Annotated in this window: 57 protein-coding genes (1 of these 57 running past the window's edge); 5 read left to right on the top strand and 52 right to left on the bottom strand. The window is 37.3% G+C overall.

All coding sequences use genetic code 11. From position 1 onward, the window contains the following. The 9 genes from ACFSR0_RS00285 to rpsN all read right to left on the bottom strand — a co-directional run. Positions 1 to 697: the 5' portion of a Gfo/Idh/MocA family protein gene (locus tag ACFSR0_RS00285; RefSeq protein ID WP_379978741.1), read on the bottom strand. It extends 272 nt beyond the left edge of the window; only the first 697 of its 969 coding nucleotides appear in the window; the start codon lies at positions 695 to 697; the stop codon falls past the left edge of the window. Positions 698 to 701: 4 nt separating this feature from the next. Then, complete coding sequence (gene rpiA / locus ACFSR0_RS00280; RefSeq protein ID WP_379978739.1) at positions 702 to 1,364, bottom strand: ribose 5-phosphate isomerase A; 663 nt, start codon at positions 1,362 to 1,364, stop codon at positions 702 to 704. Between the two features lie 460 nt (positions 1,365 to 1,824). Further along, the gene (locus tag ACFSR0_RS00275) at positions 1,825 to 2,649 is read right to left on the bottom strand and encodes a MurR/RpiR family transcriptional regulator (RefSeq protein ID WP_379978737.1); all 825 of its coding nucleotides are present in this window, start codon (positions 2,647 to 2,649) and stop codon (positions 1,825 to 1,827) included. Positions 2,650 to 2,756: 107 nt separating this feature from the next. Next, on the bottom strand, positions 2,757 to 4,292 hold the full coding sequence (locus ACFSR0_RS00270; protein ID WP_379978735.1) for a metal ABC transporter solute-binding protein, Zn/Mn family: 1,536 nt from the start codon (positions 4,290 to 4,292) through the stop codon (positions 2,757 to 2,759). Between the two features lie 14 nt (positions 4,293 to 4,306). Next, positions 4,307 to 4,426 carry a putative metal homeostasis protein gene (locus ACFSR0_RS00265; protein WP_379978733.1) on the bottom strand — a complete coding sequence of 40 codons (120 nt, stop codon included), beginning with the start codon at positions 4,424 to 4,426 and terminating at the stop codon, positions 4,307 to 4,309. A 10-nt stretch (positions 4,427 to 4,436) separates the two neighbouring features. After that, entirely contained in the window at positions 4,437 to 4,586 is a 150-nt protein-coding gene (gene rpmG, locus ACFSR0_RS00260; RefSeq protein ID WP_379978731.1) for a 50S ribosomal protein L33, read from the bottom strand. Positions 4,587 to 4,601: 15 nt separating this feature from the next. Next, on the bottom strand, positions 4,602 to 4,985 hold the full coding sequence (locus ACFSR0_RS00255) for a hypothetical protein (protein ID WP_379978729.1): 384 nt from the start codon (positions 4,983 to 4,985) through the stop codon (positions 4,602 to 4,604). Positions 4,986 to 4,990: 5 nt separating this feature from the next. After that, positions 4,991 to 5,158: a 50S ribosomal protein L32 gene (rpmF, locus tag ACFSR0_RS00250; protein WP_379978727.1), complete on the bottom strand. Its 168-nt coding sequence runs from the start codon at positions 5,156 to 5,158 to the stop codon at positions 4,991 to 4,993. Between the two features lie 18 nt (positions 5,159 to 5,176). Then, complete coding sequence (gene rpsN / locus ACFSR0_RS00245; protein WP_379978725.1) at positions 5,177 to 5,446, bottom strand: 30S ribosomal protein S14; 270 nt, start codon at positions 5,444 to 5,446, stop codon at positions 5,177 to 5,179. Between the two features lie 191 nt (positions 5,447 to 5,637). Between rpsN and ACFSR0_RS00240 the strand changes: the two genes are divergently transcribed. Further along, positions 5,638 to 5,955 (top strand): sulfur reduction protein DsrE, encoded by a 318-nt coding sequence (locus ACFSR0_RS00240; protein ID WP_379978723.1) that lies wholly within the window; start codon positions 5,638 to 5,640, stop codon positions 5,953 to 5,955. 39 nt (positions 5,956 to 5,994) lie between these two features. Here the strand turns inward: ACFSR0_RS00240 and ACFSR0_RS00235 are convergent, their stop codons facing one another. The 15 genes from ACFSR0_RS00235 to ACFSR0_RS00165 form a co-directional block, all read right to left on the bottom strand. Next, the gene (locus ACFSR0_RS00235) at positions 5,995 to 6,756 is read right to left on the bottom strand and encodes a DUF6681 family protein (RefSeq protein ID WP_379978721.1); all 762 of its coding nucleotides are present in this window, start codon (positions 6,754 to 6,756) and stop codon (positions 5,995 to 5,997) included. Further along, a complete protein-coding gene (locus ACFSR0_RS00230; protein WP_379978719.1) occupies positions 6,753 to 7,175 on the bottom strand; it encodes a hypothetical protein in 423 nt (140 codons plus the stop codon). Before ACFSR0_RS00230 ends, ACFSR0_RS00235 begins: the two co-directional genes overlap by 4 nt. 204 nt (positions 7,176 to 7,379) lie before the next feature. After that, positions 7,380 to 8,339 carry an L-lactate dehydrogenase gene (locus ACFSR0_RS00225; protein ID WP_379978717.1) on the bottom strand — a complete coding sequence of 320 codons (960 nt, stop codon included), beginning with the start codon at positions 8,337 to 8,339 and terminating at the stop codon, positions 7,380 to 7,382. 136 nt (positions 8,340 to 8,475) lie between these two features. Next, positions 8,476 to 9,213, bottom strand: a complete 738-nt coding sequence (locus ACFSR0_RS00220; RefSeq protein WP_379978715.1) for an NADPH-dependent oxidoreductase — start codon at positions 9,211 to 9,213, stop codon at positions 8,476 to 8,478. Between the two features lie 187 nt (positions 9,214 to 9,400). Next, a complete protein-coding gene (locus ACFSR0_RS00215) occupies positions 9,401 to 10,231 on the bottom strand; it encodes a mannose/fructose/sorbose PTS transporter subunit IID (RefSeq protein ID WP_379978713.1) in 831 nt (276 codons plus the stop codon). Between the two features lie 14 nt (positions 10,232 to 10,245). Continuing rightward, positions 10,246 to 11,073, bottom strand: coding sequence for a PTS mannose/fructose/sorbose transporter subunit IIC (locus ACFSR0_RS00210; RefSeq protein WP_379978711.1), 828 nt, complete (start codon positions 11,071 to 11,073; stop codon positions 10,246 to 10,248). Between the two features lie 18 nt (positions 11,074 to 11,091). After that, the gene (locus ACFSR0_RS00205; protein WP_379978709.1) at positions 11,092 to 11,580 is read right to left on the bottom strand and encodes a PTS system mannose/fructose/N-acetylgalactosamine-transporter subunit IIB; all 489 of its coding nucleotides are present in this window, start codon (positions 11,578 to 11,580) and stop codon (positions 11,092 to 11,094) included. Further along, entirely contained in the window at positions 11,577 to 12,011 is a 435-nt protein-coding gene (locus tag ACFSR0_RS00200; RefSeq protein WP_379978707.1) for a mannose/fructose/sorbose PTS transporter subunit IIA, read from the bottom strand. Before ACFSR0_RS00200 ends, ACFSR0_RS00205 begins: the two co-directional genes overlap by 4 nt. A gap of 178 nt (positions 12,012 to 12,189) precedes the next feature. Next, positions 12,190 to 14,964: a sigma 54-interacting transcriptional regulator gene (locus tag ACFSR0_RS00195; RefSeq protein ID WP_379978705.1), complete on the bottom strand. Its 2,775-nt coding sequence runs from the start codon at positions 14,962 to 14,964 to the stop codon at positions 12,190 to 12,192. Between the two features lie 15 nt (positions 14,965 to 14,979). Further along, complete coding sequence (locus tag ACFSR0_RS00190; RefSeq protein WP_379978703.1) at positions 14,980 to 15,816, bottom strand: Cof-type HAD-IIB family hydrolase; 837 nt, start codon at positions 15,814 to 15,816, stop codon at positions 14,980 to 14,982. 12 nt (positions 15,817 to 15,828) lie between these two features. Next, positions 15,829 to 16,575 (bottom strand): DeoR/GlpR family DNA-binding transcription regulator, encoded by a 747-nt coding sequence (locus ACFSR0_RS00185; RefSeq protein ID WP_379978701.1) that lies wholly within the window; start codon positions 16,573 to 16,575, stop codon positions 15,829 to 15,831. A 97-nt stretch (positions 16,576 to 16,672) separates the two neighbouring features. Next, positions 16,673 to 17,065: a hypothetical protein gene (locus ACFSR0_RS00180; protein WP_379978699.1), complete on the bottom strand. Its 393-nt coding sequence runs from the start codon at positions 17,063 to 17,065 to the stop codon at positions 16,673 to 16,675. Positions 17,066 to 17,217: 152 nt separating this feature from the next. Continuing rightward, positions 17,218 to 18,231, bottom strand: coding sequence for a Gfo/Idh/MocA family oxidoreductase (locus ACFSR0_RS00175; RefSeq protein ID WP_379978697.1), 1,014 nt, complete (start codon positions 18,229 to 18,231; stop codon positions 17,218 to 17,220). Positions 18,232 to 18,250: 19 nt separating this feature from the next. Next, on the bottom strand, positions 18,251 to 19,117 hold the full coding sequence (locus tag ACFSR0_RS00170; RefSeq protein WP_379978695.1) for a GRP family sugar transporter: 867 nt from the start codon (positions 19,115 to 19,117) through the stop codon (positions 18,251 to 18,253). 190 nt (positions 19,118 to 19,307) lie between these two features. Then, complete coding sequence (locus ACFSR0_RS00165) at positions 19,308 to 20,213, bottom strand: AraC family transcriptional regulator (RefSeq protein ID WP_379978693.1); 906 nt, start codon at positions 20,211 to 20,213, stop codon at positions 19,308 to 19,310. Between the two features lie 235 nt (positions 20,214 to 20,448). On the opposite strand from ACFSR0_RS00165, the gene ACFSR0_RS00160 reads away from it, so the two are divergent. After that, positions 20,449 to 21,795, top strand: a complete 1,347-nt coding sequence (locus ACFSR0_RS00160) for an amino acid permease (RefSeq protein WP_379978820.1) — start codon at positions 20,449 to 20,451, stop codon at positions 21,793 to 21,795. A 188-nt stretch (positions 21,796 to 21,983) separates the two neighbouring features. Here the strand turns inward: ACFSR0_RS00160 and ACFSR0_RS00155 are convergent, their stop codons facing one another. From ACFSR0_RS00155 to ACFSR0_RS00100, 12 genes are all read right to left on the bottom strand, one after another. Further along, positions 21,984 to 22,121 (bottom strand): helix-turn-helix transcriptional regulator, encoded by a 138-nt coding sequence (locus ACFSR0_RS00155; protein ID WP_379978691.1) that lies wholly within the window; start codon positions 22,119 to 22,121, stop codon positions 21,984 to 21,986. 157 nt (positions 22,122 to 22,278) lie between these two features. After that, entirely contained in the window at positions 22,279 to 23,013 is a 735-nt protein-coding gene (locus ACFSR0_RS00150) for an amino acid ABC transporter ATP-binding protein (RefSeq protein WP_379978689.1), read from the bottom strand. Positions 23,014 to 23,033: 20 nt separating this feature from the next. Then, complete coding sequence (locus ACFSR0_RS00145) at positions 23,034 to 24,674, bottom strand: ABC transporter substrate-binding protein/permease (RefSeq protein ID WP_379978687.1); 1,641 nt, start codon at positions 24,672 to 24,674, stop codon at positions 23,034 to 23,036. Positions 24,675 to 24,982: 308 nt separating this feature from the next. Further along, positions 24,983 to 26,647 (bottom strand): glycoside hydrolase family 13 protein, encoded by a 1,665-nt coding sequence (locus ACFSR0_RS00140; protein ID WP_379978685.1) that lies wholly within the window; start codon positions 26,645 to 26,647, stop codon positions 24,983 to 24,985. Between the two features lie 20 nt (positions 26,648 to 26,667). Next, the gene (locus ACFSR0_RS00135) at positions 26,668 to 27,495 is read right to left on the bottom strand and encodes a PTS system mannose/fructose/sorbose family transporter subunit IID (RefSeq protein WP_379978683.1); all 828 of its coding nucleotides are present in this window, start codon (positions 27,493 to 27,495) and stop codon (positions 26,668 to 26,670) included. Positions 27,496 to 27,509: 14 nt separating this feature from the next. After that, entirely contained in the window at positions 27,510 to 28,334 is an 825-nt protein-coding gene (locus tag ACFSR0_RS00130) for a PTS mannose/fructose/sorbose/N-acetylgalactosamine transporter subunit IIC (RefSeq protein WP_379978681.1), read from the bottom strand. Between the two features lie 15 nt (positions 28,335 to 28,349). Beyond that, entirely contained in the window at positions 28,350 to 29,336 is a 987-nt protein-coding gene (locus tag ACFSR0_RS00125) for a PTS mannose/fructose/sorbose transporter subunit IIAB (protein ID WP_379978679.1), read from the bottom strand. Between the two features lie 134 nt (positions 29,337 to 29,470). Further along, positions 29,471 to 30,460, bottom strand: coding sequence for a LacI family DNA-binding transcriptional regulator (locus tag ACFSR0_RS00120; protein ID WP_379978677.1), 990 nt, complete (start codon positions 30,458 to 30,460; stop codon positions 29,471 to 29,473). A 108-nt stretch (positions 30,461 to 30,568) separates the two neighbouring features. After that, on the bottom strand, positions 30,569 to 31,564 hold the full coding sequence (locus ACFSR0_RS00115) for a tRNA dihydrouridine synthase (protein ID WP_379978675.1): 996 nt from the start codon (positions 31,562 to 31,564) through the stop codon (positions 30,569 to 30,571). A 94-nt stretch (positions 31,565 to 31,658) separates the two neighbouring features. Next, the gene (locus tag ACFSR0_RS00110; protein WP_379978818.1) at positions 31,659 to 33,014 is read right to left on the bottom strand and encodes a GntP family permease; all 1,356 of its coding nucleotides are present in this window, start codon (positions 33,012 to 33,014) and stop codon (positions 31,659 to 31,661) included. A 151-nt stretch (positions 33,015 to 33,165) separates the two neighbouring features. Further along, a complete protein-coding gene (locus ACFSR0_RS00105; RefSeq protein ID WP_379978673.1) occupies positions 33,166 to 34,620 on the bottom strand; it encodes a CoA-acylating methylmalonate-semialdehyde dehydrogenase in 1,455 nt (484 codons plus the stop codon). A 12-nt stretch (positions 34,621 to 34,632) separates the two neighbouring features. Continuing rightward, complete coding sequence (locus ACFSR0_RS00100) at positions 34,633 to 35,793, bottom strand: iron-containing alcohol dehydrogenase (protein ID WP_379978671.1); 1,161 nt, start codon at positions 35,791 to 35,793, stop codon at positions 34,633 to 34,635. A gap of 175 nt (positions 35,794 to 35,968) precedes the next feature. On the opposite strand from ACFSR0_RS00100, the gene ACFSR0_RS00095 reads away from it, so the two are divergent. Then, positions 35,969 to 37,735: a sigma 54-interacting transcriptional regulator gene (locus tag ACFSR0_RS00095; RefSeq protein WP_379978669.1), complete on the top strand. Its 1,767-nt coding sequence runs from the start codon at positions 35,969 to 35,971 to the stop codon at positions 37,733 to 37,735. 85 nt (positions 37,736 to 37,820) lie between these two features. Further along, the gene (locus ACFSR0_RS00090) at positions 37,821 to 38,729 is read left to right on the top strand and encodes a magnesium transporter CorA family protein (protein WP_379978667.1); all 909 of its coding nucleotides are present in this window, start codon (positions 37,821 to 37,823) and stop codon (positions 38,727 to 38,729) included. A gap of 102 nt (positions 38,730 to 38,831) precedes the next feature. On the opposite strand, the gene ACFSR0_RS00085 is transcribed toward ACFSR0_RS00090, so the two are convergent. Then, positions 38,832 to 39,326: a YehS family protein gene (locus tag ACFSR0_RS00085; protein ID WP_379978665.1), complete on the bottom strand. Its 495-nt coding sequence runs from the start codon at positions 39,324 to 39,326 to the stop codon at positions 38,832 to 38,834. 268 nt (positions 39,327 to 39,594) lie between these two features. Between ACFSR0_RS00085 and ACFSR0_RS00080 the strand changes: the two genes are divergently transcribed. Continuing rightward, complete coding sequence (locus tag ACFSR0_RS00080) at positions 39,595 to 40,179, top strand: helix-turn-helix domain-containing protein (RefSeq protein WP_379978663.1); 585 nt, start codon at positions 39,595 to 39,597, stop codon at positions 40,177 to 40,179. Between the two features lie 72 nt (positions 40,180 to 40,251). On the opposite strand, the gene ACFSR0_RS00075 is transcribed toward ACFSR0_RS00080, so the two are convergent. From ACFSR0_RS00075 to ACFSR0_RS00005, 15 genes are all read right to left on the bottom strand, one after another. Beyond that, positions 40,252 to 41,175, bottom strand: a complete 924-nt coding sequence (locus tag ACFSR0_RS00075) for an ROK family protein (protein WP_379978661.1) — start codon at positions 41,173 to 41,175, stop codon at positions 40,252 to 40,254. A 5-nt stretch (positions 41,176 to 41,180) separates the two neighbouring features. Continuing rightward, positions 41,181 to 41,789 (bottom strand): DUF624 domain-containing protein, encoded by a 609-nt coding sequence (locus ACFSR0_RS00070; protein WP_379978659.1) that lies wholly within the window; start codon positions 41,787 to 41,789, stop codon positions 41,181 to 41,183. A gap of 27 nt (positions 41,790 to 41,816) precedes the next feature. Beyond that, positions 41,817 to 43,463 (bottom strand): sugar ABC transporter substrate-binding protein, encoded by a 1,647-nt coding sequence (locus ACFSR0_RS00065; RefSeq protein WP_379978657.1) that lies wholly within the window; start codon positions 43,461 to 43,463, stop codon positions 41,817 to 41,819. 14 nt (positions 43,464 to 43,477) lie between these two features. Continuing rightward, the gene (locus ACFSR0_RS00060; protein WP_379978655.1) at positions 43,478 to 44,377 is read right to left on the bottom strand and encodes a carbohydrate ABC transporter permease; all 900 of its coding nucleotides are present in this window, start codon (positions 44,375 to 44,377) and stop codon (positions 43,478 to 43,480) included. Between the two features lie 17 nt (positions 44,378 to 44,394). Further along, positions 44,395 to 45,336: an ABC transporter permease gene (locus ACFSR0_RS00055; protein WP_379978653.1), complete on the bottom strand. Its 942-nt coding sequence runs from the start codon at positions 45,334 to 45,336 to the stop codon at positions 44,395 to 44,397. Between the two features lie 41 nt (positions 45,337 to 45,377). Beyond that, positions 45,378 to 46,382, bottom strand: coding sequence for a LacI family DNA-binding transcriptional regulator (locus ACFSR0_RS00050; protein ID WP_379978651.1), 1,005 nt, complete (start codon positions 46,380 to 46,382; stop codon positions 45,378 to 45,380). 172 nt (positions 46,383 to 46,554) lie between these two features. Next, positions 46,555 to 48,681 (bottom strand): glycoside hydrolase family 3 N-terminal domain-containing protein, encoded by a 2,127-nt coding sequence (locus ACFSR0_RS00045; protein WP_379978649.1) that lies wholly within the window; start codon positions 48,679 to 48,681, stop codon positions 46,555 to 46,557. Continuing rightward, complete coding sequence (locus ACFSR0_RS00040) at positions 48,678 to 50,117, bottom strand: 6-phospho-beta-glucosidase (protein WP_379978647.1); 1,440 nt, start codon at positions 50,115 to 50,117, stop codon at positions 48,678 to 48,680. The genes ACFSR0_RS00045 and ACFSR0_RS00040 overlap by 4 nt, the downstream gene beginning before the upstream one ends. 142 nt (positions 50,118 to 50,259) lie before the next feature. Continuing rightward, positions 50,260 to 50,991, bottom strand: coding sequence for a MurR/RpiR family transcriptional regulator (locus ACFSR0_RS00035; RefSeq protein ID WP_379978645.1), 732 nt, complete (start codon positions 50,989 to 50,991; stop codon positions 50,260 to 50,262). 24 nt (positions 50,992 to 51,015) lie between these two features. Continuing rightward, the gene (locus ACFSR0_RS00030) at positions 51,016 to 51,936 is read right to left on the bottom strand and encodes an aldo/keto reductase (protein WP_379978643.1); all 921 of its coding nucleotides are present in this window, start codon (positions 51,934 to 51,936) and stop codon (positions 51,016 to 51,018) included. Between the two features lie 146 nt (positions 51,937 to 52,082). Then, positions 52,083 to 54,956 (bottom strand): DEAD/DEAH box helicase, encoded by a 2,874-nt coding sequence (locus ACFSR0_RS00025; RefSeq protein ID WP_379978641.1) that lies wholly within the window; start codon positions 54,954 to 54,956, stop codon positions 52,083 to 52,085. A gap of 1 nt (position 54,957) precedes the next feature. Further along, the gene (locus tag ACFSR0_RS00020; RefSeq protein WP_379978639.1) at positions 54,958 to 55,359 is read right to left on the bottom strand and encodes a (deoxy)nucleoside triphosphate pyrophosphohydrolase; all 402 of its coding nucleotides are present in this window, start codon (positions 55,357 to 55,359) and stop codon (positions 54,958 to 54,960) included. Beyond that, entirely contained in the window at positions 55,343 to 56,104 is a 762-nt protein-coding gene (locus ACFSR0_RS00015) for a hypothetical protein (RefSeq protein ID WP_379978637.1), read from the bottom strand. Before ACFSR0_RS00015 ends, ACFSR0_RS00020 begins: the two co-directional genes overlap by 17 nt. After that, positions 56,094 to 56,948: a hypothetical protein gene (locus tag ACFSR0_RS00010; protein ID WP_379978635.1), complete on the bottom strand. Its 855-nt coding sequence runs from the start codon at positions 56,946 to 56,948 to the stop codon at positions 56,094 to 56,096. Before ACFSR0_RS00010 ends, ACFSR0_RS00015 begins: the two co-directional genes overlap by 11 nt. Then, positions 56,945 to 57,565, bottom strand: coding sequence for a hypothetical protein (locus ACFSR0_RS00005; protein ID WP_379978633.1), 621 nt, complete (start codon positions 57,563 to 57,565; stop codon positions 56,945 to 56,947). The genes ACFSR0_RS00010 and ACFSR0_RS00005 overlap by 4 nt, the downstream gene beginning before the upstream one ends. Positions 57,566 to 57,671 lie beyond the last annotated feature (106 nt).

The following is a 57,671-nucleotide window of genomic DNA, read 5'->3' as shown; positions in this document are numbered from 1 at the left end:
GTTGTTTTGCTCGCATGGTTAGTGCGATAACAGCCATTTCACCTACGTCATTTTTCAGCAAAATACCTGAGGTTTCATCGACACCTGTTTCAAAATAATTCGCTGTCGTCAATACAACATTGGGCTTGCTTGTCATGAAAAACCGTGCAAAGGAAACAGCATATACCCCAATGTCTAATAATGCGCCCCCTGCCAATTCTTTTGAGAAAAAACGGTTGGTTACATCATATTCCTTGCAACTTCCGAAATTGACCTGAATCATTTTCACCGCACCTAATTTACCACTTGCTACGATATAAGCCAATTTCTTATACAATGGCATATGAAAAAGCGTCACGCCATCCGACAAAACTAAATTGCGTTCTTTCGCCAACGCGACACATTCTTCCAGCTGGTGCGCATTCACTGTAATAGCTTTTTCACAAAAAACATGTTTCCCTGCAAGCAATGCTTGGCGAATCATTTGGTAATGCAAATTGTGTGGAGTAGCGATATAAACAACATCCACCTTCGCATCCGCTAACAACCCCTCATAGGTCGTAAACACTTGCTGAACATGGTGACGTTCAGCAAAGGCTTGCGCATGTTCTATTTTTCCACTAGTAACACCATAAATTGTCCGTCCCGATTCCCGCAAAGCTGCTGCCATTTCGTTGGCAATTACACCAGTTCCAATTATTCCCCATTGATAGGTCATTTCTCTAACCCCTTTCGATGATTCGTTTCCCATCCGCCGTTGCAACAATTGCCTTGGTTACTATTTGAGAAAATAGAGAAGTCTCCACAACACCAACCATCGTTGAAAATTGTTGCAACACTTCTTGAGTGGTGATTGCGCTCCTCAATGTTACCTCCATAAGCAAATTGCCATTGGCGGTGTAAGTATAGCCATCACTTGTTTGACTCATTCGCTCAATAATTTCATGTCCTAACCGACGGACTTCCTTTTTAATTTTTGTTTGTGCTTCAGGAAGAACTTCTAGGACCAAAGGAACCTTAAACGTCAATTTTTGAGAAACCTTTGATTCATCCACTAATAAAATGTAATCATCGGCCATTGTCGCGATTATTTTTTCTTTTGTGTGAATCCCTCCACCACTTTTCAATGCGTTTAACTGCTCATCTACTTCATCACAGCCATCAAATGCAACATCCACATGAAAAACCTCGTTCATTGGTACCACATGTAGGCCTGCTTCACGGCAACGCTGTGCTGTTTGAACAGAAGGAGTGACAATCGTTATCTCCATTTGTTTTTCACGAAGTAACGCCACCAAATAGGCAATCGTGCTCCCACCACCTAAACCAATCATCATTTTGGGTTTAATATAGTCGAGTGCGTAGCCGGCACATCTTTTCTTCATGCTTATGCCTCCAATCAACAATTTTTAAATTAAATTTCATATTCATTATATATATGAAATTTAATTTCGTCAAAAAGAAACCATTTATTTTCTGAAGAGTCTCCAATATTAGATCAACAACCGAAGCTTCTGGGAAAATTCATAGCGATACATTTCCGATGAATCGAAAAAAATACCCTCGTTTCTTGCCTTCTAAAAAAAGCCCATTTTTTGTCATCCACAGTGTTGCTAGATAAAACGATGAACTATTTCGGTCGCCACGTTTGCGTTTTTTAGCTGTTTTATTCAAATCAAAAACTTGAAGGAAAGGATCACTTGATGAAAGTTACAAAGTAGCAAAAAAGAGAGCGCAGAAGCACTCTCTTTTTCAAAATTTATGCAAAAACGACACTATTTTTGATACGATTTCTTGCATTTTCAGCTGTTTGACACAAAATCTAAAAAGCTAGCTTTTTTGAAATTAAATTTTGCTATCTGAAATCATTTGTTCGTGGCGACGGATAGACTCTAAACGATTTGGGTCTTCAAATGCTAACAAAAGGAAAAACGTCTCCATCACTAGCATGGCTGAAATACGTGAAAAATAATAGTCTTTTTGGAACAAACGTTCACGCGTCGCTGTCGTAATATGAAGATTTGCTAAGGTAGCAATAGGTGATTGTCGATTATTGGTTAATGCAATAAGAAACAATTGCTGCTCTTGGCAATAACGGGCGGCTTGAATTAACGGACGGGTTTCTCCAGAGTTTGAAATAATGACAACCAGATCATCCGGAGTCATTGTTAGCAAATAAGCTGCAGCCGTATCCCAAATATCAAATGCACTTGCAGAGATACCAATTTGATTAAAGCGATAGGCTGCATCCATTGCCACTGGAATTGTGTTTCCATAGGCCAAAAACACAATTCGCGAAGCCGTACGAAATTTTTCTAAAACCAACGTCACCGTTTCTTCCGACAATTGTTGAAAGGTTTGTTCAACTTCAGCTAGTTTATTGGTTTGAATATGTGCCAATCGCTGCTGATATGCGCTCAAATTCCCTTTGTTGTCTGTTTTAGGCAACGTAACCTGTGCCATCTCGATTTTCAATGCGTGAAAGCCGACTAAATTCAACTTTCGGCAAAACCGACTAATTGAAGCTTCACTAACCTGACTTTCTTCCGCTAATTCAGCGATTGTCATATTCGGTATTTTTTGCGGATGCTGTACAATATAATCAGCAATTTTCGTCTCGACAGCCGAAAAATTTGCATAATCAACAAATAACTGATCAATGATTGACATCTGTCATCATCCCTCCTTTTCTTATAGCAAGTAGCCAGCGCAACTTCATTTTATTGTAGCACGGCTTTTGCAGAAAAGGATAATTTTCTACCTATAGGACAAGGATATTAGTGAGCCATCATTTCTTGAGCTACCTCTAGTTTTGAATCACTGCTTGGATAATAGGTTGGCCAGTTGTCCATTTCATCGAGTAGTTTTTCTTGGCTTTCTCCACCAAAGAAAATATGGAAGTGGCTCGTTTTCACAGGAGCGATATTATGGTCGCTAAATTGAACGTATTTATAGTTACCTGCATTCGCATCTGTCGCTTCGAATAAATAGCGAACCCCGCGATTGCCTTTTTTATAATTCAATATTTTGTATCCTTTGTATTCATAAGTATATTTATGATGCTCTCCATTCACAACAAAATCCATCGTGTTGTCTTTGATGATAATTTGATTCACATCTGTCTTATAGCCTGTTTCATAATAGGCTTTGTATTCTGCCGCTGTCATATCTTTATTTATTTTTGCTTTGTAATCAAACACTTGATCGAGGGTGCCATCTTGCAACAAGGGGTATACAGACTGCCAATCACCTTTATAATCGCTCAATGTCCGATCTTTGACTGCCTTATCTTCAAAATAGCCATTTGCTACGGTATGTTGTGAATCGGTTGTCGTTTCAGGTTGAACTGTTTTTCCTGCAACTGAAACGGTTTTTTCCAACGCAGCTAAGTTTTCTTTCATTACCGAAATATAATCTTCGCCGTTTTTCATTTGTTCTTTGGTTAAGCTTTCAAGAGGGTTCAAAACCAACAATTTAACGTTTGCTTCATTTGCCAACGTCCGCGCAACTTTATCATTGGCATTTTCTTCAAAATAAATATATTGAATATCATTGTCTTGAACGTACGTTTTTAGTTCTGCTAATCTGGTTGGACTTGGTTCTTGTTCTGGCGATAATCCAGCAATCGGCACTTGTGTTAGTCCATATTCTAGTGCTAGGTAGCCAAATGCTGCATGTTGTGTCACAAAACTTTTTTGTTTTGCGTTGCTTAAGGTTGTTTGATATTCTTCATCCAACGCCTTTAATTTTGTCAAGTATTTTTCTGCATTCGATGTAAAGACAGATTCCTTTTTCGGATAGAGTTTGACCAATTGTTCTTTAATTGATTCAACTTCTTTCATGGCTAAACTAGGCGCTAACCAGGTATGGGGATCCAATTCATGTGAATGGCCTTCTTCTCCTTCACTGTGAGAATGTCCTTCCTCTTCTTCTGTTCCTGGCAATAAGACCATATTTTTGGTGCCTTCAATGATGTGTGGCGCATTTTTTTGCCAACTCTTGGAAGCTTTGGCTACCCAACCTTCCATATTTGGATTGTGATAAACGAAAACATCAGCGGATTGAATGTTTGCGATATCTTTCGCTGAAGGTTCGTAATCATGTGGTTCTTGACCTGCAGGAACCATCAATGTCACATCAGCCTCGTCACCTACGATTTGTTTCGTAAATTCATACATCGGGTAAAATGTTGTCACAATCGATAATTTATCCGATGTTTTTTCGGTTTTCTGTGTGCTGTTGTCGGTACCACACGCTCCTAGTAATCCTAAAGATAGTATACTTAATCCCAAATATTTCCAACTTTTTTTCATGATTCCCTCACTTTCTAGCGAATGCCTGCTTTCGTTCGTTTGTATGTTTTAATTATTTTTAACGCTCGTTTCCTCGTTTTGATATTTGGACTTTTCAAACGACGATACGCACTTGATAAATCTGTTTTTTCCATGTGACGCTCCTTATTTCACTTCACGAAAAATGGCTCTTCGCCGCAATTTCGGTGAATATTTTTTTAACTCTAATCTTTCAGGGTTGTTCCGTTTATTTTTACTCGTTAAGTATAACCGTTCACCCGTTTCCACACATTCTAAAATAATTGATTGTCTCATTCACTTTTTTCCTCTCTATGTACGCTCTGATAAATACGCTTCGAGCTGAATCTGTTCATCATAAGAAAACGATTTGGCACCCATTTCTCGGATCAATTCTTCTTTAAAATCAACTGGGACTTCCCAAAATCCATCAATTTGTTTAAAAACTGTCTCATCATATTGACTAAAAACTGGATACAACGTTAAAAATTCCGCAAAGCTCAAATGCTCTGCTTCATAAAAATCGATAACCCAGCCTTTATCAATAGCCGTTTGTGTTGGTTCACCTGTCTCTGTTAAAATTCCCCGCTTCACAAATTGTCGGTACAGATTTGCTTTCATAGCCATTGGTTGGGAAGACTGAGGATGAAAAAAAGCTGCTCCTTGTTCAATTAATGGAGGATAAATGATTTCCATCGGCTTTACTCCTTTACTTGACGACCTTTATAATAGCCCTTTAAAGACACATGATGACTTCTTCGATAATCGCCAGAAGCTAAATCAAATGAAAGATTCGGCACTTTGATTCCTTGGTGCGTCCGACGCGCTCTTTTTTTTGCCTTACTTGTTTTACGTGCTGGTACTGCCATTTTGCATCCTCCTTTATTTTACCAACTGGCTTTCTTCACTCCAGGTATCTTTCCTTGCAAAGCTAATTCACGAAAATGAATGCGTGATAGCCCAAACTTACGCATATATCCTCGAGGTCGACCATCGAGTGCATCGCGATTGCGGTAACGGTTAGGATGAGCATTCTTTGGTAATTTTGCTAATCCTTCATAATCTTTGGCTTCTTTTAGCTCTGCTCTAAGATCCGCATATCTTGCAATCATTTGTTGTTGTTTCATGGCTTTGACTTGTTTCGATTTTTTAGCCATAGATGACGCTCCCTTCACATGTTTCGTTTTGCATTAAATAAATCGTAATTATTACGATTTGAACAGAAAGACTTTAGCAGTATCTCTTTTAAATGTCAATAAAAAAACCCAACTTTTTCAAAGAAGAAAGAGTTGGAATTTTTCTTTATTTCGATTAATCGCCTATACTAATAGATAGGAGGTGTTTAAAAATGAAGGTTGTGTTCCACATCGATGAACAAAAAAAATGGGCAGAACTACAAGCAAATGTCCGTAATTTTTTTGTAGCAGAACCTCAAGCAACGATTGTTGTCGTCGCCAATGGTGTAGCTGTCCAAGGTTTTTTATTGGCAGATTTCTATGATTTCTTTGCCACCACACCGGCTCAGCTTCATGCTTGTCAAAACGCTTTGCGTGTTCAAAAAATCGATTTCCACGCTCTACCACTACCGTTCAAATTGTTCCATCGGGTGTTGTCGATCTCGTTGAGCTGCAACAGAAAGGATTCGCTTATATTAAGCCTTAATTAGTTAGCAAAAAATAGCAAAACGCTGATTCAAAGTCGTTTGCTATTTTTTCTTTGCTCTTCTCTCCATTCTTGAAGGTTGTTCCGTTTTAGCTGGTCGAGCTTTCTTTGCCAATAATTTCAAACGATAGGGTTCATGGTAACGAAAGCCTTCCTTGACAAAGTCACCACCAATAATGTACAACCCGACTGGCTTCAATTTTTGGGTTGCATTTGGGTAATGGATGATCCCAATCGGCGTTAACTCTTGATAATTTCGCCCGATTTGTAATTCGTATTCTCCCTGTCCTTTTTCTTTTACAAAATAAAAAGGATAGATGGTGTTCCATTCCACTAAATACCCATCTTTTAGAAATAAATCATTGGTTGAAACCACTTTTTGATCAATTAAGTCTTGCATATACGTAGCCAAATACAGTTGATAATCTTCATAGAAATCAATGGCCACTTCTTCCGTATCAATTGACTTCATCGCACGTTCACGTCGTTTTTCTTGTTGAATATTGAACGCTTCATCAGGTAGATATTTGACAAACAGTTGTGTGACATCGAGCTTCGAATTTTTATCCAAGAAATAATAAAAACTGTTTAAAATTAAAAAGTAAAGCAAAATGAAAAACACAACTGCATAAATAAAGCATTGTAGGTAATTGCCATTTTCATACATTCCATAAACAATTCGCAAAATATAGAGTGTCGGAAAAAAACTAAGAATAGTATATCCTCGATTTAAATATTTGGGACTAATATCCAAGTATCCTAAAAATTTATTGATGCCATTAATAATATCGAGTAAAAAACTCATTGCTGATCACCTGCCGAATTTATTGAATCCTCTCCTGTTGCGCCTTGGTTCTTTTGATCATCCTGATTGACGGCGCCTTCTGGTTGCGTGCTTTCACTGGAGGAACTCGTTTTGTCCGTTGTCGTTGTCTCATCAGAGTTCGCAGAATCTTCACTCGTACTCGGAACAGTTGCTTCTGTGCTAGAAGAGGTTGTCTCCGTCGTTGAGGTACTGGACTCATTAGGAGTTGCACCAGTCGTTGATTGCGTTTGTGAAGACTGCGTGTGACTATCGGAAGTCACTGTCGTACTCGTTGTCGTTGTCTCACTAGTACTTGGATGTCGATAACTAGAGCCGTTGACTACAGTCGTTGCGGTTGCAATCAAGATGGAAATTGTCAGTAATGCTATTGGTTTTAAAATAGGAGGAACTTTTCGCATATCCTTTTTTCTCCTTATCCATTCTTTTGATATGTTCATCCTAGCACAAAAAGTTTAGGAATTTCTTAGGATACCAAATTTTTTGCGATTTTTCTTTTCATTAAAAAAGGTAGCTCGCTAAACAATCCTCCCCTGACCCATAGGAATGGGGGAGTTTTGTTCGTGTGAGCTACTTTGTCTTTTCTTCTCTCTTCAATCCTATTTTCATTCATAATAGTGTCGAATTTTATCGGTAAATACCCGGATTACTTTTGTTGACTCTTGCCACGTTTGCTTTTCATCTGCAGTCATATGAATTTCCAATATATCACTGGCCCCTTGACGATTTAAAATAACTGGTACCCCAGCAAAAATATCGTTCTCTTCATATTCTCCTTCCAAAAGTGTCGAAACGGGAATAATCTTATTTTCATCAAAAAGAATGGCTTTGATAATCCCAACGCAAGCAGATGCTATACCATAATACGTTGTCCCTTTGCGGTTGTATATCTCCCATCCTTCACGAGTTGTTTTTGCCACCAACTCGGCCAGATCAACATCTCCTACAATATCTGGATTATCATGAACGACATCCAAGAAGTTTTTTCCCGCAATGGTCACTGTTGACCAAGGAACCATCAGCGAATCACCGTGTTCTCCCATCGCATAAGCATAAACACTTCGCGGATCAACATCCACCAAGTCAGCAATAAAATTCGTTAAGCGCGCCGTATCCACAGATGATCCTGAACCAATTACTTGATTCTTGGGTAATCCCGATAACCGATAGACGAGATAAGCCATAATATCAACGGGATTCGACACAACAATAAAAATACCATCGAAGCCACTTGCCATCACAGGCTCTACAATTGATTTGGCAATTTTGGCTGTCATATCCAAGGTGTCTAAGCGTGTTTGCCCCGGTTTAGGTGGCGCTCCAGCTGTAATCACCAGAATGTCTACATCATGACAATCAGCATAAGTGGCCGTTTTAACTTTTACATTGCGATCCAAATACTGAATGGAGTTGCGAAGATCACGTACTTCCCCTGCTGCTTTTTCTTCATTAATATCAATCATTAAGACCTCATCACAAACACCTTGTGTAATCAAACTGAATGCCGTAGAGGAACCTACTAAGCCACTACCTACAATTGCTACTTTTGATTTGCTAATATCCATGTTCCACCCTCTTTTCTCTCTTGCTTTCAACTTCTATCATAGCAAATGAACACTCATTTGTGTGTCTGTCGAAACTAGCTTAAGAAAAAAAAGAAGAAAAGAATGAATTTTGGCCACTTTCATTCTTTTCTTCTTTTTATTGCAATAGAAAGCCTTGTTTTGCTAAAAATGTCCCCGTTTCCGGACGTCGAACTTCTTTGAAAAAATGCACATTCTTCTCACTCCACGATGTTTGCTGTGGGTTCAATCCTCTCTGTGCATAATAAGTCGCAGTCTGTTGTTCATAGTCTTGCATCGCTGCGAATTGCTCACGTGGGTACTTGTTTTCGGCCACTTGATTTTCTAAAGGCAGGCGCGGTTTTGGCTCATTTTTAACGATAGGGTAACCAATTGTTAGCCCAAATACAGGTACCGTAAAGCGCGGCAAATCTAACAATTCCGCCACTTTAGCTAAATGGTTTCGAATTCCGCCAATGTAGCAAATCCCTAAATTCATCGATTCAGCTGCGACAACCATATTTTGCGCTGCAATGGTGGCATCAACAATTCCGACCATCAAGGATTCCATTGACTGAATTCCCGCAAGTGATTCCCCTTGCGCTTCTAATAGTGTTGCTTGGCGATACAAATCGGCCAAAAAAATATAAAACACACCAGTTTGTTTCACGTAAGGGGCACTATTGGTGATTTCAGCCAATTCGGATCGTAGTTTTGTATCAGAAATCTCTAAAATAGAGTAAGCTTGAACAAAATGTGAAGAGGAGCCACTGCGGGCAGCCGCTAATAAATCCTTTTTTTGCTTTTGATCCAGAGGTACATCTTCAAATGAGCGTACCGAAACATGTTTCGTTAATTGTTGGATTGTCGTATTCATATGCATTTCCTTTCTACCTATCAGGTGGCTTTATCTTACTACGAAAAATACGATTGGCAAACAAATGAGCATCCGCTGTAGTAGCTGCTAGGAGAATTTGGTCGTATCACTTGTAGTCTTGGTTTTCCGTAAAAAAAAAAACAAATTCGTCTTTCTTAAACGAATTTGTCTTTTGCTCTTTACTCAATTATCCTAAAAATCCGAATGCTTTTCCTGCAATCCCAACAAGGAAAATAACTAAAATTATCAATAACGGACTAACGTTTTTCTTTAATAACCAAGCGACAAAAAGTGTTAAAATCAATGCTAGCATACCTGGCATGATACTATCCAATACATTTTGTACAGTTTGTGTCACCACTTTGCCATCATCATTTTTTATTCTTGTTGCGACAATTGGAATATTAATTGTGGTCCATTTACTAACCAAGGCTCCCATAACAAATAACCCGACGATTGATGCTCCTTCTGTCAGTTTTTTAATTGCTCCGCCAGCCATCTCACGAATGATTTCATTTCCTTTTTCATACCCCATTGTCAAACCAAAATATTTTGTGACCAACCGAATCGCATTAATTAATACAAAGAATAACAAGGGTCCCCCAATACTGCCAGCCATGGCTAGAGAAGCTCCCAAAGCTGCTAAAACTGGACGAGCTGTTCCCCAAAAAATAGGATCTCCTACACCTGCCAAAGGTCCCATTAACCCAATTTTCATTGCAGCAATCGAGGTACCTGACATTTCACCACCGTTGGCTTTTTCTTCTTCAATGGCCCCAACTACGCCAAAAATTGGAGCTGTCAACCATGGATGCGTATTAAACCACTCTAAGTGTCGTTGCAATGCTTCATTGCGTTCTTTTCCCGGTGCATATAGTCGTTTAATTGCTGGAATCATAACAAAACAAAAACCCATATTTTGTACCCGTTCAAAGTTAAACGAACCTAGCAAGAAGTTTGAACGAATAAACATGTTATTCAAATCTTTTTTCGTTAATTTCTTTTCAGTTGTTTCCATTATTCATTTCCTCCTTACGCATCCAAATCATCATCTAAATCATCATCATAGTTGGCTGTTACATTTGCCGAAACACCTTCTGCTTGTGGTGTTCCTCCGCCTTTTCCACCACCAATTACGTTGTATTTTAATTGGATAAATAGTAACGCAAGGCATAGACCCAAACCACCAAATCCTACCAAATTGAAATTAGTGAATGCTGCAAAAAGAAAGCCCATATAAAAGAAAGGTTTCAAGTAAGGAACATCCATCATGTTGATTACCATTGCATATCCGACCACAACAATGATTCCTCCACCAATTTGCAACCCACCTGTAATAACATCAGGAATACCATTTAGAAAACCACTTACAGCATCTGCACTAATTAATGAAATAATAAAAGTTGGAATCATGACGCGTAAAGCCTGTAGACACAAGGATAAAATATGCATAATTTCAATTCCATGGAAATTTCCTTGTTCTGCATAACTGTCCGCTTTATGGACAAAGAAAACAGTAATCGTTCGCACAAAAATGGTTAAAGCTTGACCAGCTGCTGCTAGAGGAACAGCAATCGCGATTCCCTCACCAATTCCTTGATGCGCAGTGATCACGAGAATCGTAGAAATGACTGAGGCAATTGCTGTATCAGGGGCCATTGCCAAACCAACATTCATCCATCCAAGCGCCATCATTTCCAATGTCCCCCCTAGAATAATTCCTGTGGTGACATCACCTAAAACGAGTCCTACTAATGTACAAGCAACTAATGGTCGGTGTGTTTGGGCTTCATCTAGAACGCTCCCCATCCCAGTAATGCCTGCAACAATTAATAACAAAATAACCTGAATCATTGACATGCTTATTCACTCCCTTTGTTAGTTTAATTTTGATAATAATTCTTGATAAAAATCGATACTTGTATCGCTAGGTAACTGTCTTAACTCTAAACGAACCCCTAATTCATGCAGTTTTTTGAATGCCTCAACATTACTTGGAGAAACACTTACTGCCTTCGTGATTTGTTGACGATTTTTTTCGAAACGCATACCACCTACATTAATTTCCTTTAATTGAACTCCTTTTTCAACCAATTCAACAATATCTTCTGGTCGTTCAAATAAAAGCATCACACTATCATTTGTATAACGTGGTGACTGATACGCACGAACCATCTTATCAACAGTCACTGCACTGGCTTTAACATTCGGCGGTGCTACCGATAAAACCAACGTCTTACGCATTTCATCCTGAGCAACTGCATCCGAAACGATAATAATCCGATTGATTGGTCGAAGCTTTACCCATTTTGTCAACACTTGTCCATGGATAAACCGGTCATCTATTCTAGCTAATTCAATTTTCATAATAAATCCTCCTCATCATCAATTATTTGCACACGATTCATTTCTTCTGTAAAACATTTAATTCCTTCACGAGCAACTTGCTTTAAATGACTAACCAATTCCGCTAATGAGCATTGCTTTTTGTTGATTGCCGCTTCTAAAACCATTGGTAAATTAACACCTGTTAAAATATCTGCGAATTCTTTGCCATAGACCACCTGCGCTGCCGCATTATATGGTGTTCCCCCATAGACATCCACTAAAAATAGAATCTCTTCTTCATCTGATAATTGCTCTATCTCTCTTGTGAATTTAGCTTGCACTTGCGGTAGCCCTTCGCCTTTTTCAAATGGAATGGCTTTAACTTCATTGTCATGACCAAAAATCATTTCAAATGCATCGACAATTCCCAGTGATAAATCACCATGTCCACTAATAATAATTTTCACCATTCATTCAACACCCCTTTCATTTTTGTATAAGCAAGTCCCGTGCCAAAAAAGTGTTTCATGGAAAAAGAGTGTTTCCAAAGGCTTTTTTTATAACAAAAAAAGAGTGTTCCATTTAAGGAAACACTCTTTTGCTATGTTCATTCAAACTGAAACACTCTTTTTAGAGAATAAAACAGTTCTAATCTGCGGCAATGACTTCCGCGATATAGAATTTTTCATCATCCGTTAATTCCAACAGTAATTGTTTTTCTAATGGCGCCAATGTTTCCGTCACAATTTGAACCAATTTCTGCACCTCTGAACTGGCCACATCATGATAGGACAAAGGATTTTGCTTCACAACACGTTCAAAGGCAAAGGCCGTATGGACAACTAATTTTAACAACAATGTGTTTGAAAACTGTTTTTGCATTTTTAATTGCAGTTCCTTGGTCCAATCCAATAACATATCTGATAATAAATAGGGATTCAGGTATACCAAGTACATATTTAATGTATCTTGACACAAATCTTTTACAACAACATTTTTTCGTTTGCTCCGCTGTTTTTTCAACGCTGGACCACCCACAATTTTTCGAAGTGTTTTTTCTCCGGTTCCTTCAATCAGCTCCTCCAAAGTTATATGTGGCGCATCAATTTTAGGATTCGTAGTTCCAACCGTTGCCAGAATATGATACTGATCCATAACTGCTGGAAGTTGCTCTTGCAAGCCGATGCTCGAAAGCGTAATCGTCCGAATTGTTTCGTCTGCTCCTTGTTCAATAATTTCTGCAACCATTTTTTCAATTTTAGCAGCTGTACCACTTCCTGTTGTACAAATGGCTAAGATGACCTTTGCTCGCCCTCCTTGCTGCATCTGTAATTGAACCGAAGAAAGAAAATCTTTCACAATGGAAGAGTAAATTCCCACTAATCCTAAATCCATGTAATTAATCTTCCGAACTGCATCTAAAACCATCGCTGTTGTCACATTAGGAATGGTTTTAATTTTTTTACCAGATTCTTTAATTAATGCCTCTTCCATCATTGCCAAAGATCCCATATCTACTAATAGGAGAATGCCCGATGCACCGTCCATTTCGCGCAACTGAGCCAAAATTTTTTGTTTCATCTCATCAGGAGTAACTGTCAGAGGCATATCCAATGCATAGATAGGTGCTGAGCCTAACAACTCGGTCGCCACTTGTACCATTGACGTAGCCGTTGCATTGCCGTGAGCAATAACTAAAATATTGACACGCTCTTTTTCTTCTAATGATTCAATGGACACAAGTAACATAGTCAAGTAAATTACTTCAATTTCTGGAAACTGGATAGCGAGAACTTCCTCAATTTTATACTTGAATAACCGTGCGACATAATACTCTCTTTGATGTTCCATTTTCACTTCTCGAATATCCATTTGTGATAGACGCTTCTCTTCTTTTTCTCGTCGAAAATATGCATCCAGATGCATGCCAATGTAATAAAGAAATTTTCGATCAAAGCGACTTTGCAAGGCTTCCTCTGCAATTTTCTTTAATTCAATGGTTAAATTTGAAATTTTCGGGTCCATAAATTTCAACAGATTGTAATTAATTTGTTGGTTGTTAACAAAATTTCTTACATGAAGATGTAAATCAGTTAAAATGTACTGGTGAATTTGATCCTCACCAATTCCCTCCCCTTCAAGAATTTTCACTTTCTCTTCAATAATCTCATAAATATTCAAGCCATTTGTTTCGTCATCGTCCTGTTCCGAACGCTCAACAGGATCAATCCTAGTTGTAATATCAAGTAATTCTTCCAGTTCCTTTGATCGTTGAATAGTCTGACTGCTTGATCGCCACGTTCCCATTAATTCTTCAGGCATATCATGGATACCAATCGTTATTTCATTGGCCTCATGCAAACGATGCAGAAATGCTTGCGCACAAATTAGTTGAATTTGTGATTGCATTTGACCCACATTGCCATACGCAACCAGATGAATTAATGCATCCATTACGTCAATGTCCACTAAAAACGTTCGCTTCACCCGTTTGGCTTCTTTTTCGAACAAGAATTTGGCTAATTCAATTTTTTCTTTTACTGAACGTTCATTCAATGAAGGAATTTGAATGGTCATCGGAATACGTCTTAAAAATGTCTCAAGTAATGAAGAATTGGGATCTTCTGTCGTAGCACAAATAATCAATACATTGGCCTTTCTTGAAAACCCTGTTTCACCCAAACGATTAAATCGCCCATGATCGATGAAGTAAAACAGCATCTCCTGTCCTTCAGGTGTCAGACGATGAATTTCATCTAATAATAGAATTCCTCCATCTGCTTTCTCAACCAACCCGGCTTTATCCATATTTGCCCCGGTATACGCTCCTTCGACATAGCCAAACAATTGCGCCAACAACAATTGTGGGTTATGGTAATAATCCGCACAGTTAAAACTTTCAAAAGGGGCATCAGGCGTAAGCAATTTTTCAAACATAGCATATTGATAAACTTTGTTTGCAAAAAATGTTTTGCCTGAACCAGTAGGACCCAGTACCAACATATGCAGTCCGTTTGGGGGATAGTGAACTGCTGCTTTTGCTTGAGAAACAGCTTTTTTTAAGCTACCATTGTGCCCAATCATTAATTCAAAAGGATTGCGCACAACAAGAGGTGTTGTGTGTTGATCCCCTACTAGCACCTCTTGTATTGTTGTCACTTCATAGGTTGACAGCCGTAAGCGATAGTCTGTTAACCCTTCCAAAACACTTTTTGGCAAATAACGAACAGGGTAACGTTTAATCTTGATGGCTCGTTTTTGACGAACCAAATTATTCAACTCCAAACTAGCATTGGCGCGGGTAATTCCTAATGTTTCGGCCAATTCCGTTGCAGAGGAACCTTGTACTTCAAAAATCATCTTCTCACTGACATTTTCCCAATTATTGACTAATTGTTGATACACTTTCTCCAAACGTTTCATACTTTCCCCAGCCTTTTAAAACACTTTTTGGTCCATTATATCCAATCCAAAACAGTTTGCCAAACCCTTACTAAACCCTTCTTCTTTATTCGAGGTTGTTTGCAGGGTTGCGATTTCCTTTACCGCCAAGGGGGCATTGCCCATCGCTATACCAATTCCAGCATACTGAAGCATTGGCATGTCGTTATAATTATCACCAATTGCGACAGTATTTTTCAAAGAAATATCATAAAATTGGCAAAGAAATTGAAGACTAGCTAATTTTGAAACTTGATTATTCACAATTTCTAGATAGGTAGGTTTTGAAAAAGCCGTTGTTATCCCGATTATTCCTAAGTTTTCCAATTCTTTACTCGCCAAATGCAACTCATCCTCTGAACCCATGCATAACATTTTATGAACTGGGTGGTACTCTTTTAAAAAGTTCGGTACATCGATAACTTCTGCTGAAATTTCAGCAATCTTTTCTTCTTGCTGCACCCACCAATTTTTTTCTTCGACGAGCCATCGATCATTCGAGTAAATACTTACTTGAATATTGGGAAACCGTTGTCGAAGTAACTGGTACACTAAAATGACATCTATCCGTTCTAATGAAACACTGTACAATGGATCAAACCTTGTTTTCGTTTTTTGCATGATTAGTGCGCCATTGAAACAGACAAGTGGCGTTTCAATCTGCAATTGACGAGCCAAGTGTTCCATTGCTTTTGGTGAACGTGCAGAAGCCAACACCAATGGCACACCCTCCTTCGTTAATTGGTGAACCACTCGTATCGTTTTTTCTGTTAATTGGTGCTCCTCATTTAACAATGTCCCATCAATATCTGAAATGACAAGTTTTTTTTCCATTCTTACTCCTCACTATCGGCAAATTTTTATCGCTTTATTGAAATATTTTTTCTCATCTATAGTTAATTCTTGATCTGTGATAAACTGATAAATTTCTGGAAAGTAAATGCCCAAGTACGTAGCTTGTTTAGAAAATTTTTGATGCTCCGCTACTAAAGTTACCAATCGGCTCTGTTGAATAACTTGACGCTTTAAGCTAGCATTCGTTTGCTCTTTAAAAAAAACACCCTCGGGCTCAATACTTGCCCCTCCAAGAAAACATTGATCAAATTTGACTTGCTTCAGAAGCGCTACCTCCGTTGGTGAATAAAAGAAACGGTTGGCAAAATCAAACACCCCACCCAGCAAATGAATGGTGACCTTTTCCTTTGTTGCCAACTCAAAAGCAACATCTAAAGAATGGGTATAGATACTGCAAGCAACATTCACTTCCTTTGCTGCTAAAACCATTGTTGTTGACACATCAAAAAAGTAGACGCCTCCTTCCTCAAGTTGTTCAACTACGCATCGAGCCATGCGCTTTTTTTCAGGTTGTGCCATATGTTCTCGTTGAAAAAAATCAAATACATGCTGATCTTGATTTGCTAACATAATGCCACCATGGGTACGAATAACTTCTGGTGATTGGCATACTTCGAGAATATCTCTTCGAGCGGTATCCGAGGAAATAGCAAAGGTTGTCATGATTTCTTGCTTAGTCAGCCTTCCTTTGTTGCGCAAAAGCTGCAAAATTTTCTGTATACGTTCTTGTTGATACATTTCATCCACCTCAACTTTAGTGTACGAAATATCATAAGTATTTTCAAGCGTTTTTAATCATTTGTATTTTTTTCAAATTAAAAAAAAGCATTCCTGCTTAGGAATGCTCTTGGTACAATGTACTGATGGTTTGAAAATTTTTTTTGTGCCATTTCGTTCCAGTCAGGGATGATAGTGTCAATTGTAGCGTAATTGGCTGACCATTAGGCAATTTTTCTGAAGTCTGAACGCTTAACACCCCACCCAATCCTTTTTTTCGAAACACAATGGATTGCAGTTGTTTTTTTTCAAAGCATAGCCCATCGCTAAAAATTTGGAATTGGCGATTATACTTGGCTGCTGCGACACAATCATCTGTAATATAGACACAACTCATAATAGGTTGAAGTTGCACTACATTGATAGATATGACGGAATGCCCCTTCTCAAAATGTTGTTCCGGAAATAATTCATTTAGATACTCACAGAACTTTTCTTCTTTTAAGAACATCAGTACTTCTTCCCTTCCTTTTTTCCATTACGATACCACAACTTTCTTAGAAGCACTACATGTCTAACAAAATAGCCCCAAAAACTTCCATTAATGATTATCAATAGAAGTTTTTCGAGACTTTTGCTTGTTCACCTATTTACTCAAAAGCTTTAATAAATATCTGCTTTTTCAACTAGTTTAATTTTTTCTGGTACTCCCGTTTTTCTTGAAAGAATCAACGCATCCGAAACCACACAGGATACATAGCCATCCCAGGCACTCGGACCAACCAATTGATCTGCTACTACCGATTCAGCCCACTCATTAAATTCTGTATCATAGGATTCAATAAATCGTTTTGCCCAATGATCTGTTAGAGAATACGAGAAGCTTTGATTTGTTCGCTTCCAAACTTTAGCCGGATCTGGCAAATTCAATGTCCCATCTTCTCCAACAACTTGGCATTGAATATCATAAGCATACGCCCCATCTGTTTGAACCTCTACATCAACTCGTTGACCGGTGACTGTCTTAAACATGACTAATTGCGGGTTCAACCAATCACCAGTTGTTCGACGACTTTGTTTGACTGTCAACACTTGAACTTCCTCGTATTCTTCCTCTAACAACCAACGTGTGATATCAATTTCGTGGATAGCAACTCGAGTAATGGCATAATCTGTTTCGAATCCTGGAGCCTGAGAAATGTTACGATGCGCACTATGAATCATGAGCGGTTCGCCGATTTCACCCTCTTTAATGGCTTGTTTCATTTCACGGTAACCTACATCAAAGCGACGATTAAAACCTACTTGAATCAAACGCTTGCCAATCGCTTTCTCCTTGGCTAACATTGCTTCACATTCTGGTGCCGTCAGGGCCAAAGGTTTTTCACAAAATACATATTTTTCATTGTCTAAACAATGCATCACGTAACCAGCATGGGTATCATCGGTCGTCGCAACCAATACCGCATCGACGGCTTCGCTTTCGATAATTGCTTCCCCACTCGGAAAGACAGCAATTCCCTCATATGCAGCAGCAACTTTTTGTGCTGCTTCTTCAAAATAATCATAAACTGCAACAACTGTAGCTGAAGGGACAACGGTCATCAAACGATGGATATGTTCTCGCCCAATTGCTCCACAACCAATTACGCCTACACGAAGTTTTTTTGTACTCATTTTTTTTCCTCCATTTTTATTATTTCGTCAAACCGATTAATATTCCGCCAGCAACCACAAGAATCAAGCCACCTAAAGTATATTTCGTTTCTTTAGTCGTCTTCGTTTCATGTAAAATGAACATACCTCCAAGCGTTGCAACAATGACATTCATCTGTGAAAGGGTAAAGCCTAAAGCAACGCCATTGGCCTCATTTGATAACATCATAGCGACATTTGCGACGGCGAAGAAGAAGCCTGTTACGATATTTTGAAATGATTTTGCACCAAAAATAGCTGGCTCCTTTTCAAAGGAACAGAAGAGCATGGATCCTAAAAACATGCCAATTGCTTGTGGAAAAACTGCATCCCAACCATTGATACCTGCCACACGTGGAATGACCGCGTACAACACAAATGCTGCAGAAGACATTAATAAAATAATTACACCTTTTTTCATATTCACTTTTCCTGACACTTCTTCTGCTTGTTCTTGAAAAGCAGTCAGAGAGACCCCTAAAATGAATAGAACTAGTGCTGAAATTCCTAAGACAAATTGCATAGTTCGTGTCCATTCGTGAAAATAAAGCACGCCGACTAATGATGTACCAATTAATTGTGTTCCCGTTGAAATAGGCATTGCTCGCGAAACCCCAATAATATGAAAACTTTTAATTTGGTTAATTTGACCGAACGACCAAACAACCCCACAAAGCAAGGAAGCTATGATCAAATTCATTCCCCAAGCATCTGGACGGTGAAAAATCATGACACCAATGGAAAAAAGTAAGGCGCCCATTGACATCCCCATTTGTTGATTGGTTGCCTTGCCACCAATTTTTTGCATCACTAACGGTTGCAACCCCCACATGAGTGCTGGAACCAGACCTAATAAGATATTGCCCATATTTACCGCTCCTTATATTTTTTTTCACAAATAAAAAGGCAATGATAAAAGGAATAATTTCATAATATTTTTTCTCAGCTCTTTATTTGTGTTTGTATTCACATTATAAAAGAAAGCGAATCCATTTATTTTTGGTATCTTGTTCAAATAAAAAAATAAAAACCGTTACAACGTAACGATTTTTATTTTTTTAAAAGGAATCTTTTTCACTATCTTGCTCTTTTCCTTGATTCTTTTCTTTCAACGTATATTTCATGCGGTACTCTTTTGGTGTCATATTAACCATTTTTTTAAATAATGTTGAAAAATAAGTTGAACTATTCAATCCGACTTGGTGCGCAATGGCCGTCAAGGATAAGTCTGTATTAATCAACATTGTCTGAGCTTCCCCAATTCTCCTCCGTTGAAGATACTCGATGGGAGAATAGGCATACAATTCTTTGAACTTATGAGCAAAATAATATTCATTAATTGCCCATCTCCCCTGTTCTTTGAAATCTTTTAATTTAAAATCCTCTGCAAAGTGATTGTCGATATATGTTTTGATGTCCCGTACCGCAGCAAGTTTATGATCCTCAATCTCATTTTTAATCGCTTTTTGAAACGTGTTTTCTCTTAAAAACGTTAAAATAATTTCACTCATTTTTTGAGCCAGCTGTTCATAACCATTTACTTCGCTCTCCAAGAGAGAGAAAGCTGAGGCAAACCACGACTTAAGTAGCTCAAACTGTTGGCCCGTTTGAAAGATGGGTTGAATATCATCAGGAATTAACGCATTCCGTCGCAAATCAGTTTGTTCCAATTGTTTGAAAGCTAAACAATACAACGACACCGGCTGACTACTAAAAAGCTCATCATGAACAACGGTACTATTGTACACAATCAAATCACCTTTTTTAATTGGAAAATAGCGATTGCCGATAAAAATATCACCATTTCCTTGCGTAATAAGAATCACTTCCACCAAATCTTCATGCGCATGCATCGTTCGTGGATGGTCTCTATCAGCAACGGAGACTTTACTGATATAAACCAATTGATCATTTACCTGAATAGGATAAGAGTGACTATTTCTTGAAACAAAATACTGTTTCATCTGCCCATTCCTCCGATTTTGTAACGTCTTTGCTTGCTTTATAATAACATATCTTCGGTTCATTCGTCTTAGTTGTTACTTGCAAGCCTCCCATCTTTATCGATAGTTGATAAAAAATTGATGAGTACAGCATGAGAAACCCCTCACATATCCGCAGAAATCTTAAAATTTTTGCTATCATTAGAGAATTGTGAAGTACTTATAACGATGCTTAAATTGAATGAGAAAAGAGAACATTATGGAAAAAAAATTGCAAAAACAAATGACTACTCGCCATATTACGATGCTTGCTTTGGGTGGCGCAATCGGTGCTGGACTCTTTAAAGGCAGTGGCAATGCGATTGGCCTTGCTGGTCCTGCCGTCTTAGTAGCTTTTTTATTAGGTGGATTGCTCTTGTTTATTGTTATGACTGGATTAGGACAACTGGTCTTGTCCCAAGAAACAATCAAAGGTGGCATGTCCGGTGTTGTCCAGCCTGTTTTAGGGGATCACGCAGCGGATTTTATCGATTGGCTCTATTGGTCAATGTGGATCATCAATATTATTGCCGAGGCGGTGGCTTTAGCCAGTTTTATGCAAGTTTGGTTCCCAACTGTGCCTGTATGGGTGTTCGTCTTCGGACTTGCTTTATTAACGACCTTTATTAACTTGTATTCCGTTCGCCTGTTTGCAGAGACAGAATACTGGCTAGCTTTAGCAAAAATAGCCGTCATCATGCTACTGATTGTATTTGGTCTTTACTTAGTTGGCAAGCATGCTTTAGTTAATGGTTTGATCCCTACTGTTTCGGCCATGAACAGCCATGGAGGATTTGCGCCATTAGGCATTTCAGGTATCATCAGCTCGCTATTAGTTGTCATCTACTCTTATGGTGGTTCTGAATTAATTGCGATAACAGTGAGTGAAACAGAGGATCCCAAAACAGCGATTCCTCGAGCGATTCGTGGGGTAATGGGCCGCATTATTTCCTTTTACTTGATTCCAATGCTGCTCTTATTGATTATTTATCCCTGGCATACCTTGGCTACCAGTGAAGTTAGCCCATTTGTTTTGATTTTTGAAAAAATGCATATTCCCTATGCAGCGGATGTGGTGAATTTCGTGATTATTTTAGCTCTTTTTTCTTCAATTAATTCCGGAGTTTATGCCTCATCACGTACACTCTTTTTCCGTTTACATGATCGTCCTAGTAGCTTTTCAAAAAAAATGACCACGTTAAATCATCACCAAGTACCGCAAAATGCTGTTTTATTTTGTACAGGTACCCTCTACTTAGGAGTGATTATTTCTTATTTTCTTGGCGAAAAACTGTTCAGTTATTTAGTGGGTAGCTTGTCTTACACAGTCCTACTTACTTGGGGATTATTAACAGTAGCAGCTTTCCTGTTAGCCAAACAAACCAATCATCGCCGTCATTTGATTTTTAGTGGTCTTGCTTTTATTGGCTTAACTCTGATCTTCGTGGGAATTATTGTGAATAATTCGCCAACTATCACCCTTTTAACGGCTCTTTTGTATGCGATTATGTTCTTTAGTTATCGGAAACCAACTGTTCAAGTCATGGACAAAGAATCTCTTTAACCTCATTCTATAAAATAACCCCCAGCTGAATGGTCAGCTGGGGGTGTGTTGTTTTGTACTCTTGGTAATCACTAACTACGCTCTTAATAGTCTTTTTTTGTACCAAAAGTAACAGGATTCTCCAAACATAATACTAGCGACAACAAATACAAAGACGTTCACTTGCTGAAAGCCACATCTTCCTTAGTTCATTCATCTAAAGACACATCAAACAGGTCAGAAAGTTGAAGAATATTTTGAATATCAGGATACCCTTTCCCTCGTTCCCAGTTTGAAACTGCTTGAGTGGAGACATGCAGTACCTCCGCCACCTTGTTTTGCGTCATTTGTTTTTTTTCTCAATAATTGAATTTTTTCACCAATTTTCATTTGATTTTCCTCGCTTTCCAGATGCTACTCACTATGTAGTATTTCCCGGAAAAAAACAATCAACGAATCCTTGATACCAGGTAAAGTACTGCTTGAATGCCTATCCTGATAACCTTATGCATGAAATCCTTGAATAAATTGTTTTGTCCGTTCCTCTTGTGGATGATCAAACAATTCCTTTGGTGTTCCTTGTTCCAAGATTCGTCCTTGATCAAGAAAGATGACTTGATCAGAGACTTCTTTGGCAAAATTCATTTCATGGGTCACCATAATCATGGTTGTATGCTGATGGGCAATCCCTTGAATCAAATCCAAAATGCCAGCGACTAACTCTGGATCAAGTGCAGATGTCGGTTCATCAAACAAAATCACGTGTGGCTGAATAGCTAACGCTCTAGCGATGCCTACCCGCTGCTGTTGTCCTCCTGATAATTTATTCGGGTAAAAATCCATCCGATCAGCCATGCCCACTCGTTGCAACTGTTCTTCCGCAATCAAAGTTGCTTCTTTAACAGGCATTTTTTTCACTGCGATTAGGGCTTCCATCACATTTTCTTTCACTGTTTTTTTTGAAAATAATGCGTAATTTTGGAAAACCATCGCCGTTTGTCGACGAATTGCCAAAATATCGGCCTTGGTTGTCGTTGCAACATCTCGTACCATTTCACCAATTTGAATCGTACCACTATCGGCTGGCTCTAAAAAATTGATGGAACGCAACAACGTGGATTTACCCGAACCACTTGACCCAATGATGGTTAAAACATTTCCAGTCTCCACAGTTAACCCAATATTTTTTAAAACATGATTCTCTTGATAGGATTTGTTCCAATCTTTCAATGCTAACATGGTCTTCACCTTCACTTTCTTTATAAATCAACATTCAATTTGCGTTCCACTCTTTTGGCCACCTGTTCAATTAAGACACATAGCACCCAATAAACCAACGCAACTGCAATATATGCTTCAAAAAAGCGCAGATTCGCTCCAGCAATAATCCGTGTTTGTCCCATAATGTCAATAATCGTCACTGTAAACGCAAGTGAGGTTGCTTTTAATAAACTAATCAAACTATTCACTAGATTAGGCAACGCAACAATTAACGCCGAGGGTAAGATAATTCGTAGCATCGTTTGTGCATTCGTCAACCCAATTGAACGCGCTGCTTCAATTTCACTTTTATTAACCGCTAAGAGAGCCGCACGGAAAGTTTCTGACGTGTAAGCTGCTTCATTTAAGCCAAATGCGATAAACACATAGACCAAAGCAGGAATTGCATTCACATTAACAGTCATATTCATTTTTTGCGCGAACCATTCGACCAAAATTGGCAATCCATAGAAGGATAAGAACAATTGCACTAACTGTGGAGTCCCACGCATAAAGGAAACAAAAACATTGAATAGCTGCTGAAGTATTGGAATCTTACGTAGTTTAACTATTGCAATGAGAAACCCCAACCCTAAGCCAATTACTGCTGACACCACGGTCATTAGTAACGTAATGGGCAATTTGGGGAGCAGTTGCCCAATGATTACGGGTATCAAAGATGGAACAAACAACTGGCCATCCGTCGTTTTCGCCGTCGTGCGTGGCTTTTGGTCGTTTTGACTTGCATCTGTCGATGAGTTCGTAGGTTGATTGGCTTCATTCAATTGATCATTTTTGTCTATCAAATCTTGAGTTAATTTTGTATCATCTTGCCCCAAATAGTTCATACTAATTTTGGCCAGTGTCCCATCTTCGCGCATATCTGCCAAAATCGTATCCATTTGATTTCTTAAAGCTAACTCATCTTTCCGAAAAATAAAATACGAACCCGGTTGGCGAATTTCAGCTTCATTTTTGATGGTGTGTTGTTTCAATTTGATGCCAAATGTTTGCTCCACATCATGAACGTAAGTCGTTGCATAAATCGTGGCAGCAAATTTCCCACTGGACACATCCCGAATAATTTGTGAAGGATCCGAATCTACATACTGAATGGTGACGGCCTTATCGGGATTCTCTTTGTTCCATGCTTCAAGAAATTGTGATTGAGGTGAGGCTGGTACAACCGCAATCGATTGGCCCTTCAAATCAGCGACAGTCAAATCATCGGGTTGATTGGTTTTCGTAATCAAAACATTGTGCGTGACAATATACGGATATAATGAAAATAAATACTTTTTCCGACGATCCCCACTTTCGCCTAAATTATTGACAACCAAATCAAATTTTTTCGAATCCAATCCTGCAAAGAGTGAGGCAAATTCCGCTGTTTCATATTGGAATGTCAACGTATTCGATCGTTTTTCAATTTCTTTTAACACATCAATTTCAAACCCTGTTAATTCATTTTTATCATTGAAATAATCCATTGGTTTTGTTTGTCCAGATGTTCCAACAATGACCACTTGTTTTTGCTCTTTTGCTTGGACACTAGGAACGAGCAACTGCCAACCAATAAGAAGCGTGAGCATTCCTATTCCCCATTGTAGCCATTTTCGTTGTTTTCTTTTTTCCCCCATACTGCTTCCTTCTTTCTTTTTTTCATACAAAAAAACGACATTAGACGAATCTAATGCCGCTGACTAAACGTTGGAAAGAAAAGAAAAACGTAAGCTAACAACCCGCATTAGATTTTTATCTATGCAGGCATCAAAAACAAGCTCTTCATAGATACAAACAACTGGTGTTTGCACCTATTTGATGCAAACACTATCTATAAAAAGCGTAGTAATAAAATCGTACGTTATTCGCTTTTTTGGTTTGCATCGAAAGCCCTCCCCTTGATTTGTATGGATTCACTATACACATAGCTGATGGCTTTCGTCAACTACTTTTTACTTGCTAAAATAAAACTTTCGTAGGGTCCTAACGTGGTCGGTATCGTTTGTCGCTGATAATTTTGCACGATCCATCGGGCATCTTGACGCGTTGCGACCAACGCTTGAATGTCCTGTGGCTCTTCACTAAGATTAGCTACCACTAGCCACTCTTCCTCTCCAATGGTTCGTGTATAGGCAAAGATAGCGGGATGGTTTGGCAAAAGTAAATCAAACGTTCCTTCCCTCAAAATTGGACAAGTATGCCGCAACTGGATTAATTTTTGATAGTAGGCAAAAATTGATTGTTTCGCATGTAAATCTGATTCTACATTCACAGCTACGTAATTCGGATTCACTTTTAACCAAGGTTTGGCCTTTGAAAACCCCGCATTTTCTTCTGAGCTCCATTGCATTGGTGTTCGCGCATTGTCACGACTAATTTTATGCACCGCTGCTAAAAAGTCTTCTTTAGAAATGGTTTGATTTTCCTCAACGTATTGGCGATAGTTTCCCTTCAATTCAATATCAACGTATTCGTCTAGTTCGTATTTAGGATTGGTCATGCCAATTTCTTCACCTTGGTACACATAAGGAGTGCCCTTTAATCCATGAAGAATTGTCGCAAATGCAGTAGCCGACTCGTAGCGATAGGTCGTGTCATTCCCCCAACGCGAAATCACGCGCGCTCGATCATGATTTTCAAAATACAAGGCATTCCAACCTTTATCATCCAATTCTTTTTGCCAATCACTCAAAATCCGCTTCAAAGCAACAAAATCCGGTTTTTGTAGTGCCCAACGACCATTGACGTCATTGGGTTTTCGATCGATATGCATATGTTCAAATGTAAAAATCATATCTAATTCTTCTCGTGAAGGATCGACTAATAAGTGTGCATCTTGTGCTTTCGCAGCGGGTGCTTCACCAACAGCCATCATATCTAATGGGCCTAAGACTGTTGTATGCATGTCATGAATAAATTCATGCATTCTCGGACCATTTTGCTGATTTGCTGTTGAAAAAGGTTTTGCGTTATTAGGAAAATTCCAGTCTTTTGAAATGGACGTAATGACATCCATCCGCCAACCATCCACACCCAACTCTTTCCAAAACGTCATCATTTGATAGATAGCTTGGCGAACCTCCGGATTTTCCCAATTCAAATCAGGCTGCTCTTTGGCGTAATAATGCAGATAATATTGTTGCCGTTGCTCATCCCAAGTCCATGCTGAACCACCAAAGTTAGAGCCCCAATTATTCGGCACACCACCATCACTCGCAGCATCCTGCCAAATATAAAAATCACTATACGGATTATCTTTTGATTGCCGGCTTTTTTGAAACCAAGCACACTGATCTGACGTATGGTTTGCGACAAAATCCATAATAATTTTTATATCTAATTGATGAGCCGCTTGAATCAAATGCTTCATATCCGTTAAAGAACCAAACATCGGATCAATTTTGTAGTAATCTTCAATATCGTATCCATTATCTATTTGAGGAGAGAGATAAACTGGACAAATCCAAAGAGCATCGATTCCTAGACGCTTTAAATAGGGTAATTTTTCTTGAATCCCAACTAAATCGCCAATTCCATCATCATTGGTGTCTTTAAAACTCTTGGGATAGATTTGATAAATAACCGCATCTTTCCACCATGTATCACGCATGTCTACTAGAATCCCCCTTATTATGCTATTCCCAGTAAGGATAAAACAATTCCTAAAATAATCATTCCAAAAATCAAATAATTTATCGAAATGTTTTTCTTTTTCATCAGATAAAAACTAACTAGTGTAATGGTTAATGGAATCAATCCTACAAATATTTGATCCAACATTTCTTGTGTTTTTAAGATGGTTTTTCCATCCATGACCATGTTCCATGTAATATCTAATTTGACCATTTGACTGGTCATCGCCCCCACCATTGCTAGACCAACAATACTGGCAGCTTTTGTTAGAATATTAATCAAGCCATTTTCATACAAATTCGAAATATAGGTTGATCCTAAGGTATACCCTAATTGTCCACCCTTCCAACGAAGCCATTGTACAGGGACATTAAAGAGTAGCAAAAAGATAATTGGTGCTAAAACATTCCCCGCCTGTGCTAGGCTAACCGCAATCCCCGCGGCAATGGTCCGAAGTACACCCCAGAAAATCGAATCCCCAATCCCTGCTAATGGACCCATTAAACTTGTTTTAATAGCGTTAATGGACTCTGCATTAAAATCTTTTTTCTCACTATTTTCTTTTTCCATCGAAGCAGCAATCCCTAATACAAATGGGTAGACAGCCACATTGGTATTAAAATAAGCCATTTGCCGAACCATTGCTTCTCGTTTTTGTTCTTCCTTTTTATAAAATTGGTCTAGAAATGGTTGCATCGCATAGGAAACACCGGATGCACCTTGTTTTGATGGTGTTACAGCTGAATATAGCGAAAATGAACGCCAATACATTTTTTTTAATAGTTTTTTTTCTGTTGCAGATAATTGTTTTGTTTGTGTTGCCATTCTTTTTTCCTCCCTTAGCTAAAGAACTCATCAACTTCAACGTCAGCTTTTGATTTATTGGTTGCCGACTTAGTTTGTGGTACATGGGTAAATTGTTTTTTTAATTGTTTCAAGTCCAAATCACGACTTGCACTCACAATTGCAATAATAACTGCGATGACTGCAACAGCAATCAATGGCGCCTTAAAGTAGGCAATTAAAATGAATCCTAAGAAAAAGTAAACGGCCACTTTGTTGTCCCATAGAATCTTTAATAGCATCGCCATCCCCACTGCAGGTAGTAAATTACCAGCCAAACTTAATCCATGCGTAATGACTTCAGGGATTTTTTCCAAGATGGATTGAGTTGCTTCCGAACCGAAAAGAATCGCAAAAAAAGGAATTAATGCGTAAATAAACCATTGCAACCCCCATAATCCAAAATGTAAGCGAGCGATTCCTTTTGCATCGCCGGCTTGTGCCATCCGATCAAATTTCACTGCAAACGGTCCAACCACACCAACATACAGAAGTGTCTTCACTTGAAGGCCAATAATTCCTAAAGGTATCGCGATAGGAATCGCTACTTCTACCCCTGCATGCATATTAATCGCAAAAGCTGTTGCCAGAGCTGTCGCCAAGCCGGGTTCCGCAGAACTTGCTCCACCAATATTGACAACACCCATAAAAATCGTTTCCAAAGAGGCTCCGACTAACAATCCCGTTTGAATATCTCCTAGTAACAATCCCAATAATGGACCAATAACAATTGGTCTCCCTAACATTGTAAATCCTAATAATTCTTGGCCACCGACTGTCAAAAATACAACCAGGGCGACAATAATTGCTTCACCTAACATCGTTTTTTCTCTCCTTTATGATACAAATGATTGTGCCATTTCTTTTTTATCTGAAGGTAAATTTTGCAAAGCCGTTTCTGGATAGATGGCGACCAATTTTTTTAAACTTGCCAATTCATTTGGTGTCAACATCACGAACTGTGTCAAAATTTCCTTCTCTCCCTCAACGGATTTTCCAACATTTCCAACATTGATATAAGACATGTTCGGAACGCGTTCAGCCAAGGCCAAAGCATCGGCCACCGTTCGTACTAGCACCAACAAACGACGATGCTGTGCTCGTGGATCTTTTAAAATAGTCGCAGCATCTTCAAGGGAACGCACCAACATCGGAATGCCTGCCGGTACCGCCATTTTCAATGCCATTTGTTGCGTTTCGTTATCTGCTGCTTCATCATTTGCTACCAATATTCCTTGTAAATGAAGCTCACGCGACCAAACCATTGCAATTTGTCCATGAATTAGTCGTTCATCAACTCTCAGCGTTGTTGGAATTTTTATTGTAGCACCACCAACATCTTGCACAGGGGCTGAACGAAGCACATTAGTTTCTGTTGGTGTGTCCGGTTTGCTTTCGTTCATTCCGTTTTCCGTTGATTCCCCACTAACTTTAGAAAAATCCGTTTCAACAAGCTGCATGGCTTGTCGACCATTCTCCAATAAGTCTCTCAAAAGTTTGTCGGTATAGATTTCAGCTCCATAAATAATTTCAATCATTACTGGTAAATTAAATCCTGCGACAATAAATACATTGGTTCGATCTTTAGCCGCCAACGTGATTTTTTGATTGACACTACCACCAAACATATCTGTAAAAATGACCACTTGATCTTCTTCGTGGATATTGTCAAAAAACGTTGCTATCTGTGCATCGATATCGGGTAGCCCTTCAACATAAGCTGCCATATACGTGATATCAAGATCTTTGCCAACAAAAAGTTCCAATGTACTTTGAATTCCTAATGCCATTTTCTCATGTGAAGCGATTGCAAATTTTTTCATAAGGTCCTCCTTTTTTGGAACGTTCCATTATTAGAATAAATAATAGACGCTCCTATTTTTTGGAACGTTCCATTTATCTTTAATATGCACATACTATACAATAAAAAAAGAATTTACGCAAAGGTTTTCAAAAATTATTTTTTGGTTGTTTCCCCCTGAACAAATTCAATCGGCAAAATGGTCGTTTTCTTTACGTCATTTTCTTTATTCCAAAGCAATTCTTCTAAACGTGAAACACATTGTTCCGCAATTTTTTTTACTGGTTGGCGAATAGATGAAAGAAAATATTTTTGCTCTGGATACATTTTTCCACCATCGAATCCGATCAACTGGACAGATTGAGGGACAGCATGTCCTAACTGCCTTAAAATCGTATAAGAAAAATCAGCATATTGATCGGAAACTGCGAAAATCCCATCAAATGGACACGCTTTTTGATAGGTATTCATTAAAAACGTTTGCAATTGTGGATAAAAACGATCCTCATGATAAGGGGAGTCAAAAACAGTGTAATCGACTTGTTTATGTTGGCAGTAATCAATGAATCCTTGTGCACGCTGTCCATAATTCACCGCTGTTTTTTCCGTACTCCGCGTCAAAATAAGCAGATTTTTGGCGCCTTTTTCCAATAATTGCTTTGCTGCCATACAACCACCAGCGTAATTATCAGAGGAAACGCAAGGAATCGTCTTTGACAGATGATTCTCAATCGAAACGATTGGCACATCATTTGTTAGGTATTTACCTAAATCACTGTAGGATATCGTAAGAATGCCCGCAACTTTTTGTTCTTTTGCCATTTGAATATATTCTAATTCTTCCGCAATATCATTTTGCGAAGTACACAAAAGCATCTTGTAATTTTTCTGCTTCAACATTTGTTGGATTTCTTGCGTTAATTCGGCAAAAAAAGGCGTACGCGTCGTTGGCAAAATAAATACGACAAAATTCGAACGATTTAGTTTCAACTCACGCGCAGTACTATTTGGAACATAATTTAACTCGGTAATCGCCGCTTGAATGCGTTGTTGCGATTCAAGTTTCACTTGGACCCCATTAATATAATTGGATACAGTTCCTCTTGATACACCTGCTAATCTTGCTACATCATTCATTGTCGGCATAGTACTTTCCTCCTCATACTGTGGTTATATTTTAGCAAAAATAACGGACTCCCACAATGGACTGTGTAAGAGCATCCCTGCCTTCAACAAAAAAGAACGGCTCGAAAATCACCGTTCTTCTTTTTCTTCTCCAACTGGTTTATATACGCCTTGCTCAAACGCATCTAGAATGGTCCGGACTTCCTCTGTTGATTTCGTTGCCATTAAACGAACGCGCAACTCACTCGCTCCTGGGAACCCTTTGACATAAATTTTGAAAAAACGATGCAACCCCACAATTGGCCGCGGAACACGGTCTTGGTAAACATCTTGCAAATCAAGTTGCAACCGCAGCAAATCAAGCAATTCACTGGCAGTATGTTGCCGTGGTTTCTTTTCAAAAGCAAAAGGGTTTTTAAAAATTCCCCGACCAATCATAATGCCATCGACTCCATACTGCTCTGCTAAAGCGAGACCGGTAGCACGATCAGGAATATCCCCATTAATCGTAATGGTTGTCTGAGGTGCTACGCGATCGCGGATAGCTGTCACAAGAGGAATCATTTCCCAATGTGCGGCTGCTTTACTCATTTCCTTACGCGTTCGTAAGTGAATAGATAGATTGGCAATATCTTGCCGCAAAAGGTGTTCAATCCACGCTTGGTGTTCTGCTAATTCTTCAAACCCTAAGCGCGTTTTCACACTCACAGGCAATCCACCGGCCTTAGCTGCAGCGATTAGCTCAGCGGCCACTTCTGGACGCAAAATCAAGCCACTCCCTTTGCCACGTTCTGCCACATTGGGTACGGGACAACCCATATTGATATCAATCCCCTTAAAGCCCATCTCGGCCATTCCCAAACTCATTTGCCGGAAAAACGCTGGTTTGTCTCCCCAGATATGAGCAACAACTGGCTGTTCGTCTTCGGTAAAAACCAGACGCCCACGCACACTTTCAATTCCATCTGGATGGCAGTAACTATCCGAATTCGTAAACTCTGTAAAAAATACATCTGGTGCACCAGCTTTTTGAACCACATGTCGAAAAACCACATCGGTAACATCTTCCATCGGTGCCAAGACAAAAAAGGGCTTCGGTAACTCTGCCCAAAAATTTTCACTCATGGGTGATTCTCCATTCTTTTCATTCATCTCTTCTCTCGCTACAAAACAAATGTATTATACTAGGAATCACCCGAACACGCAAAATAGTCGATTTTTAACCCACGAATAACGCCCAACAAACAACGACTATTTCTGCTAATAATGAACCTACAAAAACAGTGATGAATGATTCTTTAAATCCTGTTTTCGGAGTGAGTTTCGTCAGACCAATAAACGTGATAAATACCCCGCTCTGCGGCACGATAGTCAAAATGTTGGAACCAATGGTCGCAATTCGGTGAATCATTTCTTTATCCAGACCCGAATGCAAATAATATTCGGCATAATTAGGCATCACAATACCCAGTGCTCCAGATGATGAGCCAGTTATTCCTGACATAATCGCTGTGAACAAGCCTAAATTGACATAACTAGGTACAGGTAATGAAAACAATAATTCTTGAATAGTAGCAAAACCATCTGATTTGACAACAATCGAGCCGAACGCTACCGCGGCAGCTGTCGAAAAGATTGGTAATACTGCGCCACTTGCCCCTTTATTCAATGAACCGACAATTGATGAAAAACTTTTTCGAAAAAGCAAAATACAAAGGGCTACTGCAATCACTAATGCAAAATAAATTACGTTTTTCTTTAAAAAATCATTACCGAACAGGCTTCCACAAAAAGAAATCACAATTAATGTTGCTAGAGGTAAGATACTTTTTTCAAATGAAGGAAGTTCTTTTTGTACTTTTTTTGTTTCGACAACTGTCGCAAAGGTTGCAAACTGCTGACCTAACGATTGACTACGTTTTAGTGCGTAACCCATATACCATAGACCAAACCCGACACAGACCACGGATGCTACTAAGCTAGGTAAAAAGGCCGCTGTTAATGATGTATCCAGATAATCAATCGGAATAATATTCTGAATAGATGGACTCCCTGGTAAAACAGTCATGGTTACCGTACATATTCCCAACCAAAGAGGTATTTGAATTAAGTGCCACGAAATATTTGCTTTTTGAAACAGCACTCGTGCCAAAGGAATGATGGCAAACATAGCTACGAATAGACTGATTCCTCCGAAAGTTAGGATGAAACTAATCAAAAAAATAGCTAACAAAATATTATATGGTCGATCCGTACCAATTTTATTGACGATTGTCTGGGCAATCGCATCTGTTGCGCGACTCTCTTCCATTAAATTCGCCAAAATAGATCCTAACAAGAAAATCCAGAAATACCTTAAAACATAATTTGCTAAAGAAAACATAAAACTGTCTGGATTACCACTTAAAAATATGTTGTAAATTGACATTTGATTAAAAACAATAACTAGCATGGTCGCCAAAGGGGCTACAATCAAAATACTTATATTTTTCATAGACAACCAAATAATAAAGATGATGCCAATTAACACCCCAATAATTGTCAAAATAATTTCCTCCTTATGAGAATGATTCATCATAAAATAATAAAAAGGATTCCTTATTTTTCACAGATTTTTCTTTGCACGTTGCTCTTTCAAAGTCTTGTGATAATAAGGAATCCAAATCAACTCATTCTGTTTATTTTTTATTGTGTGTTTTCATGCTCGTTACTTGATTTTCCTTATCTCAAATTTCACTTTGTGCATAACGAGCGGTCACAACTTTTCGATGCGTATAGAATTCAACACTGTCTTTTCCGTTCGCATGCAAATCACCGAAGAAAGAGTTTTTCCAACCAGAGAAAGCAAACCAAGCCATCGGTGCCGGAACACCTAGATTGATTCCCAACATACCTGCATCTACAGTTTCTCTGAAATAACGAATCGCCGAGGCATTATTGGTATACAAACAAGAACCATTCGCAAACTCTGAGGCATTCGCTAATTCAATTGCTTCATGAATATCTTTTACTCGAATCATTGATGCCACTGGCGCAAAGATTTCATCTTTCCAGATGGTCATCTCCGTTGTCACATGATCAAAAATTGTTGGTCCGACAAAATAGCCTTCTGTTGGAAGATTTTCCCGACCATCTAGTAACAATTCTGCCCCTTCATCAATTCCTTTTTGAATATAGCCAAAGGTTCTTTCTTGTGCATCTTTTCGAATAACCGGTCCCAAAAACGTTCCTTCATCTAACCCATTACCAATTTTGATTTCTTGAGCAGCCTTTTTAAACTTGGCAATAAATTCATCGGCAATTGTTTCTTCCAGGACAATGACAGAAGCTGCCATGCAACGTTCACCAGCTGATCCATATGCTCCACCAATGATATCTTTCACCGCACGATCAATATTAGCATCATTCAAAATAATGACATGATTCTTCGCCCCTGTTAATGCTTGCACACGTTTCAAATTTTGAGTACCCGTTTTGTAGACATATTCACCCACATTTTTAGAACCAACGAAACTAATGCCTTTGACTAATGGATGTTCTAATAAGGTATTTACCACATCATGTGCTCCGTAAACTACATTAAATACACCTTTAGGAAAGCCAGCTTCTTCGACAAGGGAAACAATTTTTTCCATCAACAAGGGGGTTTTTTCTGAAGGTTTTAAAACTACCGCATTTCCACAAGCTAATGCCATAGGGAAAATCCAAAAAGGTACCATCATCGGGAAGTTAAATGGTGTGATTGCTCCAACAACTCCGATTGGGTAGCGATAGTTCGTAATTTCTACATCTGTTGCTGCCGTCGAAAGAGAATCTCCCATAATAAGATTCGTAATACTTGCAGCATTTTCAACATTTTCAATACCTCGTTGTACTTCTCCCAACGCTTCAGACAATGCTTTTCCATTTTCAATTGTAATTAAACGAGCCAATTCTTCCTTATTTTCGATTAAAAGATGTTGTAATTGAAATAGATAACGACCGCGAACAGGTACAGGTACTTTTTGCCAAGATTGGAACGCTTCATTTGCTATCTCAATGGCGTGACTTGTTTCTTTTTTAGTTGAAAAAGGAATCGTTACTAATACTTCTTCAGTAGCTGGATTGACAACAACATCACTTTTTGTCGTGTCGCTTGCTACCCATTCACCGTTAATATAATTTTTTAATGTTCTAGTCATTTCATCTTCCTCCTAATATTGATAGTCGTAACATGTTAAATACAGTTCAACAATTTCTTCATGTGTTGGAATTCGTGGATTATTATTTGGACTACCACTATCTAAGGCATCAAAGGCCATTTTGTTCAGCACTTCTTCAAATTCTTCCCTTTTAATACCCCAATCGCCTAAATTCGGAATATTTAACTCTTGGCATAGTTGTTTTACACGTTTAATAAATACATCAGCTAATTCTTCATCAGTACCTTTTTGTTCTGGATAAAGCATCCGGCTGATTTCAGCTAATGGAATAATCGCTTCATCTCGTGTGTAATCTAAAATAGCTGGTAGCAACATCGCATTCGAAATACCATGCGGAACATGGAACATAGCTCCAATTGGACGGCTCATGCCATGAATCAATGTCACAGATGCATTTGAAAAAGCTAATCCTGCCTCTAATGAAGCCAATGACATATTGTCACGTGCAACTAAGTTCGTTCCTTCTTCATAAGCTGTTTGAATATTATTCATTATTTTTTTAATTGCTGATAATGAGAACGTTTTGGTCATCGGTTGAGCTTTCAATGAAAAATATGATTCCATCGCATGACACAATGCATCCAATCCAGTTGCAGCGGTCACCGATTTTGGACTAGTCACCGTCAAACTCGGATCAACTAAGGCAACTTTAGGTAAAAAGGCAAATTGTTTAATCATCATTTTAGTATTATTGGTGGTATCTGTAATCACGGTCACATTGGTCGCTTCAGAACCAGTTCCTGCTGTTGTTGGTATAGCAATGAGCGGTACTGGTGGTTGCTCTGCAATACGATCTTTCATAAATTCACCTATATACCCAGGATTCGTCGCAACGACTGCTACTGCTTTCGCTGTATCAATACAACTTCCTCCACCTAGAGTCACAATCACATCTCCTTGCTCTTTTTTAAATAATTGCAAGGCTTCTTCAACAAATAAATCAGTCGGTTCTGTATTAGCTCCCAAATAATGAAAAGTATATAGGCCTTCTTCTTGAAGAAGTGAAATTATCTTTTCAAGATAACCTAATTTTTCCATCATTAAATCACTAACAATAAACACCCGACTACCATAACTTCGTACTATTGGTCCTAATTTCTTTAATGAGTCTGTTCCATAAACAATTTGTTGCGGTGATTCGAACGTATTCATCTTTTATTCCCTCCAATATTTTTTGATTTCACTTTATTAATAGCAAAGTTTATACCAAAAAAAGAAAACGCTATTATTTAAGCGTTTTCTTTTTTGTGGTATACTAATTTGTACAGTTTTTTATACACTAATGCACATAATAGTCCAACCTATTATACAAAAGGAGCTCTTTTACATGCAACGCATTCAATCATCTGGACCAGAACAAATTCATACTCAAAATACGGTTAGTAAATGGATGACTCAAGAACCAATCACCATCCATCCAAATCAAACCATCGATGAAGCAATTGCGCTTTTTTCCTATCATAACTTTTATGGCATCCCTGTTATCAGTGAAAATCACTTTTTAGAAGGAATGCTAACCAAAACGACTATTATGAATGCCTTGTTTGAAAACAAACCAACCAAGGATGCTGTAAGTACCATTATGGAAACCACATTTGATGCTGTTTTCCCTATGGATCCACTAGAAAAAGCCCTCAGTATGCATGAAGGATGCCTACCTGTCATTAATGACTACCAACAATTGGTCGGCATTGTCACTCGAACAGATATTTTGAAAGCACGAGCTGTCCAAATTGATACTGCCAAACATTCACTAACAACTATGTCCGTTTTACAACAAATTTTGGATAATTCATACGAAGGTATTGTAGTTGTCGATACCCGTGGTATTATTACCGAAATTAATGATGCTTACTGTAAATTATTGGGAAAGAAGAAAGAATTCGTCCTACAAAAACCTGTACAAGAAGTCATCGAAAATACTCGTTTACACATTATTTGCCAAAATGGCGAAGAAGAACGCAATCAAATTCAAATCATTAATGGCCAATCCTTAATCGTTCATCGTTACCCACTATATGAAAATCATTTGCTCGTCGGTGCAACTGGCGTCCTTATCTACCGAAACATTGATGAAATGTATGCTGTCACCAATCGATTAACCGAAGAATTTCACGATCCGAAAACTGGTGCTTCTTCACGAACATCTTATTACTTAGACAAGATTATTGGACATTCCTCTATAAGCAACCAATTAAAAAAACGAATTAGCAAAATTGCTCCCTTACCTTCAAATGTTTTGATTACTGGTGAAAGCGGTACCGGAAAAGAACTCTGTGCCCAAACGATTCATCAACTAAGTCCTGCCGCTGCAGGTAATTTTGTTGCTATCAACTGTTCGGCTATTCCAGAAAGTTTATTGGAATCGGAACTTTTTGGCTATGTCAGTGGTGCTTTTACAGGAGCTTTGAAGACAGGTAAAAAAGGCAAATTTGAACAAGCAGAAAATGGAACCATTTTTCTCGATGAAATTGGTGATATGCCATTAGCCATGCAAGCAAAGTTGCTCAGAGTACTTCAAGAAAAAACCATTGAACCCGTAGGTGCTGACTATTCAAAGAAAATCAATGTCCGTGTCATCGCAGCTACTAATCAAAATTTACGGGAACAAATTACTCGTAAGAAATTTCGCGAAGATTTATTTTACCGTCTAAACGTACTACCGATTGAATTACCCTCATTAAGAGAGAATCCTGAAGATCTACCTATTTTACTAGACCATTTTCTAACAGAAGCAGCTCGCTATCTCCACAAAAAAGTGCCTATCCTTGACGAAGATGCACGAAAATGTCTATATCATTACAATTATCCAGGAAATATTCGCGAACTAGCCAACCTCTGCGAATCCCTCGTTGGTCTGTGTGAAAACAACCAAGTAACCTTTACAGACTTACCTACTACGATTCGTGAAACATGGCAAACATACACAAAACATAGCGATTCACCCATTACAAATAGTAAGAATGAAGCAGAAAAGAAATTAATCAGACAAACCCTTGCAGAAGTAAACGGAAATAAAACCAATTGTGCAAAAAAACTAGGCATTTCACGAGCAAGTCTCTATAACAAAATGAAACGGCATAATTTGTTATAATTTTTCCATCACATCCTGTCACTCTCAAAATTGTCCACTTCAAAAAAGCATGATATAGTTAAAAAAAACCAAAAAGGATCAAACTATGATTACAACGACAACTTTTGGTCAAAACCAAACGTGGATTTCCATCAATTCTGACAAGATTGGGGAAACTTCTCAAATTTATCAAGCATACAAAATTGATGAAGAAACACTTGGTTATGCCCTCGATAAAAATGAACGTGCCCATACTGAATACGACTGGGAAACTGATACACTAACCGTTATTTTTAACGTGCTTAACCGCACCAAAGAAGACAACCATTATGAGACCGTTCCAATGACCTTTATTGCTCAAAAAGATCGGTTTATTTCGATCTATAACAACGACAATGCCTATATCATCAAAAAAATGACACATTTCGTCGAACGAACACCCAATCTAACCGTCTATCGTTTTTTATTTGTAACTTTATTTTTAATCTCCGAATCGTATTTTCCCTATGTTGAAAAAATGGATCGGTCAAAAGATGAATTCAACCGCAAATTACGAATGAAAACAACCAAACACAATCTGTTGGCCTTATCCGATATCGAAACAGGGATGTTGTATTTAGTCTCTGCCGCCAATCAAAATATCATTTTATTGGAGCAGCTAAAAGGCCAGACAATCTATAAAAAACTAGATGATTTAGAACGTGAACAATTAGAAGATACTATTATTGAAGCTCGGCAACTTTCCAGTATGACGCAGCTAAATGCACAAGTCTTGCAACAACTTTCAGGAACGTATAACAATATTCTAAACAATAACCTAAACGACAATATGACCACGTTAACTATTATTTCAATCTTACTAGCTAGTCTAGCAGTTATCACAGGTTTCTTCGGAATGAATGTTCCATTACCCATGACCAAAAATAAGTATGCCTGGCTGATTATTCTGATTGTCAGTGTTGTACTTTGGGTTAGTTATGCAGCACTCTTACGGTATATGATTCGAAGAAAATAACTTTTTTAAACTTTGCAAAACAATACCATCAAACAGGCTTGACGTTGTTTGATGGTATTTTGAATAGTATGTCCGTTTCTTTTATACTATATAACTTGTTCATCATTTTCGTTCTCGTATGGTCAATCCTTTTAAGAAATTACGAGCAAAACTGTCTTTACAAGGCATATAATTCCGCTGTCCCGCTTTACGTAAGATAGCCCCAATTTCACTTGTTGACACATACAAGCCTGCCAGTTGTAAGCATGCTTGAATATCTTCACTTGTCATCTTTAAGGCAATCTTGATTTTTTTCATCATAACATTATTAACTTGCGCTTGTGTATCCATCTGATAGGGATGTGGTGGTGTAACCCCTTCTTTCGTCGGTTGCGGGCCTCTTTTATACAAGATTAATCCATTTAGGAACTGCTCCAGTGTTCGTCGATCACAGACGGCATCACGTGGCAAATCCGCTTCTGGATCTTGTTTCGTTAGCAAGACTCCTAATTCCGTTAACGTCAGTTCTTTTCCACCCAAACGAAAAATCTCAATCATCTCTGGATTGCTAATAGCTAATGCATACCGCAAACGAATTAAAATATCATTATTATTCAACTGTTTCTCCCCTCTGATTGACACCTGCTTGACATAGAATACCAATCCAATTATTTACACTTTGCTAATTTCAGCTTACTATTGGTATGATAGCATGTCCCTACGAAAAAAGGAGCAACCTGGCTAAAAAAAGCCTCCTTCCCTAGAAAAGAATACTTTTTCGACAATGGAAACAACTGTAGACATGCTAAAATAAGCCTATGTAACGCACTGTAGACAGACAGTTTTCCAAATTTCCTATATGCTTCATTTACTAGGAGGAATCAAATTGAACTTTAGCAGACAGTTAAAAAAATATCGTGAGTTACATAATTTTTCTCAAGAAGAGTTAGCGGAAAGAATTTATGTCACTCGCCAAACAATTTCCAAATGGGAAAATGATAAAACCTACCCAGATATTCACAACTTAATCGCGTTAAGCGTTCTTTTTGAGATTACCCTAGATGAACTAGTCAAAGGAGACGTGGCAACGATGAAAAAAATGGTCAACAGTGAACACATGGACAAAAACACAAAAGGTATGCTTTTCTTTATCCTACTGGCATTGATAGTAGGCGTACCCAGTATCACTATTTTTGGTGCAAAGGGATACATCCCATTTGGAATATTGTGGGGAATCAGCATGGTATTTGCACTAAAAATAGAAAAAGAAAAGAAGAAAGCTAATGTAAAGACGCTAAAAGAAATCATTGCCTTTACTGAAGGAAATCCAAACTTAGAAACATTGCAAAAACAAAGAAATAATAGAAAATATTTTGTCGAAAAACTCACTATTGTACTTGCATTTACGGCAATTGCAGCCATCTTAGCCTTGGCGATTGTATACGCAACAGAACTTTTTATGAAGATATAGGTATACCATCCAAATAACAATAAATGATGCGGTAGAGTCGTCAATTGACTGTCTCCACCGCATCAACATACACTACAAAAATTGTTTTAACGTATATACTGCCCCAATCATTCCAGCATCATTTTGCAATTTAGTTGGAATAATAGGAATCTGAATAATATTTTTTAGCCGATGAAAACTTTCATGTTTGCTTAATAATTCCTCTAATCGCTGTTTCAATTGATTACTGAATTCTTCATTTCCACTGATTCCACCGCCAATTAAAATAGCCTCAGGATCAAAATTGCACATCAGATTCATAAGTCCTACACTTAAATCGGTATAAAACTGTTCTAATACCGACTGAGCAACTTTTTCCCCATTTTTTGCTCGGTTCATTATTTCAAAAGCATCATATACATCTACATCCTCAGCTTCTAAATTCTCCAGATGTTTTTTAAGATTGTATTGATGACACAAACCGCCAACGACTGCTGCTCGTTGATTATATGAAACCTTTTCTATATCTTCTTCAGGTAAACGATCAATTAACATCCAACCAAATTCTCCAGCCATACCATGGGCACCACTGAATAATTTTCCATCGATAACGATTCCACCACCAATTCCAGTACCCAGAACGACACATAAATAATTTTCGAAATCTTTTGCGTTCCCTATCCACTTTTCTGCAATAGCTACTGCATTCGCATCATTAATAATTGATATAGGAAGATTCACCTTCTCCTCTAATACCATTTTTAAATTTGTTCCATATAAACTGTGAATAGACCCAGCTGTGGTCATCAATCCATTTTTTTGAATGATTCCGGGGGCACTAATTCCTACTCCGTCAATTTCTTCATCTTTATAATTATCTATAATGGTCACTAGTTGGTGAATCAAGTCATCCTTTATGTGACTCGTTTGAACTGAATTTTTAGTAGACACTCTCCCTTGATCATCCACCAATCCGTATTTAATGGTTGTTCCACCTATATCTATCCCGATAAACACTACACTTACCTCTTTTCATTTAACTCGTATCGTTTAATTATTTGTTGAAATAACCATGAATTTACCACTATACACGTACCTAAGCCCCAAAAAAGCCACACTAGAAAGAGCTTATGGACAAAAATACCACCTATAAAATACAAGAACCATACTCCAAAAATTAAAATTGCAGAAGGAACATATTGCAAAACAAGAAAGAAAGAATTTTTTAAGGTAATAAGAGCATTATTTTCAAATCGAGAAAGAAGTGGAAATACTATCATACAGGTCATCATGAAAATGGTAAATAAAAGTAGCATTGGATATTGAATCCAACTAAATTTGCTAACAAAAGGAATGCTAACTATCAGTATAAAAATAACAACTAAATAGCTGCACCATATTTTCGTCGCGTTCCAGAAATTCTTTTTAAATGACTTAAAGTATTCTTTTGATATTGATTGTCCCTTCTGTTCGATTATGCCAAATGCTACTGTATATCCAGCAGTCAAAGCTGCGCCAATCGTAATTAAAGGAATGGAAGAAAGAATCATAATGATTGTTAGTACTAATAAGTCACTGCACAGTTGCATTATCTGATATATTTTCCCGTTTGAATCAAACCATCCATTCATTCTTTCTTCTCCTCCATTGCTTATATCTTATTCATCTAAACCCAATTTTTTCTTATTTTCAGCTATTTTTTCATTTCTTACTTTATTAATTGCTTCAATATTGTTATCCTTTTGGAATGTTTTGTATTTTTTCAAAATTGACTCTAATTGCTCATCGCTATCTGAACGCAACATTCCCACAAGAGTGGTTCCCCAATTTGTTTGAACTGCACTCAAGGCACGTGCTTCTTGTGTTCCAGAATCCGGTCCAATGTTTTCTGTTACAAATTGAGATTTTAATTTTCCTGTACCCCATTCTTGCATTTGTTTTACAGCAGATACATAAGAATCTGGATTTAGTGCTTTGTATCGATCGTGCCCAAATTGAATAAACTCACCAATTCGGTATTCTTTTTGCCATTTTTCAGGTTCATTACTTTGTACTTGGCTAGCAGATTCAGTCCAATGAACCGTACCATCAGCATCTTTAGTATAAGTTTGTCCTTCAATACCAAAGTTCGTTAACATTTGACCTTCTTCACTAAGTAAATAGGTGAATACTTGCATAGCTTTTGCTGGATCTTTGCTTTGTTTACTAATGTAGTTAATCATCCACCCAGAAATTCCCGCTTGTGACAGTGTTGCTTTGCGTCCTTTTGTACTTTGAATACCATTTACTGCAATATATGCGGAGTTTGGATTAGATGAAGCAAATGTTTGAAGAGCAATCCCTTGATTGACGAAAGAACCCATCATTATTGTTGCATATTTTCCTGTTTGAACTTTTTCTTTAAATTTATCTCCATCATCCGTGAAAGAATCATCACTTATATTTCCATCTTGATGTACTTGTCGGAATGCTTTGACCCAGTTGATATAGTCTTCATCCAGATTGCGGTCATAGTATTTTCCATCTTTTGTATATGGAACACCCAACATATCTTGGACAACTCCATCCATCGATCCATTTGATGAACCGTCCGAAGCAAAGTCATTAAAGCCAAAAGGAATCAAATCAGGAAATTTTTCCTTAATTAATTTCATTGCCTTTACAAAGTTCTCTGGTGTTGTCATATCTGGTTTACCAATGGCTTCGTATACATCTTTTCGAATAATAAACGCATCGCGAGTATAAATATTCCCACTATCGTAATCCGCTTGTGTATTAGAATAATCTGGGTAGCCATATGTTTTGTCATCAGATAATTTATACCAATTAAGTGTATCTTTACTTGCTACATTGTAAAAATATGGATCATATTTATCAGCTAAATCTTGTAATGAATATGCCCAGGTATTTGCTTTACGTGCCACAGAAGAGTTGGAATCAAAGACTGACACAATATCCGGCATATCTCCACCAGCAAAATACGTGTTTAATTTTGTATCATCACCTGTTATAAATTTGATGTTAATATTCAAATCTTCTTTTATTTTTTTTGTTACCATATCTTTGCCAAACTCAGTATTCCACCAGTCAGCATTTACATACCAAGTTAGTGTCGTTGTTTCTTTTTTTGTATCGATTTTCCATGCTGGTGTTTCTTTGTCTATTTTGTATCTTTTGGATATCGATGGTAACTTCGCCGAACCACTTTCGTTAGTATCTTTTTTGCTGCCACAAGCGGCTAAACTCATTATTAATCCACTCGCCAGCCCCAAAGTAAGTAATCCTTTTTTCCAATTTGCTTTCATTACTATTTTTCCTCCTATTCTTTAACCGCACCTAACATCATTCCTGAAATAAAGTGCTTTTGTAATAATGGATAGATAATTAAAATTGGTACAGTCGTAACAACAATCGTAGCCAATTGAATCCCTTTAGAAGTCGTGCCTATTTCGATTGCTGCATTCAATCCTTGTGATGAAGCAGCTTGTGATTGTGTAATAATTTCGTACAATTTCATTTGCAACGGATAAAGTGCTTTATCTGTCACATACAATTTGGCTGTCATAAAATCATTCCATTGCCATACGCCATGGAATAACGCAATTGTAGCCAATGCTGGTTTCGAAAGCGGCAAAAATATTTTTTGAAAAACTAACCAATCGCTCGCACCATCAATTTTGGCTGATTCTTCCAATGATATTGGAACATCTCGGAAAAAGTTCATCAGAATAATGACATCGTAATAACTCAACAAAGATGGAATGATATAAACCCAAAACGTATTTAACAATCCCAATGATTTGATTAATAAATAAGTCGGTATCATCCCTCCTGAAAACAGCATTGTTATTAATCCTAGACTAGAATAAAGATTTCTACCTTTTAGCCCTCTTTTACTCAATGCATAGGCCACTATGGCACAAAATGCCGTGTGTGCTAAAACACCAATAACCGTCTTAGAAACAGAGATAAATAACGCTGACCATAAACTACTATCACTCAACACACGAATATAATTATCTAACGATGTTTCTTCAGGCCAAAAAATAAAATTGCCTTTAGCTAACGCATCGCTCGTTGCAAATGAAGAGGCAACAATATTCCAAATAGGTACGATGATAATGATGGTAAATAATATGAGTAAGCAAATATTTATTACATTAAATATTTGACTATCTTTATCTTTTATCCTTTTTGCACCACTACTTCTTGTTTTCATCTAAACTGTTCACCTCTCTATAGTACAGATTGATTATCATTTAATTTTTTGGTAACAAAATTAGTAACTACCAATAAAATAAGAGATATTACTGAAATGCCTAATCCTACTGCAGTTGCATAAGAAAAATCGCCTTGCATTAACCCAATACGATACACGTAAGAATTGATAACTTCAGATCTGGGTTGATTTTGAGAATTCATTAAGACAAGTGTTTGATCCAAATTGGAATTAAGTAGGCCACTTATAGTAAGAATTAAGTTTAAGGAAATAATATTTCGAATCATTGGAATTGTAATACTCCAAATCTGACGTAGACGGCTCGCACCATCCATTTTCGCAGCCTCGTAATACGTTGGATCGATTTTGGCCATTGTTGCAAGATAAAGAATGGTTCCCCACCCAGCTTCTTTCCAAACATCAGAGATTGAAGCAATCCACCAATATTTACCTGCATCTAGCATATGATTACTTTGTGATTGAATACCAATCAGACTAAGTAACTGATTGAACATCCCATTCGAAGAAAACCAAGTAATTAACATCCCACCTAAGATAATCCATGATAGAAAATGGGGAAGATAAGAAATCGTTTGAACCACGCGCTTAAAGACGCTATCGCGAAGCTCATAAATCATAACCGCTATAATAATTGGTAAAACAAAACCAAACAATAATTTCAAAAAACTAATACCTAACGTATTAACTACTGATTGCCAAAAATATTTATCATTCATAATTACCTTGAAGTTATCCAAACCAACCCATTGTGCGTTCTGAATTGTATCAATAACTGTGTAATTCTTAAAAGCAATGACTAATCCATATATCGGAATAAAATTAAAAATAATCATGTAAATCACACCAGAAAGTGCCATACCTTGTAATTGCCATTGTCTCTGAAAATCGTGACCGAATCGTTTTACCCGATTCGTTGCTACTCTTTTTTTCCCTTCCATTTAACTTGCCCCTCTCAATAAAAACGTTTTTATTTTTTGGTCTATTCAATCATTCTTGTACTTTCCCTCTCAATAAGCCGAGTAGGTAGCTGATAACTTGCTCCACTCCCTTGTTCATTAATTAAATCCACAAGAACTTTAACGGCTTGCTTCCCCTGTTCTTCAATAGGATTATCGATTGTCGTAAGCGAAGGCTTAAAATAACGCAATGCATCAATATTGTCGAATCCGACAACGCTAAAATCAGCTGGTACTTGATACCCTTTGGCGAATATCCCCTGAATGATTCCTAACGCACTTAAGTCATTCCCACCAATTATGGCTGTTGGATAGTCTTTTTTAGATAGCTTTTCTAAAAGATCAATAACCCGTTTATAGCTAGTCTGTTCATTAAAATCACCATCCACTATGTAATTGGATTCAAGTGGTATTCCATGCTCTTTAAGTGATGCTAGGTAGCCACGAAAACGCTCTTCACTATCATAGACACCTTGCGGACCCTTAAAGAAAGCAATTTTATTATGATTCAGTGATAACAAATAATCGGTTAGTTGTTTTCCTGCTTGAAATGAATCAAAAGTAATACTACTAATCCCCTCATCACAAATTAAACGATCAATAAAAACAGCTTTTAGTCCTTCTCTTTTAATCGCTGCTAAATCTGAAACATCAATCATATCTTCAAATCCAATCAAACCATCCACCGTGTGTCCAAACATATGATTTCGCAATACATTTTTATCTGCGGATATAATGATGCTCACTCCATAACCAAAACGCTCCGCTTCTTGAGAAATAGCTTGAACTAAAACGCTAAAAAATGGACCAACAATCGTATGCGTATAAAATCCCAACATTTTCGTTCGCTGGGCTTTTAATTGTTTCCCTCTCAAGTTTGGTACATAATGTAAATTTTTCGCCGCTTCTACAATTCTTTTTTTTGTTTCTGGGCGTACAACATCCACACCATTTAATGCCTTCGAGACAGTTGCGATTGAAACTTGGGCTTCACGAGCTACATCCCGAATAGTTATTTTCTGTCCCATCATGAACACCTCTTCACTGAAAACGTTTTTACTATGTAAGTATAAATAAAAACGTTTTCAAATTCAATGAGTCCTGATCAAATTGGTTGTCGTTCCGTCAATTTGAAAGAGACAGTCAGGTTGGTACAAGTTGTACCAAATTGACTGAATTTTCTTTACATGTCCTTGAATTCTATCCAACAAAGCACGGGGCACTCCATACGATACGCTTACTACTTTCACCAATGAAAAAGGTCACTCTGCCAAGTTCAATTTGTTTGGTCAAATCAGCATGAACATATTTCAAATCTTTTTTATCAATAGTAAAGGTAATATCAACTTTTTGCTGGGGTTCTAATTTTACAACCTTCACATCTAATAATTCAATCATCGGTCTTACCACTGTGGTAACTTCATCCCGCATATAGAGTTGAACAATTGAGTGTGTTGGAATAGTTGCATCATTACTCACCGTCATTGTTAATCTAGTCGAGCATTCATCTGATAGCTGATTGGTCGATAGTTGAATATCCTTCCAACTTACTGTGGCATATTGCAATCCAAAACCAAATTCATAGAGAGGATCATTTGAACAATCCAAATATTTCGAAAGATATTTTTCTTGATAATTTGTTTGAGTAAGTGGTCGACCTGTCTCCATTTGTTGATATGTCAAAGGAAGCTGTCCTTCATTCTGTGGAAAGGACATCGGTAGTCTCCCTGAAAAATCAAAGTCTCCTGTTAATAATTGTGCTAATATGTGTCCTGCCTCACTGCCTGGAAACCAAGCCATAACTAACCCATCAACTTTTGGTTCAATATCTGTTAAAACTAATGGTCGGCCAGCAAAAATTACCGCAATCGTTACTTTCCCCATTTTGTGAAGTTCATCCAACCATAATTGATCTTCGAAAGGCACTCTTAAATGAACCTTGCTAGCAGCTTCCCCAGTTTCTTCACTCGTTTCCCCTATCGCTACGATTATTTTGTCCGCTTCCTGAATCGCTCTCACAACTTCTGCATCTTGCAATCGTTCAGATGGTGTTCCTTTAATGAATGTCAATGTATCATTGCCACCATCGACCAATCCTTGTTTTAAAGAAATAGCCATCTCTTGTTTTCCAATCCATGACCAAGCTCCTAAAACATCTTGCGAATCGGCCTTTGATCCTAACAAAACAATTTTTTCATTTTTCTTGAGCGGTAATACTTGATGTTCGTTTTTTAATAAAACAGGTGTCCGAATTGCTATTTCATTATTCACTTTTCTATATTCATTCGAATGTACACGACTATTCATTGAACGATATGGATTTTCAAATAAATTCAATTCATTTTTTACCATTAAAATACGCCAAACTGCTTGGTCCAATAACTCTTCCCAACCATTTTCACTTACTAAATGTTCTAAGTGTTCATGATAACAATTGGACATCATTTCAATTTCTATTCCAGCTTGGAATGCAAGTTTAGCTGCCTCGCTACTATTCTCAGCTACACGATGGGCACAGAGTTCTTGGACAGCCCCCCAATCTGAAATGACAACCCCTTCAAATTTCAATAACTCTCGTAATACATGTTGAATAAGTGGGCGATTTGCGGTCATAGGTACCCCAGATACGCTTTGAAAAGCCGTCATGACAAATTTTGCTCCCGCTTCGATTGCTTGTTGAAAAGCAGGCAGATAATTTTGATACAACTCAACATCCGATAAGTTGGCCTCATTGTAATCACGACCGCCTTTAGCAGCACCATATCCAACAAAATGTTTCACACAAGAGGCAATCTTGTTGGGATCATCCAGACTTTCCCCTTGATAGCCACGAACATAGGCTGCGGTCAAGCGTGCTGCCAATCTGGGGTCCTCTCCACTACTTTCCAGCACTCTGCCCCATCTTGCATCGGTTACATGATCAGCCATAGGGGAAAATGTCACGTGAATGCCAGCATCGGCTGCCTCTTTTGCCGAATAGTGAGCCATTCTTTCTACAACTTTCTCATCAAACGAAGCTGCTAATGCTAAAGGAATGGGGAAAATATGCTCATATCCATGGATGACGTCTGCCATAAAAAGTAGCGGTATTTTATGTTTACTACGTTGCAAATATTTTTTTTGAATCATTTCGACCTGTTCTCGAGTATGGGTACCTAGCACTGATCCAACTTGATACAATGCTCGCTTGTCTAAGTTCCAAGCTTGAGCTGGTCCTGTCACTTCTCCCTCACTATCAAAAAAATCTGGTGTAATTTGAATCAACTGTCCAATTTTTTCTTCAATAGAGAGGGAGTTCATAAGATTCAACAAGTTTTTTTCATTCATTCAACAGATACCTCATTTTTTGCAATGATCCCTTGATACCAAGCGAATGAATCTTTTTTTAATCGTTTTAAACTTCCATTTCCTTGATTATCTTTATCAACATAAATAAAGCCATAGCGTTTTTCCATTTCTCCACTTCCAAAACTTACTATATCAATGATTCCCCATGGAGTATACCCCATTAAATCAACACCATCTTCCGAAATAGCAAGTGCCATCTGCTTGATATGTTCTTCTAAGTAAGCAATACGATATGGATCATGAATTTGTTGATTTTCCAATTTATCATATGCCCCAAAGCCGTTTTCAACGATAAATAACGGTAATTGATATCGTTCATAAACGATATTAAGTGTATATCTTAGCCCTACAGGATCAATTTGCCAGCCCCAGTCACTTGCCTTCACATAAGGATTATTGACTATTTTGGCATTTGGATAGTCAGAAATTTTTTCCCCTTTTGGTTCTGATAAGGTAGTCACAGCTCCTGACATGTAATAACTAAATCCTATATAATCAACTGTTCCTGCTTTTAAAGCATCCAATTCTTCCTGCGAGTACTGTATCTGGTATCCTTTCTTCTTCCAATCATTTAATGCATAAGCTGGTATCTCACCGCGTACATGAACATCACTGTAAAAAAAACGACGATCCATGACTTTTACAGAGGCCATCATGTCATCTGGATGACAACTATACGGATACACAGGGACATATGCCATCATGCAACCAATTTGAAAATCTGGATTAATTTTCTTTCCAAGTGCGACAACCTTTGCACTTGCTATCAATTCATTTAGTCCGGCTTGAAAAATTTTTTCCTCCTTATTGTCGGTTTCCTCTAGCAAAACTGCGGAATTTGTCCATGTATGTAGATCATGTTGTCCATCTGCCTGATTATTAATTTCGTTAAACGTCATCCAATATTTCACCTTGTGCTTGTATCGTTTCATGACAGTCTCAGCATAATGAACAAAAAAGTCAATTAATTTTTTATTGGTAAATCCACCATATACTTCATATAAATGATAGGGAATTTCAAAATGTGACAAGGTGATGACAGGTTCAATGCCGTTCGCTAGCAGGGTATCAAATAATCGATCATAATAAGCAAGTCCGGCTTCATTAGGTTGTTCTTCATCACCATTCGGAAAGATTCTTGACCAGGCAATCGATGTTCGAAAAGCTTTCAAACCAAGCTCTTTAAATAATTGGATATCCTCTTGATAGTGATGGTAAAAGTCAATAGCTTCATGATTTGGGTAGTATTCATTAGGAAGAACACCTTGGGTAATCTTACGAGCAATCCCATTTCCTCCAGCGGTCATCACATCAGCAATACTCACACCCTTACCATCGACATCCCACGCACCCTCTACTTGGTGAGCAGCAACTGCCCCACCCCATAAAAATGAATCTGGAAATTTTATCTTCATACTTTACATCCTCTCAATTAATACTCATTTTCTTCACTATAGGCAATGAGAGGGCTTACTTCAATGTGTAACGCTCATTATGGTCGTTGTTCCATCAATCCGAAAAAAAAACCAGTATGGTACAACATGTACCATACTGGTTTCATTTTTCTATCGACAAACGATAATTTTCAGAGAGTGCTTCTACCAAAAAAACACTTGGCAATTGACTCGTCAAATCTTCATACTGATGAATTCGGTGGACAACTGTTTTATAATCTAAAACAATATCAGACATTTGAGCTAAAGTTGATGATTGGTCACCCGTAATTGAAACAACAAAAAAATCATCTTTGTTACAAAAGCCATTAACCATCTCCACCATTTCGGTTGTTCTTCCTGTTACAGATAAAACAATAATGACATTTTCACTCGTGTTTTCCAATTTTGCAAAAATTGGATAGGTTGGATCGACAAGTGCATAGGTGTTCAATCCCAATGTTGCAAACCGTCTTGCAGCATATTTACAAATGGTTCCAGATGCGCCTATTCCAAAGAAAATGACATTCTCAGCAGACATAAGTTTTTCAGAAACTGTCGTTAATTTTGTATCTAAATCACGCGGAAAATTTTCTTCTTTTAGCAAATTAAAGGTGCCAAACAATGATGATTTTTGACTAGTAGGGACCTTAAATTGCGTACGAAATTCCGTAAAACTCTGATAACCCAGTTTTCGAATAAAGCGCATGACTGACGAAGCAGAAGTATGCGATTCATTTGCGATATCTCTCACTCTCATATATGGAATCCGGTCACTCGAACTCGACATAAAGTGATAGATTGATCGATCAGTATCAGATAGTTGATTAAAATCTATGTTTCCAAAAAATGACACAACCACCCCTCCTTATACTACTTTTTAAGGCAAATCATTTCCGGCTGCAAAATAAATGTCGTACCATTCTTGTTTTGTTAACACAATCTCACTTCCGACAACACTATCAGCTATTCGTTTAGGATTCATTGTTCCTAAAATCACTTGCATTTGTGCTGGATGCCGTAAAATCCATGCAGTCGCAATTGCATTTTTGGTCACATTGTATTTCTCTGCAAGAGTTTGCATGCACGTGTTTAATTCAGAAAATTGTTCATTATCAATAAAAACCCCTTCAAAAAAACCATATTGAAATGGTGACCACGCTTGAATCGTCACTCCTTTGCGGCGAGAAAATTCTAAAATGCCACCATCATGGTCAATCGACCGTGAATCGAGCATGTTAACATGCAATCCCGCATCAACCATCCCAGTGTGCATAATGCTAAACTGCAACTGATTGATGACCAATTTTTGATGGACGGCCTCCTGTACCAACTTGTATTGTTCCGGATGAAAATTTGACACACCAAAGTGCCGTACCTTACCAGAAGTCTGTAATATATCAAATGTTTCTGCTATTTCATCCGGTTCCATCAATGGATCTGGACGATGGAGTAAATAACTGTCTAAATACTCAATGCCCATTCGTTGCAAAATTCCATCGACGGAAGCCAAAAGATGTTTCTTAGAAAAGTCAAACCGTTGACCAGGAACAATGCCCCCCTTGGATTGAATGAAAAGTTCCTCTCTTTTCACTGATCCTCGCTTCAATACTTCACCAAAGACTACTTCTGATTGACCATTACCATACATGTCTGCCGAATCGATAAAGTTAATACCTGCCTCCATGGCTGTTTGCACTGCTTTTTCTGCCTTTGTCACTTCTAAATTAGCCATCCGCATAATTCCTAAAGCCACTGCTGACGCCTGCCAGCTCGTTTGGCCAATTGACCGTTTTAACATGTAAAAACCTCCTTGGAATGTACACACGAGAGATCCATGTGTTTGGTTATATGAAAAAGTATAGCATTGAATCACTACAAGAATACAATCTTTGTTCTTTTCGACATAAGATGAAAAACTAGTTTTATATGAAAAAATTGAACATTTTACTCCCCTGTTAAAAATTCATACATATTTGGTTCAACAGTGTCCTTCAAATTGAATTCCATTTCAACTACATTTCTCTTTATCCCTTGTGTTGTCATTTTCTGTATTTGTCTAATTGTTTTAATATCCGGAGTCATTTCACCAAGATAATAAAAATCAATTTCAGTATCTTTTTTACTATACCGACGCTTAACAAATAGATGAATATTCCAATCCTCACTTGATTTTAGTAACTTAACCTCTGGAGAATCAATAGTACGAGGTGACTTTGTAAACCATTTAAATCTTGTTGGATCTAAAAATTCATCTTCATATACCATCTGAGCAGCTTTAAAATCTTCTCCTTTGTCTAGCGTTACAAATATTACAAAGTGATTATTACTGTATGTGTATCCTCCGATGCTCTGCTCATTCTGGTTAAATACCATATTTAAAGCACGTAATGCATCTTTTCTACGATAACGTTTATAGAGCGTTAAAGCTTTTGTACTATCAAATTCCCATGCATTGTTTAATCCAACCCTTAAAGTGTCTACTACCAATTTGAAGAAATATTCATGTTTCATCATATCTCTAAAACTATGTGTCATCTCTAATCTTGTTCCGTTAATTATAAACAACTGAATATTATCATAGTTCGCTCTAACCGTAGATACATAAAAAGATGAATCCAAAACTTTATAAATTGTTTCAAGTATACGCTCATTGTATTTTAAATTATTTCTATCTAGTAATTCAGTTATTTCTTCAAAAGCCATAGCTGATTTTCTTTTAGAAATAATCTCCAACATAATGACCAGTTCATGCGGTCTTACTCCACTAATGAATTCATTAGATAAAAATTTTAAAGCATTCTCTTCAGCCGAAGATAAAAGCGAATCATTTTCACGTAACTTTTTTAAAAAATGGTAATAGGTCTTCTCTCTACGAATGATAACGGATGGTTCGACACTCCCCATACGCTGAAAATCTTCTAAAAAAGGGGTAGCATTCAACCGATTTTTCAAACGAAAATATTCATTTTTTATTTCTCCAAACGAATCTAATTTTGCTTGGTCAATCGACCGAAAAATACGTTCTTTAGCTACTCTTTCAAAATTCACCAGAGACAATCCTTTTATATAAGTCGAGTCGATTGTATCTCTTCGGACATTGTTTTTATTTCTAGAATTGTCTCCAGATAACGCAATCGGAATCATATAATTATTTTTATAATTACCAATAAAATCAATAACCGTGACAAATTCTTTCGAACTATCTTTTCTAAGACCGCGTCCTAGTTGTTGGATAAACACGATACTCGATTCTGTACTTCTTAACATAACAATTTGATTTACTTTAGGAATATCAATTCCCTCATTAAAAACATCAACAGTGAATATATAGCTTATTTCACCATTTTCTAGACGTCTAATTTCATTTTCCCTAACGATAATGGAATCCTCGCCTGATAAATAAGAGCTTGCAATTCCATGAATATTAAACTGTATAGCTAGCTGTTTTGCTTCCTCTTTTCGGCTGCAAAAAACCAAACCTTTTGGTGTATTTCCAGAGCAACCATAGTAATTAAGTTTATTTATCAAAAACTGAACTCTTTGCTCATTGGTCAGCTGTGAAATAGTTGAATTTTCATGAATAACACTGCCATCTTTTTCATAGTCTGTTACAGCAAAATAATGAAATGGGCATAAAAAATCTTCTTCTAAAGCTTCTTGTAGTCTAATTTCATAGGCAATATTGTAGTCAAATAACTCAAAAATATTAAATCCATCTGTTCTTTCTGGAGTTGCAGTCATACCTAATAAAAATTGAGGATGAAAATAATCGATTATTTTTTTATACGAAGCTGCACCTGCCTTATGAACTTCATCAATCAATATATAATCAAAAGCATTTTTTTCAAACAGCTTATAATAGTTTTCTTTGGAAATAGTTTGAATTGTAGCAAATAGATATTTAGCACTAATCTTTTTTTCAGTACCTGATAACATGCCAAAATCTGAGTCATTTCCCCCAATAATTTTTTTAAACGATTCCATAGATTTCTTCAATATTTGTTCTCTATGAACGACAAAAAGCACTCTATGCGGCTTTAATTGTGCTACATCAAAAGCTGCTAGATAGGTTTTACCAGTACCTGTAGCAGAAATAACCAATCCTTTTGTCGCTTTCTTTTCTTCTCTTAGTAAACGCAAATTGTCTAATGCTAGTTTTTGCATTTTATTTGGGAGAATATAATCAGATTCATCTTTCTCGTCAGCAACGAGTAATTTTGCCGTATAACGGATATTCATTTCAGGATGAAAAGACCTTCTAAATCCCGCTAACCAAGTTTCTGTTAGTTTCTCTGCTTGCTCCCATTCTTCAATCAAATGATTTTGAATAGTTGATAATAATTCACCATTATCATATGAATTTAGTTTTATATTCCACTCATAATTTATTTTTAATGCATTCATTGTTAAATTTGAACTTCCTATGATAAAGGTTTGATAGTCTTTCATATCAAATAAATATCCCTTGGAATGAAATCCTTGTTTCTTGGAAATTCGAACTTCTACGTTAGGAATTTGCATTAGCGATTGAAAAACATCTGGATTATTAAATCCTAAATATGTGGAAGTTAATATTCTTCCAGAAATACCCCTGCTTGCCAAATCAGCCATTTGTGTTTTTATAGCATCTAAACCTGCTTGAGTTATAAATGCAACAGAAATAAAAAAAGAAGAGCATTTAGTCAAATCATTTTGAAGAAGTGTTAAAAAGTAAGTATTTTTTTCAGGATCATTTATAATAAATTTCGGATTTAGTTTTTCACTGATCACTGACTTATCAACAAAAGCTTTTTGTAATGCATTAGTTAAAAAATCCATACTATCCAATTCCTTCATGTACTATTTTATTAACAGTTGGTAAATCAGCGGGTGCCCAATTTAGCTCTTTTATCTCTTTTGATGCCAACCATTTAATTGCAATGTGTTCCGTCAATTCTGGCTCTCCATGAATAAGGTAACAAACAAAAGTTGTGAGATTGACAACACCAAAATCATATTCAAAATGGCAAAACGCAAACTCAGTATTTTCGATGGAAACAGAAATTTTTAATTCTTCTTTTAATTCTCTAGCAAGGGCTTCTATTTTCGTTTCACCGGTCTCTATCTTGCCGCCGGGAAATTCCCATAAATGAGCCAGGTTTCTACCAGGTCCCCTTTGACAACATAGGATTTTATTATCTTTCACCAAAACAGCACCTACGACATTAATTTCCTTTTTCATCTTCTTGCAACGCCTCCATCGCCCCATATTTTGTTAGTGCTCGCTCAATTTCCGCCTTTAATTCTTGCACGTTTAGAAGAGGAGCCATAATTACTGGGTAATTCTTATTCAATTCAAACACTACACGACGTCCATATCGTTCATCAGTACCTAAATCGGGGCGATTTTTGATTTTTTTCTTCATAATCTTCGACAATCCTTCGTCCTCAATTATGGATAAAAAATTTACAATAAACGGGCCATTTCTAAATATTGAGTATTTTATCAAATAATTAAACATATCAAAATTGTGGTACACACTATTTAAATAGTGTTCCCACTCTTGCTCCATAAAGTCTTTATCTTGACCGTACTCAGCAACGAGAATACATTTGTATACGTAATTTTCCCAATCAAACTTTTTTAATACAATGTTCTCAAAATTTTTTTGACTATCTAGTACTTCTGGATAGTTCTGAACAATGTAGGAACGTTTGTACAAACAAAATACGGAATACCAAAAACGACTGTTCAAATGAATGTCTCGATCAAGTTGAATGTAAAATTTTCTTAATATCGTAACGGCTTCTTTAAATTTTTCAAAACGATCATTTCCAAGAGCCAAATAGATTGGAAAGTCAGGTAATTCATCAACAGATACTGACTCTTCTGAAAAATAGTCGGCATTCTTATCAATTTCATCTTTTACAAAATCTTCGTAAATTCTATTTAAATCAAAACGTTCAGCTAATAGTTTAATCTCCATTTTTTGATAACTCCTTTATAGACTCTGTATACTTTTCTATCAAATCTGGTGCTATCTTTTGGATGACATCATCTACCTGATCATAACTAATTTCATGCAAATATTTATTAAGCATTAGAGACTTTAATTTTTCGTGTAATGGCTTTTCTATAGTAGCCATGTTATCAAGTTCTACTAGTTCATTTGAATTTTGATAAGCATTTACAAATTCTCGAAGAGCGCGTTCTAATCCTATATAAAGATACATGTTCTTTACATTTTTATTTATAGCTAAAGAATCAAGCGCTAGTTCTTTTGTTCTAAATTGTAAGTTAATACATTCATCATTTAGTTTGATTGTAAAATCTGTGGGTAGGTCCTCATTAATTCCTTGTTCAAATAAATCAAGTGCTTTTGGGTCATCTCCAATAAACTCAACAACGTTCGAATAACCTAAAAGGGTATTTTTTCTTAACTCAATTTGTGCTCGTATTTTTTTATAAAATGAATTTAATTCTTCTGCATGAGCAAAATTTATAGGTCTTTCAGATAAAATTTGAAGTTGTATTTTCGTTCTACTTGTTAAACTCAAGCGGCTTTTTTGAATCGTTATCTCTCTTTGATCACCATTTAAAGGAACTACTAAATTGTCATTGGACTGAATAATTAAATAATATCTGGCATTACCTAATGTCACTTGATTTTGGAGAAAATAAGAACTTAAAAAATAACTTAACCGGAATGTGTAGGTCGTTTTTGTTTCATCGATAATGAACACATCAAGCTTAAAATCATTCTCAGTGTAACTTGTTGAAGTATTAGATAGGATTGGATAGGGAAAGACTGCATCTTTTGTGTAGATCATTTTACTACCTCCAATCTATAAACAAATTTCAAAGGATTCATCCCAACAGTTCTTTTATTAAATTGTAAACTAAGAATATTATCCACAATGTCAACAGAATAAATTGTAAAACTATCGTAATTATAATTTTTTTCGGTCACTCCATCCTTAATGGAACTGTAGTAATCCACCAAATCAAATTCATGGTCGTATTCTCTTCCATCCCCATCAACCACACGGTAACTCAAATTAACTTGTTCAATTTTTTGTTCAATCCCATTTAGATCGATTTCAATTCTTTCAAAATCAGGAAAGTCCATTCTATGAACGGATTCTGCAGGTATGATATATGAATCATTCTGATTCACATCATCATTTTTTACTTTTAACTTCTTTGGCTTTCGTTGCTTACTTCCAGTGTTTTTACTGTTTTCCCCACTATTTTCGGGGGAATTTCTTCGCTCTTGAATTTTTTTCTTACGAATTGATTTTCCATTTATCAGTTCCACTTTTTCAGAATAGTTATCTGATAAAGTGCTAGTAAATGCCTTATTTTGCTCATAAATTAAATCTGCCGTATCGATCTTTCCATCTGTCGGATATAAATCATTCATCTCTTTTTCTATAATTGCAACCAAATTTTTTGCTTAATTGCAATATCAAATGCATAAAAAAATCAAAAAACCTTTATAGACAGCGAATTACTCAATAATCCAGTGTTACCAACGATTTAACCCTTGTCTG

It is taken from the genome of Enterococcus camelliae (genome assembly GCF_042685105.1).
Lineage (GTDB): Bacteria > Bacillota > Bacilli > Lactobacillales > Enterococcaceae > Enterococcus_G > Enterococcus_G camelliae.
Note: the sequence above shows the minus strand (reverse complement) of the source record. Positions and strands in the feature narration are given on the sequence as shown.

What these genes read in the sequence shown, in the direction of transcription:
- rpiA (WP_379978739.1), bottom strand. Translation starts at nt 1,364, where the DNA reads ATGAAGAAAAGATGTGCCGGCTACGCACTCGACTATATTAAACCCAAA.
- ACFSR0_RS00275 (WP_379978737.1), bottom strand. Translation starts at nt 2,649, where the DNA reads ATGTCAATCATTGATCAGTTATTTGTTGATTATGCAAATTTTTCGGCT.
- ACFSR0_RS00270 (WP_379978735.1), bottom strand. Translation starts at nt 4,292, where the DNA reads ATGAAAAAAAGTTGGAAATATTTGGGATTAAGTATACTATCTTTAGGA.
- ACFSR0_RS00265 (WP_379978733.1), bottom strand. Translation starts at nt 4,426, where the DNA reads ATGGAAAAAACAGATTTATCAAGTGCGTATCGTCGTTTGAAAAGTCCA.
- rpmG (WP_379978731.1), bottom strand. Translation starts at nt 4,586, where the DNA reads ATGAGACAATCAATTATTTTAGAATGTGTGGAAACGGGTGAACGGTTA.
- ACFSR0_RS00255 (WP_379978729.1), bottom strand. Translation starts at nt 4,985, where the DNA reads ATGGAAATCATTTATCCTCCATTAATTGAACAAGGAGCAGCTTTTTTT.
- rpmF (WP_379978727.1), bottom strand. Translation starts at nt 5,158, where the DNA reads ATGGCAGTACCAGCACGTAAAACAAGTAAGGCAAAAAAAAGAGCGCGT.
- rpsN (WP_379978725.1), bottom strand. Translation starts at nt 5,446, where the DNA reads ATGGCTAAAAAATCGAAACAAGTCAAAGCCATGAAACAACAACAAATG.
- ACFSR0_RS00240 (WP_379978723.1), top strand. Translation starts at nt 5,638, where the DNA reads ATGAAGGTTGTGTTCCACATCGATGAACAAAAAAAATGGGCAGAACTA.
- ACFSR0_RS00235 (WP_379978721.1), bottom strand. Translation starts at nt 6,756, where the DNA reads ATGAGTTTTTTACTCGATATTATTAATGGCATCAATAAATTTTTAGGA.
- ACFSR0_RS00230 (WP_379978719.1), bottom strand. Translation starts at nt 7,175, where the DNA reads ATGCGAAAAGTTCCTCCTATTTTAAAACCAATAGCATTACTGACAATT.
- ACFSR0_RS00225 (WP_379978717.1), bottom strand. Translation starts at nt 8,339, where the DNA reads ATGGATATTAGCAAATCAAAAGTAGCAATTGTAGGTAGTGGCTTAGTA.
- ACFSR0_RS00220 (WP_379978715.1), bottom strand. Translation starts at nt 9,213, where the DNA reads ATGAATACGACAATCCAACAATTAACGAAACATGTTTCGGTACGCTCA.
- ACFSR0_RS00215 (WP_379978713.1), bottom strand. Translation starts at nt 10,231, where the DNA reads ATGGAAACAACTGAAAAGAAATTAACGAAAAAAGATTTGAATAACATG.
- ACFSR0_RS00210 (WP_379978711.1), bottom strand. Translation starts at nt 11,073, where the DNA reads ATGTCAATGATTCAGGTTATTTTGTTATTAATTGTTGCAGGCATTACT.
- ACFSR0_RS00205 (WP_379978709.1), bottom strand. Translation starts at nt 11,580, where the DNA reads ATGAAAATTGAATTAGCTAGAATAGATGACCGGTTTATCCATGGACAA.
- ACFSR0_RS00200 (WP_379978707.1), bottom strand. Translation starts at nt 12,011, where the DNA reads ATGGTGAAAATTATTATTAGTGGACATGGTGATTTATCACTGGGAATT.
- ACFSR0_RS00195 (WP_379978705.1), bottom strand. Translation starts at nt 14,964, where the DNA reads ATGAAACGTTTGGAGAAAGTGTATCAACAATTAGTCAATAATTGGGAA.
- ACFSR0_RS00190 (WP_379978703.1), bottom strand. Translation starts at nt 15,816, where the DNA reads ATGGAAAAAAAACTTGTCATTTCAGATATTGATGGGACATTGTTAAAT.
- ACFSR0_RS00185 (WP_379978701.1), bottom strand. Translation starts at nt 16,575, where the DNA reads ATGTATCAACAAGAACGTATACAGAAAATTTTGCAGCTTTTGCGCAAC.
- ACFSR0_RS00180 (WP_379978699.1), bottom strand. Translation starts at nt 17,065, where the DNA reads ATGTTCTTAAAAGAAGAAAAGTTCTGTGAGTATCTAAATGAATTATTT.
- ACFSR0_RS00175 (WP_379978697.1), bottom strand. Translation starts at nt 18,231, where the DNA reads ATGAGTACAAAAAAACTTCGTGTAGGCGTAATTGGTTGTGGAGCAATT.
- ACFSR0_RS00170 (WP_379978695.1), bottom strand. Translation starts at nt 19,117, where the DNA reads ATGGGCAATATCTTATTAGGTCTGGTTCCAGCACTCATGTGGGGGTTG.
- ACFSR0_RS00165 (WP_379978693.1), bottom strand. Translation starts at nt 20,213, where the DNA reads ATGAAACAGTATTTTGTTTCAAGAAATAGTCACTCTTATCCTATTCAG.
- ACFSR0_RS00155 (WP_379978691.1), bottom strand. Translation starts at nt 22,121, where the DNA reads ATGACGCAAAACAAGGTGGCGGAGGTACTGCATGTCTCCACTCAAGCA.
- ACFSR0_RS00150 (WP_379978689.1), bottom strand. Translation starts at nt 23,013, where the DNA reads ATGTTAGCATTGAAAGATTGGAACAAATCCTATCAAGAGAATCATGTT.
- ACFSR0_RS00145 (WP_379978687.1), bottom strand. Translation starts at nt 24,674, where the DNA reads ATGGGGGAAAAAAGAAAACAACGAAAATGGCTACAATGGGGAATAGGA.
- ACFSR0_RS00140 (WP_379978685.1), bottom strand. Translation starts at nt 26,647, where the DNA reads ATGCGTGATACATGGTGGAAAGATGCGGTTATTTATCAAATCTATCCC.
- ACFSR0_RS00135 (WP_379978683.1), bottom strand. Translation starts at nt 27,495, where the DNA reads ATGGCAACACAAACAAAACAATTATCTGCAACAGAAAAAAAACTATTA.
- ACFSR0_RS00130 (WP_379978681.1), bottom strand. Translation starts at nt 28,334, where the DNA reads ATGTTAGGTGAAGCAATTATTGTCGCCCTGGTTGTATTTTTGACAGTC.
- ACFSR0_RS00125 (WP_379978679.1), bottom strand. Translation starts at nt 29,336, where the DNA reads ATGAAAAAATTTGCAATCGCTTCACATGAGAAAATGGCATTAGGAATT.
- ACFSR0_RS00120 (WP_379978677.1), bottom strand. Translation starts at nt 30,460, where the DNA reads ATGCCGACAATGAATGATGTAGCAAGATTAGCAGGTGTATCAAGAGGA.
- ACFSR0_RS00115 (WP_379978675.1), bottom strand. Translation starts at nt 31,564, where the DNA reads ATGAGTGAAAATTTTTGGGCAGAGTTACCGAAGCCCTTTTTTGTCTTG.
- ACFSR0_RS00110 (WP_379978818.1), bottom strand. Translation starts at nt 33,014, where the DNA reads ATGAATCATTCTCATAAGGAGGAAATTATTTTGACAATTATTGGGGTG.
- ACFSR0_RS00105 (WP_379978673.1), bottom strand. Translation starts at nt 34,620, where the DNA reads ATGACTAGAACATTAAAAAATTATATTAACGGTGAATGGGTAGCAAGC.
- ACFSR0_RS00100 (WP_379978671.1), bottom strand. Translation starts at nt 35,793, where the DNA reads ATGAATACGTTCGAATCACCGCAACAAATTGTTTATGGAACAGACTCA.
- ACFSR0_RS00095 (WP_379978669.1), top strand. Translation starts at nt 35,969, where the DNA reads ATGCAACGCATTCAATCATCTGGACCAGAACAAATTCATACTCAAAAT.
- ACFSR0_RS00090 (WP_379978667.1), top strand. Translation starts at nt 37,821, where the DNA reads ATGATTACAACGACAACTTTTGGTCAAAACCAAACGTGGATTTCCATC.
- ACFSR0_RS00070 (WP_379978659.1), bottom strand. Translation starts at nt 41,789, where the DNA reads ATGAATGGATGGTTTGATTCAAACGGGAAAATATATCAGATAATGCAA.
- ACFSR0_RS00065 (WP_379978657.1), bottom strand. Translation starts at nt 43,463, where the DNA reads ATGAAAGCAAATTGGAAAAAAGGATTACTTACTTTGGGGCTGGCGAGT.
- ACFSR0_RS00060 (WP_379978655.1), bottom strand. Translation starts at nt 44,377, where the DNA reads ATGAAAACAAGAAGTAGTGGTGCAAAAAGGATAAAAGATAAAGATAGT.
- ACFSR0_RS00055 (WP_379978653.1), bottom strand. Translation starts at nt 45,336, where the DNA reads ATGGAAGGGAAAAAAAGAGTAGCAACGAATCGGGTAAAACGATTCGGT.
- ACFSR0_RS00050 (WP_379978651.1), bottom strand. Translation starts at nt 46,382, where the DNA reads ATGGGACAGAAAATAACTATTCGGGATGTAGCTCGTGAAGCCCAAGTT.
- ACFSR0_RS00045 (WP_379978649.1), bottom strand. Translation starts at nt 48,681, where the DNA reads ATGAATGAAAAAAACTTGTTGAATCTTATGAACTCCCTCTCTATTGAA.
- ACFSR0_RS00040 (WP_379978647.1), bottom strand. Translation starts at nt 50,117, where the DNA reads ATGAAGATAAAATTTCCAGATTCATTTTTATGGGGTGGGGCAGTTGCT.
- ACFSR0_RS00030 (WP_379978643.1), bottom strand. Translation starts at nt 51,936, where the DNA reads ATGTTAAAACGGTCAATTGGCCAAACGAGCTGGCAGGCGTCAGCAGTG.
- ACFSR0_RS00025 (WP_379978641.1), bottom strand. Translation starts at nt 54,956, where the DNA reads ATGGATTTTTTAACTAATGCATTACAAAAAGCTTTTGTTGATAAGTCA.
- ACFSR0_RS00020 (WP_379978639.1), bottom strand. Translation starts at nt 55,359, where the DNA reads ATGAAAAAGGAAATTAATGTCGTAGGTGCTGTTTTGGTGAAAGATAAT.
- ACFSR0_RS00015 (WP_379978637.1), bottom strand. Translation starts at nt 56,104, where the DNA reads ATGGAGATTAAACTATTAGCTGAACGTTTTGATTTAAATAGAATTTAC.
- ACFSR0_RS00010 (WP_379978635.1), bottom strand. Translation starts at nt 56,948, where the DNA reads ATGATCTACACAAAAGATGCAGTCTTTCCCTATCCAATCCTATCTAAT.